The sequence below is a fragment of the Methylobacterium sp. BTF04 genome, from assembly GCF_010692745.1.
Lineage (GTDB): Bacteria > Pseudomonadota > Alphaproteobacteria > Rhizobiales > Beijerinckiaceae > Methylobacterium.
In genome coordinates this window covers 1-57,172 of record NZ_JAAHTB010000002.1, presented here as the reverse complement: position 1 = coordinate 57,172, position 57,172 = coordinate 1, and the positions used below count along the sequence as shown (strand labels likewise).

General features: G+C 67.3%; 50 protein-coding genes (1 of these 50 cut by a window edge). 23 read left to right on the top strand and 27 right to left on the bottom strand.

The genetic code is table 11. From position 1 onward, the window contains the following. A protein-coding gene (locus G3T14_RS01730; protein WP_163639415.1) for an MAPEG family protein crosses the window boundary here: on the top strand, nt 1-172 show its final stretch. Its footprint begins 245 nt before the window's first position; 172 of the gene's 417 nt are visible here — the last part of the coding sequence; its start codon lies beyond the left edge, outside the window; it ends in the stop codon at nt 170-172. Between the two features lie 124 nt (nt 173-296). Here G3T14_RS01730 and recA read toward each other — a convergent pair whose 3' ends face one another. From recA to flgB, 8 genes are all read right to left on the bottom strand, one after another. After that, nucleotides 297-1,388, bottom strand: coding sequence for a recombinase RecA (gene recA / locus G3T14_RS01725; protein ID WP_163639413.1), 1,092 nt, complete (start codon nt 1,386-1,388; stop codon nt 297-299). A gap of 158 nt (nt 1,389-1,546) precedes the next feature. Then, nucleotides 1,547-4,207, bottom strand: coding sequence for a PAS domain-containing sensor histidine kinase (locus G3T14_RS01720; protein ID WP_163639411.1), 2,661 nt, complete (start codon nt 4,205-4,207; stop codon nt 1,547-1,549). A 194-nt stretch (nt 4,208-4,401) separates the two neighbouring features. Then, nucleotides 4,402-5,469, bottom strand: a complete 1,068-nt coding sequence (flhB, locus tag G3T14_RS01715) for a flagellar biosynthesis protein FlhB (protein WP_163639409.1) — start codon at nt 5,467-5,469, stop codon at nt 4,402-4,404. A 24-nt stretch (nt 5,470-5,493) separates the two neighbouring features. Beyond that, nucleotides 5,494-6,258 (bottom strand): flagellar biosynthetic protein FliR, encoded by a 765-nt coding sequence (gene fliR, locus G3T14_RS01710; protein WP_163639407.1) that lies wholly within the window; start codon nt 6,256-6,258, stop codon nt 5,494-5,496. 32 nt (nt 6,259-6,290) lie between these two features. Beyond that, nucleotides 6,291-6,557, bottom strand: a complete 267-nt coding sequence (gene fliQ, locus G3T14_RS01705; protein ID WP_163639405.1) for a flagellar biosynthesis protein FliQ — start codon at nt 6,555-6,557, stop codon at nt 6,291-6,293. Between the two features lie 72 nt (nt 6,558-6,629). Then, on the bottom strand, nt 6,630-6,947 hold the full coding sequence (fliE, locus tag G3T14_RS01700; RefSeq protein WP_163639403.1) for a flagellar hook-basal body complex protein FliE: 318 nt from the start codon (nt 6,945-6,947) through the stop codon (nt 6,630-6,632). 29 nt (nt 6,948-6,976) lie between these two features. Further along, nucleotides 6,977-7,387 carry a flagellar basal body rod protein FlgC gene (gene flgC / locus G3T14_RS01695; protein ID WP_163639401.1) on the bottom strand — a complete coding sequence of 137 codons (411 nt, stop codon included), beginning with the start codon at nt 7,385-7,387 and terminating at the stop codon, nt 6,977-6,979. 36 nt (nt 7,388-7,423) lie between these two features. Further along, nucleotides 7,424-7,846 (bottom strand): flagellar basal body rod protein FlgB, encoded by a 423-nt coding sequence (gene flgB, locus G3T14_RS01690; protein ID WP_163639399.1) that lies wholly within the window; start codon nt 7,844-7,846, stop codon nt 7,424-7,426. A gap of 496 nt (nt 7,847-8,342) precedes the next feature. Here flgB and G3T14_RS01685 point away from each other — a divergent pair, with 496 nt between their 5' ends. The 3 genes from G3T14_RS01685 (at nt 8,343) to fliP (ending at nt 12,971) form a co-directional block, all read left to right on the top strand. Further along, nucleotides 8,343-10,340 carry a HAMP domain-containing methyl-accepting chemotaxis protein gene (locus tag G3T14_RS01685; RefSeq protein WP_204262568.1) on the top strand — a complete coding sequence of 666 codons (1,998 nt, stop codon included), beginning with the start codon at nt 8,343-8,345 and terminating at the stop codon, nt 10,338-10,340. A 383-nt stretch (nt 10,341-10,723) separates the two neighbouring features. Next, entirely contained in the window at nt 10,724-12,085 is a 1,362-nt protein-coding gene (locus tag G3T14_RS01680) for a flagellar biosynthetic protein FliO (RefSeq protein ID WP_163639398.1), read from the top strand. Between the two features lie 130 nt (nt 12,086-12,215). Continuing rightward, nucleotides 12,216-12,971, top strand: coding sequence for a flagellar type III secretion system pore protein FliP (gene fliP, locus G3T14_RS01675; RefSeq protein WP_163639396.1), 756 nt, complete (start codon nt 12,216-12,218; stop codon nt 12,969-12,971). A 59-nt stretch (nt 12,972-13,030) separates the two neighbouring features. On the opposite strand, the gene G3T14_RS01670 is transcribed toward fliP, so the two are convergent. Next, on the bottom strand, nt 13,031-13,207 hold the full coding sequence (locus G3T14_RS01670; protein ID WP_246732856.1) for a DUF3606 domain-containing protein: 177 nt from the start codon (nt 13,205-13,207) through the stop codon (nt 13,031-13,033). A gap of 217 nt (nt 13,208-13,424) precedes the next feature. Next, nucleotides 13,425-16,787 carry a hypothetical protein gene (locus tag G3T14_RS01665; protein WP_163639394.1) on the bottom strand — a complete coding sequence of 1,121 codons (3,363 nt, stop codon included), beginning with the start codon at nt 16,785-16,787 and terminating at the stop codon, nt 13,425-13,427. Between the two features lie 274 nt (nt 16,788-17,061). On the opposite strand from G3T14_RS01665, the gene otnI reads away from it, so the two are divergent. The 7 genes from otnI to G3T14_RS01630 all read left to right on the top strand — a co-directional run bounded on the left by otnI (nt 17,062) and on the right by G3T14_RS01630 (nt 23,892). Continuing rightward, nucleotides 17,062-17,841 carry a 2-oxo-tetronate isomerase gene (otnI, locus tag G3T14_RS01660; protein WP_163639392.1) on the top strand — a complete coding sequence of 260 codons (780 nt, stop codon included), beginning with the start codon at nt 17,062-17,064 and terminating at the stop codon, nt 17,839-17,841. A 271-nt stretch (nt 17,842-18,112) separates the two neighbouring features. Beyond that, on the top strand, nt 18,113-19,399 hold the full coding sequence (gene oxlT / locus G3T14_RS01655; RefSeq protein WP_163639390.1) for an oxalate/formate MFS antiporter: 1,287 nt from the start codon (nt 18,113-18,115) through the stop codon (nt 19,397-19,399). A gap of 177 nt (nt 19,400-19,576) precedes the next feature. After that, complete coding sequence (locus tag G3T14_RS01650) at nt 19,577-19,801, top strand: hypothetical protein (RefSeq protein ID WP_163639388.1); 225 nt, start codon at nt 19,577-19,579, stop codon at nt 19,799-19,801. 237 nt (nt 19,802-20,038) lie between these two features. After that, nucleotides 20,039-20,830 (top strand): MipA/OmpV family protein, encoded by a 792-nt coding sequence (locus G3T14_RS01645; protein WP_163639386.1) that lies wholly within the window; start codon nt 20,039-20,041, stop codon nt 20,828-20,830. Nucleotides 20,831-20,956: 126 nt separating this feature from the next. After that, nucleotides 20,957-22,111 (top strand): SDR family oxidoreductase, encoded by a 1,155-nt coding sequence (locus tag G3T14_RS01640; protein ID WP_163639384.1) that lies wholly within the window; start codon nt 20,957-20,959, stop codon nt 22,109-22,111. Continuing rightward, nucleotides 22,108-22,434 (top strand): multidrug efflux SMR transporter, encoded by a 327-nt coding sequence (locus G3T14_RS01635; protein WP_163639382.1) that lies wholly within the window; start codon nt 22,108-22,110, stop codon nt 22,432-22,434. Before G3T14_RS01640 ends, G3T14_RS01635 begins: the two co-directional genes overlap by 4 nt. 282 nt (nt 22,435-22,716) lie before the next feature. Further along, the gene (locus G3T14_RS01630) at nt 22,717-23,892 is read left to right on the top strand and encodes an NAD(P)/FAD-dependent oxidoreductase (protein WP_163639380.1); all 1,176 of its coding nucleotides are present in this window, start codon (nt 22,717-22,719) and stop codon (nt 23,890-23,892) included. Nucleotides 23,893-23,918: 26 nt separating this feature from the next. Here the strand turns inward: G3T14_RS01630 and G3T14_RS01625 are convergent, their stop codons facing one another. Further along, nucleotides 23,919-25,457, bottom strand: a complete 1,539-nt coding sequence (locus G3T14_RS01625) for a formyl transferase (RefSeq protein WP_163639378.1) — start codon at nt 25,455-25,457, stop codon at nt 23,919-23,921. A gap of 235 nt (nt 25,458-25,692) precedes the next feature. On the opposite strand from G3T14_RS01625, the gene G3T14_RS01620 reads away from it, so the two are divergent. Further along, nucleotides 25,693-27,813, top strand: coding sequence for an exopolysaccharide transport family protein (locus G3T14_RS01620; RefSeq protein ID WP_163639376.1), 2,121 nt, complete (start codon nt 25,693-25,695; stop codon nt 27,811-27,813). Further along, complete coding sequence (locus G3T14_RS01615) at nt 27,810-29,120, top strand: VpsF family polysaccharide biosynthesis protein (protein ID WP_246732855.1); 1,311 nt, start codon at nt 27,810-27,812, stop codon at nt 29,118-29,120. Before G3T14_RS01620 ends, G3T14_RS01615 begins: the two co-directional genes overlap by 4 nt. Here G3T14_RS01615 and G3T14_RS01610 read toward each other — a convergent pair. Together G3T14_RS01610 and G3T14_RS01605 are read right to left on the bottom strand one after the other, a co-directional pair. After that, complete coding sequence (locus G3T14_RS01610; protein ID WP_246732867.1) at nt 29,071-30,291, bottom strand: cellulase family glycosylhydrolase; 1,221 nt, start codon at nt 30,289-30,291, stop codon at nt 29,071-29,073. The two genes, G3T14_RS01615 and G3T14_RS01610, sit on opposite strands and share 50 nt — an antisense overlap. A 44-nt stretch (nt 30,292-30,335) precedes the next feature. After that, on the bottom strand, nt 30,336-31,499 hold the full coding sequence (locus tag G3T14_RS01605; RefSeq protein ID WP_163639374.1) for a DUF1972 domain-containing protein: 1,164 nt from the start codon (nt 31,497-31,499) through the stop codon (nt 30,336-30,338). 156 nt (nt 31,500-31,655) lie between these two features. Here G3T14_RS01605 and G3T14_RS01600 point away from each other — a divergent pair, with 156 nt between their 5' ends. The 3 genes from G3T14_RS01600 to G3T14_RS01590 all read left to right on the top strand — a co-directional run bounded on the left by G3T14_RS01600 (nt 31,656) and on the right by G3T14_RS01590 (nt 35,441). Continuing rightward, complete coding sequence (locus tag G3T14_RS01600; protein ID WP_163639372.1) at nt 31,656-32,816, top strand: glycosyltransferase; 1,161 nt, start codon at nt 31,656-31,658, stop codon at nt 32,814-32,816. Next, the gene (locus G3T14_RS01595) at nt 32,816-34,111 is read left to right on the top strand and encodes a hypothetical protein (protein WP_204262567.1); all 1,296 of its coding nucleotides are present in this window, start codon (nt 32,816-32,818) and stop codon (nt 34,109-34,111) included. Before G3T14_RS01600 ends, G3T14_RS01595 begins: the two co-directional genes overlap by 1 nt. Nucleotides 34,112-34,196: 85 nt before the next feature. Beyond that, nucleotides 34,197-35,441: a GNAT family N-acetyltransferase gene (locus tag G3T14_RS01590; protein ID WP_163639370.1), complete on the top strand. Its 1,245-nt coding sequence runs from the start codon at nt 34,197-34,199 to the stop codon at nt 35,439-35,441. 12 nt (nt 35,442-35,453) lie between these two features. On the opposite strand, the gene G3T14_RS01585 is transcribed toward G3T14_RS01590, so the two are convergent. From G3T14_RS01585 to senB, 6 genes are all read right to left on the bottom strand, one after another. Then, nucleotides 35,454-37,010 (bottom strand): hypothetical protein, encoded by a 1,557-nt coding sequence (locus tag G3T14_RS01585; protein WP_163639368.1) that lies wholly within the window; start codon nt 37,008-37,010, stop codon nt 35,454-35,456. Continuing rightward, complete coding sequence (locus tag G3T14_RS01580; protein WP_163639366.1) at nt 37,007-37,972, bottom strand: class I SAM-dependent methyltransferase; 966 nt, start codon at nt 37,970-37,972, stop codon at nt 37,007-37,009. The genes G3T14_RS01585 and G3T14_RS01580 overlap by 4 nt, the downstream gene beginning before the upstream one ends. Then, entirely contained in the window at nt 37,969-39,942 is a 1,974-nt protein-coding gene (locus tag G3T14_RS01575) for an NAD-dependent epimerase/dehydratase family protein (protein WP_163639364.1), read from the bottom strand. The genes G3T14_RS01580 and G3T14_RS01575 overlap by 4 nt, the downstream gene beginning before the upstream one ends. Beyond that, nucleotides 39,939-40,856, bottom strand: a complete 918-nt coding sequence (locus tag G3T14_RS01570) for a transketolase (protein ID WP_163639362.1) — start codon at nt 40,854-40,856, stop codon at nt 39,939-39,941. The genes G3T14_RS01575 and G3T14_RS01570 overlap by 4 nt, the downstream gene beginning before the upstream one ends. Next, the gene (locus G3T14_RS01565; protein WP_348645192.1) at nt 40,853-41,653 is read right to left on the bottom strand and encodes a 1-deoxy-D-xylulose-5-phosphate synthase N-terminal domain-containing protein; all 801 of its coding nucleotides are present in this window, start codon (nt 41,651-41,653) and stop codon (nt 40,853-40,855) included. The genes G3T14_RS01570 and G3T14_RS01565 overlap by 4 nt, the downstream gene beginning before the upstream one ends. Nucleotides 41,654-41,747: 94 nt before the next feature. After that, nucleotides 41,748-42,734, bottom strand: coding sequence for a selenoneine biosynthesis selenosugar synthase SenB (gene senB, locus G3T14_RS01560; RefSeq protein WP_163639360.1), 987 nt, complete (start codon nt 42,732-42,734; stop codon nt 41,748-41,750). 26 nt (nt 42,735-42,760) lie between these two features. Between senB and senA the strand changes: the two genes are divergently transcribed. Then, nucleotides 42,761-44,065, top strand: a complete 1,305-nt coding sequence (gene senA, locus G3T14_RS01555; RefSeq protein WP_163639358.1) for a selenoneine synthase SenA — start codon at nt 42,761-42,763, stop codon at nt 44,063-44,065. A gap of 51 nt (nt 44,066-44,116) precedes the next feature. Here senA and selD read toward each other — a convergent pair whose 3' ends face one another. Further along, entirely contained in the window at nt 44,117-45,184 is a 1,068-nt protein-coding gene (gene selD / locus G3T14_RS01550) for a selenide, water dikinase SelD (protein ID WP_163639356.1), read from the bottom strand. A gap of 165 nt (nt 45,185-45,349) precedes the next feature. Here selD and G3T14_RS01545 point away from each other — a divergent pair, with 165 nt between their 5' ends. From G3T14_RS01545 to G3T14_RS01535, 3 genes are read left to right on the top strand one after another with little or no spacing between them, the layout of a single operon-like run. After that, entirely contained in the window at nt 45,350-46,234 is an 885-nt protein-coding gene (locus G3T14_RS01545; RefSeq protein WP_204262566.1) for a putative selenate ABC transporter substrate-binding protein, read from the top strand. A gap of 29 nt (nt 46,235-46,263) precedes the next feature. After that, complete coding sequence (locus tag G3T14_RS01540) at nt 46,264-46,926, top strand: ATP-binding cassette domain-containing protein (RefSeq protein ID WP_163639354.1); 663 nt, start codon at nt 46,264-46,266, stop codon at nt 46,924-46,926. Beyond that, entirely contained in the window at nt 46,923-48,491 is a 1,569-nt protein-coding gene (locus tag G3T14_RS01535; protein WP_204262565.1) for an ABC transporter permease, read from the top strand. The genes G3T14_RS01540 and G3T14_RS01535 overlap by 4 nt, the downstream gene beginning before the upstream one ends. Nucleotides 48,492-48,504: 13 nt before the next feature. Here the strand turns inward: G3T14_RS01535 and G3T14_RS01530 are convergent, their stop codons facing one another. Next, nucleotides 48,505-49,530, bottom strand: coding sequence for a putative sulfate exporter family transporter (locus tag G3T14_RS01530; protein WP_163639353.1), 1,026 nt, complete (start codon nt 49,528-49,530; stop codon nt 48,505-48,507). 213 nt (nt 49,531-49,743) lie between these two features. Here G3T14_RS01530 and G3T14_RS01525 point away from each other — a divergent pair, with 213 nt between their 5' ends. Then, complete coding sequence (locus G3T14_RS01525) at nt 49,744-49,974, top strand: hypothetical protein (protein ID WP_163639351.1); 231 nt, start codon at nt 49,744-49,746, stop codon at nt 49,972-49,974. 103 nt (nt 49,975-50,077) lie between these two features. Here G3T14_RS01525 and G3T14_RS01520 read toward each other — a convergent pair whose 3' ends face one another. The 5 genes from G3T14_RS01520 to G3T14_RS01500 form a co-directional block, all read right to left on the bottom strand. After that, nucleotides 50,078-51,319, bottom strand: coding sequence for a cytochrome P450 (locus G3T14_RS01520; RefSeq protein WP_163639349.1), 1,242 nt, complete (start codon nt 51,317-51,319; stop codon nt 50,078-50,080). After that, on the bottom strand, nt 51,312-52,622 hold the full coding sequence (locus G3T14_RS01515; protein WP_163639347.1) for an FAD-dependent oxidoreductase: 1,311 nt from the start codon (nt 52,620-52,622) through the stop codon (nt 51,312-51,314). Before G3T14_RS01515 ends, G3T14_RS01520 begins: the two co-directional genes overlap by 8 nt. Beyond that, complete coding sequence (locus G3T14_RS01510; protein ID WP_163639725.1) at nt 52,619-52,834, bottom strand: ferredoxin; 216 nt, start codon at nt 52,832-52,834, stop codon at nt 52,619-52,621. The genes G3T14_RS01515 and G3T14_RS01510 overlap by 4 nt, the downstream gene beginning before the upstream one ends. A 105-nt stretch (nt 52,835-52,939) precedes the next feature. After that, nucleotides 52,940-53,101, bottom strand: coding sequence for a hypothetical protein (locus tag G3T14_RS01505; protein ID WP_163639345.1), 162 nt, complete (start codon nt 53,099-53,101; stop codon nt 52,940-52,942). Then, on the bottom strand, nt 53,098-54,414 hold the full coding sequence (locus G3T14_RS01500) for a glycosyltransferase (RefSeq protein ID WP_163639343.1): 1,317 nt from the start codon (nt 54,412-54,414) through the stop codon (nt 53,098-53,100). Before G3T14_RS01500 ends, G3T14_RS01505 begins: the two co-directional genes overlap by 4 nt. A 271-nt stretch (nt 54,415-54,685) precedes the next feature. Here G3T14_RS01500 and G3T14_RS01495 point away from each other — a divergent pair, with 271 nt between their 5' ends. After that, nucleotides 54,686-55,609, top strand: a complete 924-nt coding sequence (locus tag G3T14_RS01495; protein ID WP_163639341.1) for a LysR family transcriptional regulator — start codon at nt 54,686-54,688, stop codon at nt 55,607-55,609. Between the two features lie 13 nt (nt 55,610-55,622). Here G3T14_RS01495 and G3T14_RS25355 read toward each other — a convergent pair whose 3' ends face one another. After that, complete coding sequence (locus tag G3T14_RS25355) at nt 55,623-55,754, bottom strand: hypothetical protein (RefSeq protein WP_281409781.1); 132 nt, start codon at nt 55,752-55,754, stop codon at nt 55,623-55,625. A 64-nt stretch (nt 55,755-55,818) separates the two neighbouring features. Between G3T14_RS25355 and G3T14_RS01490 the strand changes: the two genes are divergently transcribed. Next, complete coding sequence (locus G3T14_RS01490; protein ID WP_163639340.1) at nt 55,819-56,982, top strand: NAD-dependent formate dehydrogenase; 1,164 nt, start codon at nt 55,819-55,821, stop codon at nt 56,980-56,982. The last annotated feature ends 190 nt before the right edge of the window (nt 56,983-57,172 follow it).

The window sequence follows — 57,172 nt, the reverse complement described above, 5'->3', positions numbered from 1 at the left end:
CACCGCCGTGGTGCTCGGCGCCTACCTCTACTTCTTCGGCCGCCTCGCCTACCTGCCGGTCTTCGGCTTCGGCATCCCGAAAATCCGTTCGATTCTCTGGGGCGTCTCCATCGTCGGCATCCTGTTCGTGCTGTGGGGCCTGTTCATCAAGATCCTGCCCTACAGCGCCTGAGCGTCCCGGCCCCGATGGGGGCCGCACCACCCTCATCACCAAAAGAAAAGCCGCCGGACCCGGTCCGGCGGCTTTTTTCTATCGCGCCTCAACACTGCGGATTGATCGCAGTGCAGCGGAAGCCTCAGGCCTCGCCCTCGTCGAGGTCGTCCGCGGTGGGCTTGACGTTATCGAGAATCTTGTCGGCGAGGATGCCCGAGCTTTGACGGATCGAGGCTTCGATCTTGGCCGCGATATCCGGGTTGTCGCGCAGGAACCCCTTCGAGTTCTCGCGGCCCTGGCCGAGGCGCTGGCTCGCATAAGAGAACCACGCGCCGGACTTCTCGACGATACCGGCCTTGACCCCGAGGTCGATGAGCTCGCCGACCTTGGAGACGCCTTCGCCGAACATGATGTCGAACTCGACCTGCTTGAAGGGCGGCGCGACCTTGTTCTTCACGACCTTGACGCGGACCTGGTTACCGATGGCCTCGTCGCGGTCTTTCAGGGTCGAGATCCGGCGGATGTCGAGGCGGACCGAGGCGTAGAACTTCAGCGCGTTGCCGCCGGTGGTGGTCTCGGGGCTGCCGTACATGACGCCGATCTTCATCCGGATCTGGTTGATGAAGATGACCATGCACTTCGAGCGCGAGATCGAGCCGGTGAGCTTGCGCAGGGCCTGGCTCATCAGCCGCGCCTGGAGGCCGGGCTGGCTGTCACCCATCTCGCCTTCGATCTCGGCGCGCGGGGTCAGTGCCGCCACCGAATCGATCACCAGCACGTCGATGGCGCCCGAGCGCACCAGGGTGTCGGTGATCTCGAGGGCCTGCTCGCCGGTATCGGGCTGCGAGATCAGCAGGTCGTCGAGCTGCACCCCGAGCTTGCGGGCGTAGACCGGATCGAGGGCGTGCTCGGCGTCGACGAAGGCGCAGACGCCGCCCTTCTTCTGGGCCTCGGCGATGGTGTGGAGGGCGAGCGTGGTCTTGCCCGAGGATTCCGGTCCGTAGATCTCGATCACGCGGCCACGCGGCAGGCCGCCGACGCCGAGCGCGATGTCGAGGCCGAGCGAGCCCGTGGAGACGACCTCGACCTCCTGGACCTTGTCGTTCTTGCCCAGGCGCATGATCGAGCCTTTGCCGAACGCGCGCTCGATCTGCGACAGCGCGGCGTCGATCGCCTTCGCCTTGTCCTTGTCCACCATCGGGGCTTCCACAATTTTCAGCGAGGGCTGGGCCATTCGTCGGCATCCTTATGCATGGGGTGGGAGCAAGGCTCAATGCGCCTCGGATGACGACTCATGTACCTGTTTTGTTCTCATTTCGCAAGGTGCGGGACCAAAGATTCAGGGCGAACACGCGCACGCATTCGCCCTGGCTGGCGTGCCGGAGCTACCGCTCAGCGGGCGATGGTCTCCTTCACCGTCTCGACCAGCTGCTTCAGGCTGAACGGCTTAGGCAGGAAGTTGAAATCCTCGCCTTCGGGCAGATTCTTGCGGAAGGCGTCCTCGGCATAGCCGGAGACGAAGATCACCTTCAGGTCGGGATGGTGCTTGCGCAACTCGCGCAGCAGGGTCGGCCCGTCCATCTCGGGCATCACCACGTCGGAGACCACGAGGTCGATGATCTGGTTCTTGTCCTCGATGATGCGCATGGCATCGAGGCCGGAGGCGGCCTCCAGCACGGTGTAGCCACGGGCCGACAGGGCACGGCTGTTGACGGCGCGTACCGGGTCCTCGTCCTCGACGAGGAGGATGACGCCCTGCCCGGTATGGTCCGGGGCGGGCTTGCGCGGCGGCTTCTCGGCCCCGGGTCTGGCAAGTTCCGGGGTTCCCTTGAGGCGGTTGGCCGCGATCTCCGCGGTGGACTGGTCGGGCGCGGGAAGCGGCTCCGGCTCGGCCACCGGCTCGTGGCGCGGGAAGTAGATGCGGAACGCCGTGCCTTCGCCCACCGTGGAGCGCACGTCGATGGTGCCGCCGCTCTGCTTGACGATGCCGAACACCGTCGAGAGGCCGAGGCCGGTCCCCTTACCGATGTCCTTGGTGGTGAAGAACGGCTCGAAGATCTTCTCCATCACGTCGGGCGGGATGCCCTGCCCGGTGTCGAGAACCTCGATGAGGACGTGATCGCCCTCGGGCATCCCGATCGGGTTCTCGGCCGCCACGGTGTCGTGCACCACGTTGGCGGTGCGGATGAGCAGGCGCCCACCCTCCGGCATCGCGTCGCGGGCATTGACCGCGAGATTGACGATGACCTGCTCGAACTGGTTGACGTCGGCCTTGATCGGCCAGATGTCGCGCCCGTGCTTGAGGTCGAGGTCGACCCGTTCGCCGAGGAGCCGCTTCAGCAGCAGCGTCAGGTCGGACAGCGCTTCGCCGACGCTCATCACCTCGGGCCGCAGGGTCTGGCGCCGGGAGAACGCCAGCAGCTGCCGCACCAGGCTGGCGGCCCGGTTGGCGTTCTGCTTGATCTGCATGATGTCCTGGAAGGCCGGATCGGTCGGCCTGTGGCTCGCCAGCAGCAGGTCGGAATAGCCGATGATGGCCTGAAGGACGTTGTTGAAATCGTGGGCGATGCCGCCGGCGAGCTGGCCGACGGTGTCCATCTTCTGCGCCTGGGCGACCTGCTGCTCGAGCTGGCGCTGGGCGGTGGTGTCGAGGGCGTAGAGGATCACGCGCTCGCGGTCGCCCTGCTCCGTCTCGGAATCCGACGAGGCGGCCGCGCCCTCGCCGCCGGCCGGGCTGAGCCAGACCCGCGCCGAGCGATTGCCGGGGCCGGCCACGGCGATCTCGATGGGCTGGACCTCGGCGAGGCCGCCGGCGGCCTTCGCCAGGGCGCTCTCAAGGGCCGCCCGGTCGCGTTCGACCACGGCCTCCCACATGGTCGGCTCGCCGACGAGGTCGTTGCGGCCATCCGGGAGCGCCTGGCGCGGCATGCCGCCGAACAGGCGCGCGAACGACGCATTGGCGCGGGCGATGTGCCCGGACCGGTCGAGGGTGGCGATGGCGATCGGGCTGTTGTTGAGGAAGCGCGCGAGGCGGACCTCGGCCACCCGCTGGGGCTCGTCGCTCTCGGCGCCGGCCGAGCGGTTGAGGACGAAGGTCCGCGACGGACCGGGCCGGCCGTCCTGCCCGAAGGCGACCCGATGGTAGAGCCGGGCGGGGAGCGGATGGCCGTTGCGGCGGCGCAGGTCGAGGTCGAACCGATCGGTGCGGACCTCGCCGGGCAGGCCTTCGGTGGCGGTGAGCACGTCGGCGCCGGGGGCGATCTCGGGCAGGCGCAGGCCGCCGGAGCCCACCGTGGCGAGGTCGTAGCCGAGCCAGGAGGCGAGCGTCGCGTTCATGTAGACGATCGACCCGGTCGGATCGATGGACAGGAAGCCGGCCGGCGCATGATCGAGATAGTCGATGGCGTGCTGGAGTTCCTGGAAGACGTTCTCCTGGCGTTCGCGCTCGTGGGTGATGTCGCTCACCGTCCAGAGGGCGGCGGCGCGGCGCGGCCGGTCGATGGGACGCACGGCGATGCGGAACCACGCGAAGGCGCGCTCGCCACCCCCGCCGGGCGGCGGTGCCATGCGGATCTCCTCCACATGGCCGAGGCCGTCGCGGGCGGCCTGCGCCAGCCGGTAGACCGCCTCGGAGACCTCCGGCGACCCGACGAAGACCCGCTCCACCGGTCGCAGGTTGGCGAAGCTCTCGCCCCCGGCGACGCGCAGGTAGGCTTCGTTGGCGTAGATCAGGCGGCCGCCATCCTCGACCACGATGGCACCATCCGGAGAGGCGTCGACGATGGCCTTGGTGATGTCGTCGCGGGCGGTCTGCCCGGCGAGCTGGAGCGCCCCGATGGCGAGGGCGAACAGGCAGAACACGCCGGCCATGGCGAGCAGCGCCAACAGGCCGAGGATGAGCGGCTGAGCTTGCTCGTTGGCGACGAAGGACAGCCCCACCGCCGCCCCGACCAGCAGGCCCGCGAGCACCAGCAGGAGCCCGACGCGGCCCGGCCGTTCGGATCGATCGATCGCATTCGACGCGGGCTTGGTTTGTCCGCTGAACTCAGCCATCCGGCGTCGATCCACCTTGTGTAGCGAAACCGGTTAGCGCCGCCGCCCTGGGGGCGGCAAGGGGGACCCGGCCGAACGTTGCAGACACATTTCACGAAAAAAGGTGCATAAACCGTGGCATCTTCTCAAGCATGCCGGTTCTGCACCGAGAGCCATGGACCATCGGCCGCCCGGCGTCACCCGGGCTTCGCCGATCAGGCCGCCCTGCGGCGCAGGCGCATCACGTAGCCGATGACTTCGGCCACGGCGCGGTAATGCTCGGCCGGGATTTCGGCGTCGATCTCCACGGTGGCGTGCAGGGCGCGGGCGAGGGGCGGATTTTCCAGGATCGGAACGTCATGGTCCTTGGCCATGGCGCGGATGCGCAGGGCCAGGGAGTCGACGCCCTTGGCGACACAGATCGGTGCGGCCATGCCGGCCTCGTAGCGCAGGGCCACCGCATAGTGCGTCGGGTTGGTCACGATGACGGTGGCGGTGGGGACGGCGGCCATCATGCGCTTCTTCACCCGCTGGGCGCGCAATTGCTTCATGCGGCCCTTCACCTCGGGGCTGCCCTCGCTCTCCTTGTGCTCCTGCTTCAGCTCTTCCTTGGTCATGCGCAGACGTTGGCGCCAGCGGTAGCGTTGGTAGAGAGCGTCGCCCATGGCGATGGCGACGAAGACCGCGAGCATGCCCGCCATCAATTTCAGCGCGATCGCCAGGATGGCGGGGAGGCACGCGGCCGGGTCGAGGCGGGCGAAGACTTCGAGTCGATCGCGTTCGCCCCACAGGATGGTGCCGCCGACGATGCCCACCATCGCGAGCTTCGACAGTCCCTTGATGAACTGGAACAGCGCCTCCATCCCGAAGATGCGCTTGGCGCCGGCCATCGGCGAGACCCGCTCCCATTTCGGCCCGATCGTCTCGGTGGTGAAGACGAGGGGATGCTGGGCGAGGCCGGCGCCGATCCCGGCCACCACCACGAGGGCGACGGGGATCATCACCGCCTGCGCCCAGATCCACAGGCTGCGGGTGCCCATGGCGACATAGGCGTGCGGGTCGGAGGGCACGGCGTGGGCATTCATCAGGAAGCCGCGCATCCCGGCCACGAGATCGCGGGCGATGCCGCCCGAGGCCAGCAGCAGCGCCATGGTGAAGGCGGCGAGGATGAAGAGGGTGTTGATCTCGTTGCTGTTGGGGACGTTGCCGGATTCGATCGCCTTCTCGATGCGCCGCGGACTCGGGTCTTCGGTCTTGTCTTCCTGGTCCGAATCGTCGGCCATGGCCCTAAGCCTTCCCGCCCGCGTTCAGCGCCCGGTGAATTGCGCCAGATAGTGGCCGATATCGTCGAGGAAGACGCCCATCATTACCCCGAGGCTGCCGAACAGCACCAGCATGCCGATCAGCACCGAGGCGGGGACTGCGACGAAGAACACCTGCATCTGCGGCATCAGCCGCGCCAGCACGCCGAGTCCGACGTTGAACAGGATGCCGAAGGCGATGAACGGCGCCGAGATCTGCACCCCGAGGGCGAACCCGCGGGCGATCGCCTTCAGCGCCAGCGCCGCGGCCTCGCCCATGCCCGGCACCCCGTCCGGCGGCAGGAGGACATAGCTGCGCCCGATCGCCTCCAGCGCGATGTGATGCAAGTCGGTGGCCATGATCAGGGTGACGCCGAGCAGCGCCAGAAAGTTGCCGATCGCCGCCTGCTGGCCGCCCTGCATCGGGTCCACCGTCATGGCGTAGGACAGGCCGAGCTGCTGCGAGATGATCATGCCGGCGGTCTGCAGGGCCGCCAGCACCATGCGGACGGTGAGCCCGAGCACCAGCCCGACCAGCACTTCGCCGATCAGCAGGGCGATCAGCCCCGGTCCCGCGATGGCGCCGCCCTCGGTCGGCAGCAGCGGGCGCACGGTGGGAAACAGCAGGAGCGAGACGAGGAGCGCGAAGGCGAGGCGCAGTCGCGGCGAGACGAGCTGTTCGCCCACGCCCGGCATCAGCATGACGAGCGTGCCCACTCGCGCGAAGGTGAGAAGGAAGGCCGCGGCGATCCCGGGCAGCAGCAGGTTCATGCGCCGTCATAGCAGGCTTTACCCGGCGCGCTTCAGCCGCCGGCCACGATATGAGCGGCGATGCGGGCCATGTAGCCGCCGAGCGCGTCGGCCATGAACGGCAGCATCAGCAGCAGGGTGGCGAAGACCGCGACGATCTTGGGAACGTAGATCAGCGTCTGCTCCTGGATCTGCGTCAGTGCCTGGAACAGCGAGACGACGAGACCGACCACCAGCGCCACGATCATGATCGGCCCGGCGACCTTGAGGAAGACGAAGATCCCGTCGCGGGCGACGTCGAGGATGGCGAGACCGGTCATGGGGGGCAATCGGGTTGGAGGTGCGCGGATCGGCGGTGCGGCGGAAAGCGTTCGAGTGGTAGCTGGTCCGGCCTAGATCTGCATCCGCATGATTTCCTCGTAGGCCGAGATCACGCGGTCGCGCACCGCCACCAGGGTCTGCAGGGCGGTCTCGCTCTCCGCCACCGCGGTGACGACATCGACGACGTTGGCCTTGCCGCCCGCCACCGCCATCGCCTGGGCATCGGCCTTGCGGCCGGCTTCGCCGACGGTGTCGAGGGTGGAGGACAGGAGCGAGGAGAAGTTCGTTCCGGTGGCCCCGGTGGCGGGCGTGAGCTTGCTCGCCGCTCCCTTGGCGCCGATGTTCTGGATCGCGGCATAGGCGCCGGCAGCGAAGGCGTTGGTGGCCATGGGAGGGAACTTTCCGGCGGAGGGACGGCTCAGGCCTTGAGGATTTCGAGGGTCTTGGCGACCATCCGGCGGGTGGCGGTGACCATGTTAAGGTTGGCTTCGTAGGAGCGCTGGGCCTCGCGCATGTCCATGTTCTCGATCAGGCCGTTGACGTTGGGCATCCGCACCTCGCCCTTGGAATCGGCGGCCGGATTGCCCGGTTCGTACTTGGTGCGAAACGGTGTGGTGTCGCGGCGGACGCGGCCGGTCTCGATGAGGGCCGCCCCGGTGTCGCGGTCGACCTGCTGGCTGAAGGTCGGGATCTTGCGGCGGTAGGGCTCGCCGCCGGGGCTCGTGGGTGCCGAGTCGGCGTTGGCGATGTTCTCGGCGATGATCCGCATGCGGCTCGACTGGGCCTTGAGGCCCGAAGCGGCGGTGGTGAGGGATTTGAGGAAGTCCACGGCGCGCACTCCGGACGATCAGGGGGATTCGGGCGATCAGCGCTTGCCGATGGCGATCTTCAGGGTCTCGAGGCTCTTCTGGTAGAGCGAGGCGGCAAGCTGGTAATCGGCCTGGTTGTCACCGGCCTTCATCATCTCGTCCTCGAGATTCACGCCGTTGCCGCTCGGGCGAATCTCGAACCCCTTGACCCGTCGCGGATCGGCGCCGGGGCCGTCACCGGCACTGGAGGTGCTGATGTGAGCGGGGCTGGTCACCGCGAGGCCGCCGCCGCCGGTCGCCCCGAAGGGCTGGGTCAGGCCACTGTCGCCGCCGCGCAAGTCGGGGCTTGCGAGGTCGCGCGGCTTGAAACCGGGCAGATCGGCGTTGGCCACGTTCTCCGCGAGCAGCTTCTGACGCGTCTGATGCCATTGCATCCGGGTGCGCAGCATGCCGAGGATGGGCAGGTCGGTGACGGACACGGCGCTCGAAGCCCCCTCACCCGGTCGAATGTGCCGGGCGATGGGCAAAATCTGCCGCCTGGATGGTTAACACCGGGTTAATCGCAAGCCCTTGATCAATCGTGCGATCGGTCTCGGGACCTGGCGACGGGCGAGCGCAGGCGTCCGATCACGTCTCGCCGCGATCGGCTTGTTTGATCGGGGCAACGTGTGGCGGTTCTCGGCGAGCAACTTTGCCGATCGGATCGGCCGCGGCGAGCAGGCCGATGCGCCAGCACGGTGGAAAGCCACTCCCGATCGGTCAATCGGCGCGATAGACTGGCCCTCATCGATAGAACGGCGTCGTCTTCACCTATTGGGCGCTATGCACGGCTCCACCATTTTTATGGCATCAGCCTGAAATGAAAGCCGATCATTAACCAGTCTAGATGAGAAATAGCATCGATGGCGCCGACGATGCATACCTTGGTTGCATCGTGAGGTTTGAGCGGTTGTATGCTGTCCGGGAATCAATGCAATGAAGCTGGGTATTCGTTCACGTCTCTATGCTGGTTTCGCAAGTCTCGTCGTGCTCGCTGGCGGCATGGGCGCCTTCGCCTATCAGCAGCTCGGCAGCCTCGACGAATCGTTTCAGACACGTGGTCGGATCGAGCGGGCGGCGCGTGAACTCTATACCGTCAACGGTCTGGTAGACCGCTTCCAGGGCCAGAGCGCGCAGTTTCGGGCGACGCCGACCCAGGATCAGGTCGACGGCATGCGCGCCAGCCTGACCGCGATCGACACCCTCGCGTCCGGCCTCGTCGAGCGGGCCATCAACGCGGACAGGCGCGCTTCCTATGCGGGTGTCCATGCCGAGACCCGAGCGCTCGCAGCCGAACTCCCCAAGCTCGCCGACCTCGGAACCATCATTCGCGAGAACAAGGTCAAGCTGTTTGCCGCCGGCGACCACCTGACCAAGACCACCAATGCCCTCGTCGCCGAAATCCGCGCCGGGGGCGACTCCGATGTTACGGCGACCGCGGCCGCGGTTGAGAGCGCTGTCCTTCTCGTACGGGTCTCCGCCTGGCGCTTTCTGGCCACCAACGATCCCAAGGGACCCGCCACCTTCACCGCCAACGTCGAGAAGACCAGGGCCGCGATCCTGAAGCTGCGCGCCCTCGATGTGACGGCGGTTCAGGTGAAGGCGATCAAGGCGATCGAGGAGGCGATCGACGGATACGGCACGATCTTCGGCGCGACGGCGACGGCCATCGTCACCACCGACGAATTCTACGCCAAGACGCTCAAGCCACGCGTGGACACCATCGATACGACGGGCCGCGCGGTTCGCGGCAAACTCGAGGCAACGCTTCGCGATCTCGTCGCGACGAGCGAAGCCACGATGGGTCAAGCCAAAACCATCCAGATCGGCCTCATCGGCCTCATCTTGCTGATCGGCGCGGCCCTGGCCTTCTGGATCGCCCGCAGCATCATCCAGCCGGTCTCCGGCATGACGCGGGCCATGGCGCGCCTGGCGGCCGGTGAGACATCCCTGACCGTCCCCTCGCAGGATGCTGTGGACGAAATGGGCGCGATGGCGAAGGCCGTCGATGTCTTCCGGCAGAACGCCATCGCGCGCATCGCCCTGGAGGAAGCCCAGGTCGCGGATCAGTCCGCGCGGCAACGCCGGGCCGACCGGGTCGACCTCCTGGTCCGCAGCTTCGAGACCCGGATCGAAGGCTCACTCTCCATCGTGACCTCGGCGGCGACGGAACTCGACGCCACCGCCCGCTCCATGACCGGCGTCGCCGACAGCACCAGTCAACAGGCCATGGCCTCCAGCGCAGCGGCCGAGGAGACCTCCGCCAACGTCCAGACGGTGGCGGCCGCGGCCGAGGAAATGGTGGCGTCCCTGCAGGAGATCGAGCGCCAGGTGCATCGCTCCAACGAGATCGCCGGCACCGCAGCGCGGGAAGCCGACGCCACGACCCTGTCGATGAGTCACCTCGCCGAGGCCGCCGAGCGAATCGGCGAGGCCGTGACGATGATCTCGAGCATCGCCGGGCAGACCAACCTCCTCGCCCTCAATGCCACCATCGAGGCGGCACGGGCCGGCGAATCGGGCCGGGGGTTCGCGGTCGTCGCCTCGGAGGTCAAGGAACTCGCCGGACAGACAGCGAAGGCGACCCAGGAGATTTCGGGGCAGATCGCGGCGATCCAGAACGCCTCGTCGCAGGCCCTCGTCGCGATCCAGCAGATCGGACGCACCATCGTCTCGGTGAACGAGATCACCAGCACCATCGCGGCCACCGTAGTGGAGCAGACGGCGGCCACGAACGAAATCTCGCGCAATGCGGCCGAAGCCGCCCGCGGCACCCAGGACGTGTCGATGAACGTCTCCTACGTCCTGACCTCGTCCAGCGAGACCGGCAGTGCCGCTCAGCAGGTGCTCGGCGCGGCAGCGGAACTCGCGTCGCAATCCCTGGCGGTCAAGAAAGACGTGGACGATTTCCTCGCAGGCATCAGGGCCGCCTGAGCACCGCGAGCCGGCCCCGGTGGTATCGCAAAGACCATCGCGGTCGGCATTGGTCGAAGCGTTATCACGGTGGGTGGACTCTCCTGACATCGGGTCTCGCGGATGCGCGGTGGCTGACGCCGACCGCCTCGCCATCTCGGCGCAGTCGCTTTTGATGAGCGCAAACACCGAAAATGTTGCAGGCTTGCGTCAATGCAGGAGCGGCTCACCTTCGCGTGATCTTAGCACCAGGCTAAGCCGTTGGCATGATGGGCTTTCGGATCGGCCCACAAACCAGCTGTTAACGAAGTCTTAACGTTATTGCCCGTGCCCACCGTGGCCGTGATATTGGGGCTCACATGTTGCGTTGGGCCGTTGCCCTCAAAAAGTGAGAGACCCCGGTCTTGTCATCGTTCTTCAGCTCGGATGGCTCGTTCTCCCTCCAGTTCGCCATCATCTTCGTCGTCATCTTCGTGGTTCTCGCCGCCACGGTGTTCGCCTTCCGGCGTCTGACCGGGAAGGGCACGGCGCTCGCCTCCAAGTCCGGCTCGCGCGGCCGGCAGCCACGCCTCGGCATCGTCGACGTCTACGAACTCGATCGGCAGCGGCAGCTCATCCTGCTCCGCCGGGACAACGTGGAGCACCTGCTTCTGGTGGGCGGCCCCAACGACGTGGTGATCGAGCGCAACATCAACCGCAACATCGGCGCACGGTTTCCCGCAGAGGAGCTTGCGGACGACGAATCCTCCCCGGAGAACGGGCCCGCAGTGGCCTATGAGCCTAGTCCGCCCCAGGCTGCCCCGTATCTCGAGCCTTCGTTCGAGATGCCGGTGGTGGTGCCGACTCCCCCTCCCGGGTCCGCGTCCGCGACGCCGAGCATCGGCCGCCCGCTCGATGACGCCCTGGTGACGGGGCGCTTCGACGTCGAGCCGGACCCTCAGCCGATCCAGGCTCCGCCGCCGCGCACCGCCGCAGCGCGTCTCGCCGGGGCCATTCGGCGCAACCCGCCCTCCCTCGTCAATCTCGTGCCCGATGGCGGGCCGGTGCGCGCCCGCCCGGCGGACGAGGTGTCGGTTCCGGTGAAGGAGCCGGTCGTCGAGGCCGTGCTTGATGCAGTGCCTGCCCCGCCGCCGCCGATGGTCGCGCCGACGGCATCGCGCGCCATCGACGCAGCGATCCTCACCGACATGGCGCGGCAGCTCGAAGAGGCGTTGCGCCGGCCAGCGGCAGCCGTGAGGCCGGCACAGCCGCAGAATATCGCGTCCGACACTGCATCGGCGTCCGTGAATGTGCCGCACGAGGAGTCGAGACCGGAGCCCGTCGCCGCGGCTGCCATGCCGGCCTACAGAGCGGAAACGGTCAACGTTCCGGCTCCGCAGCATCACGAGGAGGAACCGGCCGAGAGCGCCTCGGTCGATCCGATGGCGGCGGCCATGGCGAGCGCCCAGGGCAACCCAACCGGCAATCCGGAAGGTCACGGTTCGGACGACCTGTTCGAAGACCACGACGCCGAAGCCGCATCGATCGTTCATACCGAACCCCAACCGATACGGGACGAGCCGTCACCGCCGGTCTTCTTCGAAATCGAGCCGCAGCCGATCGCGCCGCAACCCCCTGCCCCGATCTCTCCCACTGTACCGGATCCGCAACCGCAGGCCCCCCAGCCTCCGAAGCCCGCCTCCGCCACGCCGAACCCCTTCTCGGTGGAAGAGATCGAAGCGGAGTTCGCTCGTCTGCTCGGCCGTCCGCTCGATCGCAAGAACTGACCGCGCGATGCCCGCCGCATCGCGCGGCGCGGCACACGACTCTTTCGGTATCGAGAGACCCGGTGCATACCCGGGCCGGCAAGCGCTCCCAAGACCCACTTCGCTTGCGATATGGCCTTCCGGAACCCGCATGATCCGACCCTGCTCGCGTCTTCTCCGCCCCATCGGTGTGCCGGTCTTGGCCGTGCTCGCTCTGGCGGCGGGCGCCGGTGCCGCCCAAGCGCAGAGCCTGTCGGTCGATCTCGGGGCGGGGGGCGTCACGGAGCGCGCGCTCCAGCTCGTCGCCCTCATCACGGTGCTGGCGCTGGCGCCCTCGGTGCTGGTGATGGCGACATCCTTCACCCGGATCGTGGTGGTGCTGTCGATCCTGCGCTCGGCTCTCGGTACCCAGAGCGCGCCACCCAATGCCGTCGTCACCAGCCTGGCGCTGTTCCTCACCGCCTTCGTGATGGCACCGGTAGGACGCGAAGCCTACCGCACCGGCATCGAGCCGCTGATCGCCGGTCAAATCACGCAGAGCGTGGCGTTCGAGCGCGCATCGGCGCCGTTCAAGACGTTCATGCTGAAGAACGTCCGCGAAAAGGATCTGAAGCTCTTCCTCGACATGGCCAAGGTGCCGGCTCCGTCGGGTCCGGAGGCAGTGGGCATCGAAATCGTCACGCCGGCCTTCATGATCTCGGAGCTCCGGCGCGCCTTCGAGATAGGATTCCTGCTTTTCATCCCGTTCCTGATCATCGATCTGGTCGTCGCCTCGATCCTGATGGCGGTGGGCATGATGATGGTGCCGCCCGCCACGGTGGCGCTTCCGTTCAAGCTGATCTTCTTCGTCCTCGTGGACGGTTGGACGCTCGTGGCCGGCTCGCTGGTGCAGAGTTACGGAACCTGACGAAAAAAGGGGCGCCCGACTGGAGGCGCCCCTTTTTGCGATGTCGTTCGGCTCCGACGCTACCGCTCGAGATAGCTCGTCAAGGTCGAGATGCGTGAGCCGACGAGGCGCACCGCCTTGCGCAGTCGGTCTTCGGACACGCCGAGCCGGGTCGCCACGGTGGTACGCTGCTCGATGTCGTTGATGTCGAGATGGGTCTTGCCGGCCTGCTTGGTGAGCATCGAATTCATGAGCATGTCGAAACCTTTCGGACCTTTTTCAAAAGGTGCGCTGGGCTGATCTGCGAGATTGAATTCAGAACGTCATGCTCACGGTTTTGTTGCGCCGCTTCGGCGATCCAGGCGCAATTTTCCCGTGTATCGGGCGCGGCGTATTCACACGCACTTCGAGCTGCCGCCGATCGCGCGCGGCGGGACTGGACCCAGGGTCAGCGTCACTGCTCCGAAAACCGGATCACCCCGGAGGAGTTTCACCGGCCTGCGCATCGGCGCGCGCATCGGGATCGCGCTTGCCCGGTACCGGCACGGCGCTGTCGGGGTAACGCTTGCGATACTCGGCGAGGAACGCCTGGAGCGTCTCGGCGCTGGTGGCCTTCTGGGCGATCTCCCGGAAGCCTTGGGTCCGCACTGCGTTGGGTTGCGTCAACAGCGCGAAAGTGCGGGCGTCCACACTCTCGGCCATGGGCCCGGCGAACTTCGCCCGCAGGCGTTCGAGGCCCAGGGGTTCGCCAGCCAGCCCATAGGCGATTGCGGTGCGCAGGATGTCGGTGCGCGCGGCATCGTCCAGGGGCGCGCGCTGGCGCCAGGCTTCGCCGACGAGCGCTTCGTGCGCTTCCCCGGCTTCACGCCAGCGGCGCCCGGTCCAGAGAATATCGGCGCGCAGGCGGGCGGCATCCGCACCCGGCTCGCCCTCGATGGTCTCTAAAGCGAGGTCCGTGCGCGACAGGTCGGAGAGGGCGCGAGCCCGCAGGAGGCCGCGGGCCCGGCGCAGATCCTCCGGCAGCTCCGGCAGGTAGGTGGCATCGAGCGCTTGGAGTGCCTGGAGCGGCTTGTCGTCCATCAGCCGGATCGCAGCGAGCCGCGTGGCGACGCCGGCCCGCGCCGCGCCGACGAGGCGGTGGTCGACCTGATGCTGAAGCAGCTCACCCGCCTGATCGAGGAGGTCGAGTTCTACCAGGCGGTCGGCCAGGCGGCGCACGATCTCGTCGCCGCGCCGTCCGATCGGGGCGAAATCCTTGAAGTCGAAATAGAGCGCCAGGGCCTCGACGCCGGACAGCGCAGCGCCCTTGTCGGTGAGAAACAGGTCGTCGAACAAGGCCTGCGCCGCGTCGTGCACGCTGCGGGCCAGCGGCGAGTCGGAGCCCATTGCATCGGTGCGCCGGGCGGTGAGGAAGGCCTGACGCCATTGGCCAGTATCGGTATAGAGCCGCGCCAACGCGCCGAGGGCCTTGGGCACGACGTCGCCGCCGTGCCAGATCAAGGCGAGGGTCTCGAGCCGGTCGATGGCCTCGGCTGCCGGGATCTTGCCGGATGCGTTTCCGAGGATCACGGCGCGCAGCCGGGCAGCCACGGCGACGGGTGCGTCCGCGGAATCGCCGAGTTTCTCGTAGGCGTCGAGCGCCGCGACGGTCTGTCCGGTGACCTCTTCGATGCGGGCGCGGAGCAGGGCGAGGCGTTGCTGGGTGATGCGTTCGCTAGCCCGTGATCCGGCGGCGATGATCTGCCGGCTGGCCGAATCCCAGTCTCCGGTCTCGACGGCGGCTTCCGCAGCGGCGGTTCGCAGGATCGCCTGAAGGTCGTCCGGGTAGCGGTCGAGCACCCCGGCCGTCTCGCGGAAGGCGGAGTCCGCCGCCGGCCAACGGCCATCCAGCGTGTCGACATAGGCCTGCCACAGACGGGCTTCGGGATCGCCCTTGAGGATTTCGGCAGCCAGCCCCTTCCGCGCGTCGACGCTGCGGCCCATGCCGGCTTGAGCAGCGACGGTGAGCAAGGCGACGTCACGCTGCCCGGCGAGGACCGGATCGTCGGCAGCCGCGGCGTTGAGGGTGCCCAATGCCTCGACGCCGAGGCCATTGGCGAGTTGTGTGCGGGCCAGCACCATACGAAGCGGGCCGCGCAGGGCACGCGGCGCATCCGCGGCTGCCGCGAGCTGGTCGCGCAGCAACTCCCGGACATCGCCACGGCGCGACGCCTCCCACGGCGCGCGATCGATGGCGAGACCGGCGACGGCACTGAGGGGCGCCTCGACGCCGCGCGCTACCCCGGAGACGGCCATGCCGCCTTCCCTGCCGATGGAGACGCCATCGATGTCGGGTCGCACCAGAAGATCGTCGGCCTGCGCTAGCACAGCCACGCCTTGCCGGCTCGGCAGAAGCTCGAAATCGACGAACACCTGCCGCTTGGGCATTCCGGCCGGCTTCGGCCCATGGCCGGTGACCACCGCGATGCGTTCGCCGTCGAAATCGAACCATCCGGCCGATCCCGGATAAGGCAGTCGGATACCCACCGCGATGCGGCCGCTCGCCTCTGTCACGCGAATCGCCGACAGGCTGTCGCTGGCGGCAAGGTTTTCGCCGGCGACGAGTTCCCAGCCCGTCGGGGCGTCGGCCGGCCCGACCGGCACGAGGTCGAACAGCCGCTCGCGCGGCACCTTGAAGCGCAGAGCCACGAACTGTCCGGAGCGGATCGGCGCGTCCACGCTCTTGAAAACCGGGTCGCCCACCGGCACCGCGACCGGATCAGCGGTCTCGAACACCAGCGTGGCGATACCGGCCCGCTCGAACAGGGCGGCGGCAGGCAAGCGCCGGAAGGGGAATACGAGGCCCGGCCCAGCCGGGCGTATCACCGGAATGGGAGCGATGGCCGCGACGACGGGAGACGCTGGCGCCGAAGGCGGCTTCGGCGCCATGCCGGGCATCTTCGCCTCGATCGCCTTCGTCTCACCGGCCTTCGGTTCGGCACTGGCTGCTTCGGGAGTTTTGCCGTCGCCGACTTTGGCCTCGGCGGCCATCGCCTTGCGGGCGACGTCGATCGTGACGCCGTCCTCGTCGCGAAAGGTCCGGACCTCGTAGCCGGCGGCCGGGGTCACGAGGAGGCGTGCGCCCTCCGCGTCATCCTCCACCGAGAGTGCTTCGATGGCTGGTTTCAGACGCCCCCGCGTCGCGGTCTCGTCGATGCGCCATGCTCCCGGAATGGTCAGGCGCGTGGCGGCACCGGCCGCATCGAAGCGAGCCGTAGCGGAAAGCGGCGGGTTCAGCGTGAGGCGGGTGAGCGTCGGAAGCTGCGCGAGTTCGAGGGGGAGACGCTTGGGCTCCGCCGGCGGCTTAGCAGCGCGCAGGGCGGCCTCGGCCGTCTCGGTGCGGCGATACAATTCGGCCACCACCTCGGGCGGCAACGGTGGCGGCAGCCCGCTCCAATCCAGGGGCAGAAGATCGATGAAGACCATCTCACCGGCCTCCTGCACGTTGACGCGATAGGGGCGCTGCAGGGCGACACGCAGGCCTGTGCCGTCGGGATCGCGCCTGACTGCCGACACATAATCCGGCATCTCGGTGGCAATGCGCTCGGATACCGCCGGGCTGCGTTCGGAAAAGCCGATCACCAGCACGGCCCCGGAGATGCGGGCCTTCACCGAAACGTGGGTGTCGAAGGTGAGCACGACGCGTCCGTAGCGCTCGGCTTGCAATCCCTTGATGGCGGTGAGTCGGGCAGCTTCGGCCGGGACGCCGGCGAGCAGGCCGCCAGCAACGATCAACGCCGCGGCGAGTCCGGCGAAAGGCCGACGCCGTCGTGTCGCGCTATCGGCACGAAGAGCCATCGCAGGATACGCCAAACCCGAGGGGCGACCGGATACGCAAACGCACCGGGCGCCTTACGCCACACAATCCGCCCACTCTCCGGTATCGAGGCTAACGGGCGCTTAAGCGGATGATTGTCGGGCGCGACTACCCGGCGCCGGAGCATCGACCCGCGACGCGGATGCCGGTTCTCGAGCCGATGCTGTAGGGTCGGGAGTTCACTACTCGCGACCGTCCCGCAGTGATCGCCAAGCTGTCAGACCCGATCCTTCGGACCCGTAAGAAGAGCCGTCGATGCCGCGCTTTGCCGCCAACCTGACCCTGATGTTTACCGAGCGGCCCTTCCTCGACCGATTCGGTGCGGCTGCCGATGCAGGATTCACCGCCGTCGAGTTCCTGTTCCCGTACGCGTTTGAGCCGCCTGCCATCGCCGAGCGCCTCCGTCGGTACGGGTTGACGCTTGCCCTGTTCAACCTGCCGCCGGGCGACTGGGCGGCGGGGGAGCGTGGCCTCGCGGCCCTTCCGGATCGCTTCGCCGAACTCCAGACCGGCGTCGAGATCGGCCTGCGCTATGCTGCAGCCACCGGTGTCGCCCGGCTTCACCTGATGGCCGGCATGGCGAGCCAGCACGCCCCCGAGGCGTGTAGGGCTTATGGCGAGGCCGTCGCCTGGACCGCCCAGCGGCTGGCCCGGGAGGGTCTCGACCTCGTCATCGAGCCGATCAATGCCCGCAATATGCCGAGCTATTTCCTCGCCGATTTCGACGGTGCCGCTGCGCTCATCACCGAACTCGGCCATCCAAACCTGAAGCTGCAATTCGATCTCTATCACTGCCAAATCTTGCATGGGGACGTGACGACGCGGCTGCGCGACCTGATGCCGATCATCGGCCATGTCCAGACCGCGAGCGTGCCCGGTCGCCACGAACCGGGCAGCGGCGAGATGAACGATGCCTTCCTGTTCGCCGAACTCGATCGGCTCGGTTATGCGGGATTCGTTGGCTGCGAGTACAACCCGTTGTCCGGGACCGAGGCTGGGCTCGGCTGGTTCGAGGCCTATCGCGGGTCGCAATAGGCCAGTTCGCTTGGATAGAGCCCGTGGTACCGCGGCGCTGCACGCGCCGAACGGAAAGCCCGGCGCGATCGTGATGTTCGCGATGCAGCCTCGACCGCGTTTGACAGTGCTGAACGCGAGCCAACGGCCTGCCCGGATTGCCGCCTGCGGGAGGCCAGACCGATGCCTTACGAGCCATCTGGAATTTTAATCCGTGGTATATTGTATTCCTCGCATTTTGATGCATGATCGCCGCAAGGACCCAGAAGCCAGATTAAGAAAGATAATCGGGATGGAACTCCAGGACTCACCGTCCGCCAAATGGTGGCAGCTTGCCTTCGGCGTGCTCTGCATGGCGATGATCGCCAACCTGCAATACGGGTGGACACTCTTCGTCGACCCGATCGACGCCAAATTCCACTGGGGCCGCGCGGCAATCCAGTTCGCCTTTACGATCTTCGTCGCTACCGAAACGTGGCTGGTGCCGATCGAAGCTTGGTTCGTCGACCGTTATGGTCCGCGGCTCGTCGTCTGCTTCGGCGGCATGATGATCGCCCTGGCCTGGCTGCTCAATTCCCAAGCCACGTCGCTGCCGATGCTCTATCTGGCGGCGGTCATCGGCGGAATCGGTGCCGGCTCGGTCTACGGAACCTGCGTCGGCAATGCGCTGAAATGGTTTCCCCACCGACGTGGTCTTGCGGCGGGCGCCACCGCTGCGGGGTTTGGAGCCGGCGCCGCCGTCACGGTGGTTCCGATCGCCAAGATGATCGCCACCAGCGGCTATCAGGACGCCTTCTTGTATTTCGGCCTGGGGCAAGGGGCCATCGTGATGGTGCTCTCCGTCCTCCTGCGTAAGCCGTCCGTGGCGGTTCCTGTGCAGCGCAAGAGCCTCCGCCTTCCCCAGACCAAGATCGACCGCAGCCCGCGTGAGGCCGTCCGCACCCCGGTCTTCTGGGTGATGTACGCCATCTTCGTGATGGTGGCCTCGGGTGGCCTGATGGCGGCGGCGCAGATCGCGCCTATCGCTCACGACTTCAAGGTGGCCGACGTTCCGGTCAGCTTGTTCGGGCTACAAATGGCGGCCCTCACCTTCGCGATTTCGCTCGACCGGATCTTCGACGGCTTCGGGAGGCCGTTCTTCGGCTTCATCTCCGACAATATCGGCCGCGAGAACACGATGTTCATCGCCTTCTCGACGGCCGCGCTGGCGATCATCGTTCTGCTGACCTACGGCTCGCAGCCACTCGTCTTCGTATTCGCCACGGCGGTCTATTTCGGGGTTTTTGGCGAGATCTACTCACTGTTTCCGGCAACGTGCGGTGATACCTTTGGTTCGAAGTTCGCCACCACCAATGCCGGGTTGCTCTACACTGCCAAAGGCACCGCTTCGTTCCTGGTGCCCATCGCCAGCATCATCTCGGCGGCCTATGGATGGTCTGCGGTCTTCGCGATCATCATTGGACTGAATATCGTCGCAGCGGCGCTCGCGATGCTCGTCCTCAAGCCGATGCGAGCCCGCTATCTCTCGGACGACGGTGCAATCGAACCTGCCAAGATTCAGCCGATGCGACTCGCCTGAACGCGCAATCCGCGGCGTCCCGCAGACAAGTGCGGGGCGTCGAATCGAGGATGCCATCCAAACCAAGAAGCGGCCCGCGAACAATGCATCGCAGGGCCGCTTTGCCGTATTGAACCACCCGATACAGCGTAGCGTCCTTCGCCGTACGGGCATTGATGAACATACGGAGGCCGGCTCATGGCGGTTGCCCTGCTCATTCCCACCACGGCGGCCGCGACCTTCACGCTTGGCTGTGCGCTCATTCACGGCCAGCGCCGGCATCCCGAACGCATCACCCGCGTTCTGGTGGCTCTGACGCTGCTGGTCCTGCTGTGCTTCGTCATTCGCTGGACATCCAACGAAGCGGCGATTGCCGAAGCCACCGCCGATGCCGCCAATCCGTTGCTCGAGATGGGCGAGTGATCGATCGCCGGTGCGCGATGAGCTGGATGTTGGGACGTTAGGACTGTAGCTTTGCGCTGACGTCTCGGTTGCCTCTGCCGCCGAGGACAGAGTTTTTTAGTCCGCTTCGTGCTATCGGCGCATCACAGGTGCTGCAGTGGCAGGAAAGTCATCGCGATGGGCGGCGAGGAAGTGGGGCGAAGTGCCCGTCCGATGCCGACATCGACGCTCTGTGGCTGCCTTCGCGTCGCATGCGTCATGCTGATTGTCTGCGGTGCCGACTGTGAGACGGCGCTGGCGCAATCCGACGACGTCGCTGCCCTGTTCGAGCCGTCTACCGTGGTGTCTGTCGGTGCCCTGGGCGGCGTTGGTCCACGCTTTCAGGGGGCGCGCCGGGCCGGATTGTGGGGTTTGCCCTACCTGTCGTTCCGCCGTGCCGATGAAGCACCGGAATGGTGGTCGCCCGACGATGGGCTCGACGCGACGCTGATCGGCGAGGCCGGAGCGCAGGCCGGCGCCGTCCTCGATTTTCGAGACGGGCGGTCGACGCGCGATGCGCACCGCTTGGTAGGATTGCCGGGCCTTCCGCTCACCGTCGGCGTCGGCGTGTTCGGGGAGGTATGGCCCGTGGCGAACACGGTGCGACTGCGCGCCGAGGTGACCCAAGGCCTGCGGGCCCATGATGGTCTGCTCGCCAAGATTGCCGTCGACCTCGTCGCGCGCACTGGTCGATTCACGCTCAGCGTCGGCCCCCGGCTGGTGCTGGGCGATGCGGCTTCGATGCGCCTCGATTTCGACGTGCCGTTCGCCGCGTCGGTCGCCAATCCCATGTTGACGCCGTACCGCGCCACACCGGGCCTGCGCTCGGTCGGCGCCTCCGGGTCGCTAGCCTACGATTGGTCGGAGGCGTGGCAGACCATCGCGTATGCGCGTTACGATCGTCTGGTTGCGGCCGCGGCGGCGAGCCCCATCGTGCGCCGCTTCGGCACGGAGAATCAGGTCTCGTTCGGATTAGGCGCCATCTATGCGTTCCGCACCGCCGGCATCTGAGCCCGTCCCGCGAATCAGAGTGGCGATTTTACAACGCCAATTCGAAATTCCATTTTCAGTATTTTTCGCCCGGATTATTTCCAAATTTGTCTGGCACATGCTTCTCCCATTGGGGGAGGCACCATCTTGCAGCGGATTCCACTCACTGGCGCGACCGGTCTGATCGGGGGTGCCGTCCTGCATCACGCACTCGATCGGGACGATGCCACCGAGTGGGTCTGCCTGGTGCGTTGCGGCAGCGTGGAGCAGGGCCGCCAGCGCGTCGCTGCGCGCCTCTCGCGCTTCACCGACCCGTTTACGGCCCAGCGTCTGGCACGGAAAGTCGAGATCGTACCCGGCGACTTTACCCGAGCCGATCTCGACATGGATCCGCGCCTCGATGGCGTGACGCACATCCTGCATCTGGCCGCCGACACGTCGTGGTGGGGTGACGAACGAGTCTACCGCACGAATCACGACGGCACCCTGGCGCTCGCCCGGCGCGCCCGCGCCATGCCGGGGCTGGAGCGCTTCCTCCATGTTGGCACCGCGATGATCTGCGGCGCCGATGCACCCCACATCGTCGAGGAGGACGCCTACCCGCATCCGGACGCCAAGCACCTTGTCGCGTACACGGTGTCGAAGGCCGCTACCGAGACCTCGCTCGCAGAGAGTTTTCCTGATCTGCCGATCGTCGTGGCGCGTCCCTCCATCGTCGTGGGGCATTCGACGCTGGGTGCCGCCCCGAGCTCCAGCATTCTCTGGGTCGTGCGAGCCGCGGACCGGCTGCGGATGCTCCCCTGCGATCCGGACAGTGCCGTCGACATCGTCCCGGCCGACTGGGTCGCAGCGACGTTGTACGGCCTGCTGCTCAAGCCCGAGTTGAAACATCGGCTCTACCACGTCTCCGGTGGCGCCGCGGGCAGCACGCGCTGGGGCGACCTGATCCGCGCCTTCGAAGCCGCCGACCCCAGCGATGGCGACCGGGCCTTCACCCGTTTCGATCTCGCCGACCGAGCCGCTTTGCGCACTCGCTTTGCCGAAGTGTTCGGGCTCGACGGCTCGCTGAAGCAGGTGATGTTGCGGGCGACCCGGGCCTACTTCGCCTTCTGCGCACTCGACCTGACCTTCGCCAACGACAGGCTGCTCGACGAAGGCTTCGCGCAATCCCCGTCCCTGCCGATGTATCTTGCAACGTGCCTTGCGAGTTCGGGCGAGATTCTTGACCAGTTCGCAGACGACCTCGAGATGTTCGCGACGCCTGCCCCGATTGTGTGCCAACCCCTGACGGTGAGCGCATGAACCCCTTCCTGATCCTGTCGCTCGCCATCGGGGCGGAAGTGACCGCGACCCTCGCGCTGAAGGCGGCCGATGGCCTGACACGTCCGGGGCCGACGCTCGTGGTGGCGCTCGGTTACGGCACCGCCCTGTGGCTGATGTCGAGCAGCATGGACATGCTGCCGATCGGCGTCGTCTATGCGATCTGGGCAGGCGTCGGCATGGTCGGTGCCGCGCTCGGCGGTGCAGTGCTGTTCGACGAGCCGGTCAGCCCGATGATGATCGCGGGCATCGGCGTGATTGCATTGGGTGTGACCATCCTGGCATCCGCGCAAACACAGCATTGATCTATCCGGCCTCGTGATGGACCTCTATAAATAAAGCGGTTCCATACGCGCGACTGCTATTCCGGCGATGAACGCCGTCTCACTTCCGGCAGTCCAAGGTCCGGTGCCGCGCTTCGTAGACTTCTATCGGCCCGCGAACGTCTTTCCGGTTTCCTTCCATCCGCGTTTGCCCGGCACGCGAAGTGCACCGACTCCTCCGGAACGGACACTTTGAGACGCGAAAGTGTTTCGACCTGACACAGACAGGTCGATCCCTCGGGTGGGCGTCGGATCGGAGTGAAGATGACTTCCAGCCAACACGACGTGATCGTCATCGGCGCAGGCCTTGCCGGTACGAGCGCCACCTGCGCCCTCACGGCCGCCGGGCACCGCGTCGCGCTCATCGATACCCATGCGGTCTACCCGCCCGATTTTCGTGCGGAGAAGCTCGGCCAGCAGCAAATGGATCAGTTCGATCGGCTCGGGCTCGGCGGCCCGGCCCGCAAGGCGACGACGCCGGTGGACGAGATCTGGGTGTCGCGCTTCCGTCGCCTGGTTTCGCGTAAGGCGGTGCGGGAATACGGCCTGCACTATGCAGCTCTGGTCAACGAACTGCGCGCAGCATTGCCGCCGGCTTCGCCGCTCACCGTTGGGCGTGTCGCCGAGATCGAGACCGGACCCGACTTACAGACGGTGACGCTCAGCGACGGCCGTCACATGGAGGGGCGCCTCATCGTCCTCACCACGGGGCTTGGCGACGTCCTGCGGCGCAAGGCCGGTATCGCCAAACGGGTTCTCAGCGCCAAGCACTCGGTGTCCTTCGGCTTCAACCTCGCCGCACCGGTCTCCGCCTTCCCGTTCCCATCCCTGACTTATTACGGCGACGCGCTGTCGTCGCGCATTGCCTACGTCACGGTGTTTCCCATCGGAGAGACCATGCGGGTCAATCTGTTCGTTTATCACGACCCCGCCGATCCGTGGGTCAAGGCATTCAGGGCCAGCCCGGAAGCCTGCCTGCGAGACGCGCTCCCCGGACTCGCGCGCCATTGCCCCGACCTCACCGTGGCGGGGCCCGTAGAAATGCGGCCTGTGGATCTGGTGATCGCCGACGAGTACCGGCGCGACGGTGTCGTCCTGCTCGGGGACGCTTTCCTGTCGCCCTGCCCCATTCCGGGAACGGGAATCGGGAAGGTGCTCACCGATGTCGATCGCTTCTGCACGGTCCACCTGCCGCGCTGGCTCGAAACCCCCGGGATGACGGCGACCAAGATCGGCACCTTCTACGACGATCCGATCAAGGCGGCGTCCGATGCCCATTGCATCCACGCGAGCCTGTACTCACGGGCGATTGCAACGGATCCGGGACCGGCCTGGACGGCGCGCCGCTGGCGCAATTTTGCCGGGCGTCACGTGCTGCACGGGCTCGATGGCCTGCGAACGGCGATACGTCCGGCCGGAGCGTCCGCGCGCGCGCATTAGAATCCGCCCGATGGCCTGAGATTCAGTCAGGACCGTCTGAAGCGTGGCGCACGGGCCGATCCATCGATGAACTCGAATGCCGCGCTGCGGTTGAGCGTGTGCAGGCGGCTGCCCTTCCAACGCGGACCCGCGCGAAGGGTGGTCTCCACCGTCTGCGCGTAGCCACCCATGTCGAGGCGGTCGATACGGGCGAGCGCCAGCGCCTCGCCGTAACCTTTCCGGCAATCCTGGACCGGCCGGATCAGTGCACCGCCGCGGGAGACGATGTGTCCGGCCGGTCGTGCCGAGGCGATATCGACGAGGACGGGGTTTGCCGGATGCGCCACCCAGGGCCCACGGAAATCCGCCGCCGACCAGAGGTGGAGCGCGTCCGAGAACGAACCGATGCCCTGATCCTCACCGACGGTGGCGGCCGCATCACGAACCGTGGCGAACATCCACCAGCGGCCGCCATGCTCGACCAGCGTGGTATCGCTCGCGGTGACCTCCGACACGAGCGTCGCTTCCTTGATCCAGCCTCCCGGGAAGGCGGTGGATCGGTAGAGGTCGATCGTCCCGTTGGCGCAGCTTTCCGGGATCATCCAGAACGTCCCATCCCGCTCGAACACGAACGGATAGGATAGGTGGTAGGGCTCCTCCAGCACGGGAACCGGAGTGCCGAGCGGCCCATCGGGGCCGAAAGCCACCGCCGAAAGGATCGCCTTGCCGGTTGCGTGTGGATATTCCTCCACGAACAGCATCGTACCGCCTGCGTGGTCGATCGGAAACGGATCGGCATAGAAGCGATGGCCATCGTCGGGCAGGTCGCGCCATCCGCTCTCGGGATGCGTCCGCAGATCGACGAGATCGGGGCCGTCGAGCCGGCGCCAGCCAACCCGCCAGTGCGGCGCACGGTAGCACAGGTGATAGAGGCGCCGGACGATCGACCGAGCGAGCAACTTTCCTGCCCGCTTGCCCAATGCGGCTGCGCCGAGACCTGTGGGCAAGGCGGCGACAGCCCGTTCGATTTCGACGGCGTCGAGGCGTGGCCCGGTTCCGGCGAGCGCCGACAGGATCAGCGTCGTGGTACGGGCGAGACCATCCTCGAAGGAGGTCAGCGCCACGCCGCCGGCCTCGGTTCCGTAGCGTCCGGCCGCGATCACGCGGCCATCCTCGGCCAAGGTGGCGAGAGGTGCGCGCCCGGCGAGCAGCGAACCAAGAAGTCCGGCCTCACCCGCATGCCCGTCGAACGCGAGCCGCCAGATCCGGACGTCGGTGCTCACTGGTACGTCGCCGCACAGATCGATGACGATGTCGGGTCGGGTCGTCGAGGGCGGTGGAAAGGCCGCGAACGCCGCTAGGGAGACGGGACTCCACAGACCGTCGAGAGGCCGCCGGTTTAGCAACGCTTCGAGGCGAAACAGCAGAGCGGCCTTGGCGGGCAAGGCGGCGTCATCGGACTCGGGTCCCTGCCCTGGCCGGCGGTCGATCTCGATGACGATGCCCGGCAGCGCGGCGGCGCGTTCTGCGAGTCGTACATGCCAGCGGCGTGGTTTCCGCCCGTCCAGTCGCAGTCTCAGACGCATCGGGGCTCCGGTCTCGGATCGTCACTGTCGAGCCCGCTCACCTTAGGCATCACCGGATTGAGAAAGCCTTCATCCGCGTGCGGTCAGCCCGTTAACCGTTCGCTCACCACGTTTGCGCACGAAACGTTGCAGTCTCGGAAAAACGCTAACCCGTTGGGAAATCCTCAGGGACTGACCGGTCCTATGGAGGGCGTTGACCCGGAAGCGTCCACGGGGTCGCGACTCCTTGAGAGCGATGGCACAGATCGACAGACATATCGCGGCGGCGGATTGGATCGATCGCGGCGAGCGCGGGCGCCCAGCCCGGGCGCAGACCGACACGAGCGCCGAGATCGGCGACCTGTGGCGGATCCTGCACGCGCGTCGCGCCTGGGTGATCGGAACCGCCGCTTTTCTGGGAGCGATCGCCCTCGCCTACGGAATGCTGGCGCCGCCGCTCTACGCTGCCACCGCCCAGATCCTGATCGACCCGCGCGACAAGCAGATCGTTACCAACGACGTCAACCCGATCGCGATGGCCCCCGATGGCGGCGTGATCCAGGTGGAGAGCCAAGCCCGCGTCATCGAATCGGACTCGGTACTGACCCGCGCGGCCATCGCGGCCGGCTTGCTCACCGATCCGGATTTCGGCGGCACCAGCACCGGGCTGCTCAGCTGGACCCTGCGCACGCTTCAGGGCACCGGCGAAGGTACGCCAGCGGCCGAGGAAACCAAGGCGGAAGCACGCGCGGTGCGCGCGCTGCGGCGCAAGCTCGCCGTCAAGCGTGCCGACAAGGTCTTCGTCGTGGACGTCGTCGTCACCGCGGGCGATCCGGACAAGGCCGCGCGCATCGTCAATGCCATCGCCACCGCCTATCTTCAGGACCAATCGGCTGCCCGCGCCGCCGCGGCCACCCGCGCTTCCGGTGAGTTGCGCGCACGGCTCGACGACCTGCGCCGGCAGGTCAACGTCGCCGAGAACAAGGTCGAGCACTTCAAGGCCGAGAACGGCCTCATCTCGGCGAGCGGACGACTGATCAGCGAGCAGCAACTCGCCGAGAGCAACAACCGCATCGTTGCCGCGCGGGCCCGCACGGCGGAGGCACGCACCCGGCTCCAGCAGATCAAGGACGCGCGCGGCACCGCTTTCGGGCCCGACGCGACCCCGGAGGCGATCCAATCCGCAGTCATCGAGCGCCTGCGCGCGCAATTCGCGGAGCTGGCCAGCAAGGAGGCCGATCTGCGTACGCAACTCGGCGCCCGCCATCCCTACATGGAGGCGGTCCGCGCCCAGATGCAGGACGTGCGGCGGCTGATCGATGCCGAATTGAACCGCATCTCGAAATCCGCCGAGACCGACTATCAGCGCGCCGCCGCCAACGAGAAGGCGCTGACCGCCAGCCTCGACGACCTCAAGCAGGGCACCATCGTTTCTGGGGAGGCCTCCGTGCGCCTGCGCGAACTCGAGCGCGAGGTCGACAGCAGTCGCGCGATCTACGGCAATTTCCTCAATCGCGCCCGTGAGATCCAAGAGCAGGCCGGTATCGATACGACCAACGCGCGGGTCATCGGCTGGGCGCGGCCGCCGCAGGATCGCAGCTGGCCGTTGCGCATCCTGCTCCTCGTCGGCGGCGTGGTCAGCGGGCTGGGACTCGGAGCCGGCATTGCCTTCGTGCGCGAGTACCTCGACCCCACCATCCTGTCGCGCGGACAACTGGAACGCATCTCGAGCGCCTCGGTGCTCGCTGGCATGCCGGTGTTCGGCCCCAGGACCGAGCGTGCCGCCTGTGTCGCTGCGGCGTTGGCCCTCGACCGGGTAGCGGGCATGCGCGGACAGACCCGGACGACCGATCAGGGGCTTTGCGTCTTCGTCACCTCCGGTGTGGCGGACGCAGATGAGCGGCGCTCGATCACGCGGTTGCTGGCAGCGGTTGCCGTCACGCGCGGTGAGCGCGTCCTCATCGTTGAGGCCGACCTCGAAACCGGCGCGGCGACCAACCGGCGTGACGATGGCTTCGCGCAGGTGCTGATCGATGCAAAGCCGCTCCAGGACGCGACGACGCGCGACCCTTCGAGCGGAGCCCACCACCTCGCCCTAGGCGATGCGACGCGCCTGTCCCGTGACGCTCTCGATCGCACCAACATCGAGAATTTTCTCACCGAAGCCAGGTCTGCGTTCGACCTCGTGCTGATCGAGGGAGGCGCCCTCGCACTCAACCTGCGCATGACCGCGCTGGCGCTGGCGGCGGACCGCCTCCTCGTAGTGGCGCGCAACGGTGCGACCCGTCAACGTGATGTCCTCGATCTTCTCGATGTGTCGGAAATGATGGGCCGGCGTATCTCGGGCTCGGTCCTCGTGGGTGCCGGGACGGCATGACGGCTCTTGCCGGACCGGACGCGAACTTTTCCAGGCCGGTGCCGGCGATGCGCGGGCGTCGCTTTCCCCTCATGCTCGTCATCCTCACCGTGACGATCCTCGGCGTATCGGGCGGCCTGCTCTGGACGGTGGGCATCAATTACGACGGCCTCAGCGGCGGGGCACCGCAGAAGATCCATCCCGCGACCTATCTCGTCATACTGATGTTCGGCTGGGGTGCCCTGTCGCACGGCAATCCTGTCGGCTACCTCGTCCACGCCGCGCAGGTCCGCCCGGCGGGGATGCTACTGGCGGCCGCAAGCATCGGGCTGTTCCTACATATCGTGCTGAGGGCCGGACCCGGAATGGCCGGGGCGCTCGACACCTTCCTGCTTCCGGGCCTCCTCGTGATCGTCCTCGCCGATCGCGACGCCGGTCTTTGGCGTCAACTCGAACTCACCGTCCATGCGGTCATGCTGGTGAACGCCCTTCTCGGCCTCGTCGAGTTCGGCACCGGGCACCTGTTCTTCCCCTATCGCCTCGACGGCGAGGTGTTCTCCACGGACACGCGCTCGGCCGCGCTGCAGGGCCATCCTCTCGGGAACGCGACGCTGACGGCCTGTTACGTTCTGGCATTGATCGGCGGCGGCGGAACGTTCACCCCAATGGGGCGGGCCGGAATGATCGGCCTGCAACTCGCAGCTCTGGTCGCATTCGGCGGACGCTCGGCGATGGTGGTGACGCTGATCCTCGGTGGGGCCAGCGGATTGCTGGCGCTGCATCGCACCCTGCGCACCGGGCGGGTGCCGCTGCTGGGGGCCGCCGCCGGAATCTTCCTTCTGACCTTGGCGCCGCTGGGAATCGGAGGCCTCGCTGTCGCCGGGTTCTTCGATGCCCTGCTCGGGCGCTTCATGGCCGATGGCGGCAGCGCCAATGCCCGCGTGGAGATGTTCGATCTCGTCGCCAGCGTGCCGCTGCGCGAGCTCCTGGTCGGCCCCGAAATGGCGTTGGTGGAAAGCCTGCGGCGGGTCAGCGGCCTCGAATGGGGCATCGAGAATCCGATCGTCCGGACCCTGCTGTATCAGGGCGCATTCATGACGGTGCTCCTCACCGTGGCGGTAACGCTGTACCTCATCGAATTGGTGCGCCAGTGCCGGCCGGGTACGGCGCTTCCGGTCCTGGCCTTCGTGATCCTGAACAACACTTTCGAGGGGCTCGGCGGCAAGACCACGCTGCTGGCCAAGTTCGCGATCCTGCTCCTCGCGCTCTATCGTCCGCTCACCGAACCGGTTCGGCCATCGGAACGCCGAGCCCGAGCGCTGCGATAATCGCGGGATCGAGCCGGCGGGTGACATCGTCCATCAGGCCCATGCCGTCGAACAGGTTCCAGAACGCCCAGCCGAATCCGAAAGCTTCCGCCGCCTCGCGCACATCGCGGACGTAGCGCGCCCGGTCCTCGGGTTCGGCGGCTACGTAGCGGGCGTCACTGCGCAGCGCCCCGAACTCGCCCATCAGAATAGCGTGCGGCGGGATCCCGTGGCGTTCCGCCCAGTCCCTCACCGCGGAGAGGTGGTGCGTCACGAACCGGCGGTCCGGCTGTGCGGCGAAGTACTGTTCGAGTTTGGCCTTGGTGATCGTGTAGGCCTCGGCCTTGTCCGTCGCCGAGGTGGCGACGTCGGCATCCATCCGCGCCCGGACCGCTGCCAGAGTGCAGTCGAGCGAGCCGGCGGAGGCCGGCCAAGGCACGCTGTTCAAGTCGCGGTAGACTGGTTCGCGCATCCAGGGCGCGCCCTGGTGACTAAACAGGTAGGGCTCGTAGAAGTGCATCGTGAACAGCACTGGTGCAAACCGTGCCAGCGCTGTCGGATCGAGGGCGACGAGACCGGGGATCATGCCGCCGCAAGCCCCACCCGCGACCAGGGTCAGGTTGGGCGCCTCGCGGCGCGCGGCCTCGAGAAGCTCATCCTGCAATGCGGTCCAAACCGCCGAGCCGCAGGCCTGTGGCGGCTCGTTCACCGGCTCCAAGGCGATCCGTCGGGAGCCGGTCGCATGGAGCCTGCCCGCCAGTTCACCGATGAACCCGCGATACGCCGGCCAATGCGGCGCCTGCGCGCTGCCGTAGAGCCTGTCGGGGGTCCAGTGATGCGTGGCGGCGTTGGCCTGGACGTTCACCACCACCGAAAGGTCGGCCGCCAGGATCGCCGCGACGGCCTCCATCAGGTCGGCGATCAGCGTTACCCGCTGGGCACCGGAGGTGGCGAGGAACGGTCCGGGATCGACCGGGAGGCGCAGGAAATCGAATCCGGCGGCGCGCAGCCGCGCGAGGTCGTCCCGGCTCGGAATCGGACGGCCGGTCTGGAAGGCCGGCCAGCCATAATCCGTGCGCGGCGGCGGGTACTCACGCGTCAGCGAGAACCAGGGCCAGGCATTGACGCCCCGACGCAGACGTAACGGAGCCGCGTTTGTGGTCGTCGCCAGTGCGGGGCCGAGGAACGGCAGAGCCGCCGCTGCGAGCAGGTTTCGCCGCGTCGGACCGCCTGTCTTCACGAGGCTATAGCCGACTCGGGGAGCTCGCGCTCCGCCGCACCGTAACCGCCCAGAACCTGAATCTCCGTCTCGTATTCCTGCAGGATCGTAGTCCAGGTGAATCGTTCGGTGGCACGGACCAGAGCCGCGCGTCCGGCGGTGCGAACCGCGATATCGTTGACGATGGCCGATTCGATCAGCCGCTCGCAGGCATCGGCGTCGGCAAAATAGAATTGGTCGGGACCGGCCGTGCCGCGGTTGAACGGGTTGTCGTGCGCGATGACGGCGTTGCCCGCCCACAGCGCCTCGACCAGGGATGGATTCGTGCCGCCGACCGTGTGGCCGTGCAGATAGGCGCGGGCATGAAAGCGTAGCGACTGGATCGTCTCGCTGTCGTAGATCGCCCCCGGAAACATGACTTCGTCGCTCGCCGCCGCCTGGACCGCTCGGTGATAGGGATTGTCGTCGGACAGGGTGCCCAGCACCACGAGCTTGATCCCCCGCTTCTCGCGCGAAAACGCCTCGACCATCGTCAGGATGTTGTTGTCCGGCTCGATCCGGGCGATCGAGGTCATATAGCCTTGTGATTCGAGCCCCAGGGCGCGGATCGGCGCGGCGGATGCCGCCGAGATCGGGTTCCCACCATAGGCGATCGTCGCGATGGCCGAGCGCGGGCGGCGGGTGGCCACATGGTCGGCGATGGCCGGATGGTCAGCCACGAGGCGCTGCGAAGCCCACGCAGCGATCCACTCGTTCACCCAGAACCAGGCGCGCACGGCGGGCGACCATTTCGGGCGCTTCCATTCGATCCCATCCATGTTGGTGAGAATCTTCCGCCCGGCCAGGCGCAGGTAGGGCAGGAAAATCGCGCCGTTGTAGCCGAGCACGAGGGAGACGCTGTCGCGCCGGGCGGCATCGCGCACGCAATGCCAGTCGAATTCGAGGGTCGCCTTCGGTCCCTTGGAGGCGACGTCGACATGGATCAGCTCGACGCCCTTCCAGGTGCTCGTCGTGATGCGGTCGCCCACCGTCTCGACTTCGTTCTGGCAATAGACGCCGACATGCCAGCCGCGCCGCACCAGAAAGAGAGCGAGCTTTTCCGCGAACGTCTCGAAGCCGCCATGAGCCGCCGGGATGCCCCGCGTTCCCAGAATGATCAGTGAAGGCGTCTGCATCTGCATCGAACCGGCTCCATTCGGTCGCGCTCTGTTCCGAAAAGGGACAAAAGCATGTGTCTCGAAGGCAGATGCGCAATGGATGGGCCGGGCTTACTTCTTGCTGATCATCGCCAAGAGACCTCTGGCATTGCCATTACGGGTCAGGGAGCGGTCGGCATCATGCTTATCACCTGCGTTCATCAGGGTTTCGAACTCTACGGTTCGGACCGGAGCTTCGTGGAGAGCGTCCGCATCCTCCGCGCCGCCTATCCGCAAGCGCGGATCGACGTGGTTCTTCCGCGCCACGGACCGATCGTGGCGCCGCTCTCAGAGCTGGCCTCGCAGATCCTGATCGAGCCTCTGTGGATCCTGCGGCGGCGTGACCTGCCCCGCCTGATGACCATCGGGCTTCTCACCCTGCCGGTGGCGATGCTGCGCGCCTGGAAGCGTCTTTCGGCGAGCGACCTCGTCTACGTCAACACGTCGGTGGTGGCGGATTATCTGCTGGCGGCGCGCCTGCGTCCGGGGCGCACCGTCCTGCACGTCCACGAAATCCCCCAGGGTGCAACATTGACGGTGTTGCGGACGCTGATCCGGTGGAGCGGCGCCGACGTGATCTTCAATTCCCGCGCCACCGCTGCGGCCTTCGCCCTGCCCGAGACCGCGCGCAGCCGGGTCGTCTACAACGGGATTGCGGGGCCGGCAGTCCCGGAACCCAAAACCTATGACGGACGCCGGCCCCTGCGCCTGCTGATGCTCGGCCGTGTCAGCCGGATCAAGGGACAGGAAGTTCTGGTGGAGGCGATCCGCCTGCTGCCCAAATCCGTTCGTGATCGGGTCTCGGTACGCATTGTCGGCAGCGCCTTCGAGGACGTGGCCCGCGAGGCCGCCCTCGCCGCCACCATCGCGGCTGCGGGCCTGACGGACATCGTTACCACGGCGCCCTTCGTCGACGACCCGTCGGACCTCTACCGTTGGGCGGACATCGTCGCCGTGCCGTCCCGTCTGCCGGAATCGCTCGGCCGGGTGGCGATCGAGGCGATGTCCTACGGGCGCCCTCCCCTGGTGTCGCGCATCGGCGGCCTCACGGAAATTGTCGAACCCGGCCATACCGGCTGGGTGGTGGCGCCGGACGATGCCGCCGCGTTGTCGGCGCAGATCGAGCGGATCGTGACGGACCCGCGCGCCTGGAACGACTTCCCGGCCGCCGCCCGCGCCCGCTACGACGCGCTGTTCGACGAGAAGGCCGCCGCGGAGGGCATCACGGCGATGATCCGGGCCCGGCTCGGCGGACGCTCTCGCCTTGCGCCGCGCCAACCCCTCGCTTCGGTGGAATCGTGATGCACTCGGTCAAACGCCTCGCGCGCCGCTTTATCCTGATGCTCGGTGGAGAGGTTGCCCAGAGCGCCTTCCACTTCGGGCTCAACATCGCGCTCGCGCGCTCGCTGAGCCCGCATGATTACGGGCGCTTTGCCATTCTCTTCCTGGTCGGCGGTCTTGCCCTGACCTACGTCCGCGCGCTCGCCGGAGTGCCCGCGGGCATCTACATCCCGGCGCGGGCCGAGCGCCGCAGCGCGCGCGGCTACGAAGTCAGCTTCGGGTCGGCCGCGCTGCTGATCTCGGGCGGCATCGGCGTCGCGGTCTCGGCGGCGCTGTGGATCGGGTCCGACATCGCTCCCATCGCCGGCGGTCTCTTCGTCGGCCTGTGGAGTCTGCGGAGCTACATCCGCCTCGCGCTCTTCGCCAAGCGGCAGGCTGCCGCATCCGGCCTCGGCGATCTGGTCTTCGCCCTGTCGGGAGCAGGCCTCGCCGTCGCGATGATGCACGGCGAAGGCGTCACCCGGCTCGATGCCATGCTCACGGCTCTCGCCTGCGCCAATGGGCTCGGCATCATCGCGTCGCTCATGGCGTTGCGTCAGCCGGTGCGGATCAGTTTCGGACGCGGCATGCGGCGGCGGTACCGCGCTCTCGGAGCGAGCCTGTCGTGGTCGCTGGTCGGTACCACCACCGCCAACGTCCAGGGGCAGGGCCAGAGCCTGCTCGTCGCCTTCGTCGCCGGGCCCGCGAGCTATGCGCCGATCGCCGCCACGCTGGTGCTGTTCTCGCCCTTGCGCCTGTCGGCCTCGGCATTGATCAACATGGCACAGCCCGAGATCGCCGGGCATCTGGCCGCCGGCCGGCCGGACCGGGCCAAGCGGGTCGCCCTCCACTGTGCTGGCCTGCTGGCGCTCGGCGGCGTCGCCTATGGCGCCGCTGTCCTGGCATTCTTGCCATTGATCGAAGCCAAACTGTTTGCCGGCCAGTTCGCCCACGCACCGATGGTGCTGATCGCGGTGCTGGCCTGGGCGATCGTCGGCGTCTCTCTCCTGCATGCGCCCTTCCGGGTCCTTCTCGAGACCGTGCAGGCATTCCGGATGCTGGCGGCGCTGGCGGCCGCTAGTGCGGTGGTCGGCGGGGTCGTCGTGGTCGGTCTGCTCTTGGTGTCGGCCCCGGCCTGGTCGCTCCTCGGCGTCCTGATCTCCGAATGCGTCGTACTCGGATATTGCGGATTCGCCCTCAGGCCCTGGCGCCGGATCGCCGGATCGAGCGGGTCCTCCAGCCCCGACAGTCCCGGCCTCGCCCTGGTTTGTCTGTGAAATGCCGACGGCTCTTCAAGCGTCTTTAACATCCCACTCTCGAAGCAATCATGGCCGGCAATTGTCCGAGCCGAGGAGTCGATCCATGAGCGTTCAGACGGCGCCTATCGCCTTGTCCGCCTCCGCCAAGCCGGCGACGGCCCCGGTTGCGGTCCCATCGTCGATCGCGCCGGTGGCCTCGGCGCAAACGGGCGCCTACACCGCGCGGCTACACACCGCGCTGGAGGCGATCGCGCCGCTGTGGCGCAGGTTCGAGACCGACGGGGCTGCTACCGCCTATCAGCGGCTCGATTGGACGGGCCGCGTCGTCGACCATCTCGCTGGTCCGATGCGCGCCGCGCCGTTGGTGGTCGAACTGGTGGAGACCGACACAGGCCGCCAGGTCATGCTCGTTCCGCTCGCGCGCGTCCGGCATCGGGGCTACCGGGTCATCACGTGGCTCGACCTCGGTGTCTGCGACTATGCCGCCCCACTCCTCGCCCCCGGCATCGATTTGACCTCGGAGGCGATGGCGGATGCCTGGAGCGCGATCCGCAAGGTTCTGCCGCGCGCCGACCTCATCCGCATCAGCCGCATTCCGGCTGAGGTCCAGGGCCGCGCCAATCCGGTGGCGAGTCTGGAGCGGTGCCGCCGGATGGAGATGCAGGCCTCGGGTGTCGCCATCGACGGCGATGCGGCGACGCTGCTCGATCGCCTCTGCCGCCCGAGCGCGCGCAAGGACATGGCGAAGATGCGCCGGCGGCTCGACCGGCAGGGCGAAGTGACCTTCGTGAAAGCCTCCACCGCCGCCGAGGTCGACATGATCTTCGACGCCCTGGTGGAACAGCGCCGAAGCCGGTTTTCCGAAATGGGCCGCTTCGACCTGCTCTCCCGCCCCGATGTCGAGGCATTCTACCGCGCCGGAGCGCATGAGGGCCTGTCCGGGGGCCCGGCGCGTCTGTTCGGCCTTTCGGTCGGCGGGACCTGGATCGCCGCAGCCTACGGCCTCGTCCATGCCGGCACGTTCCACGGCATCCTGCTGACCATGGCGGGCGGGGCCTGGCGCAACACCTCGCCGGGCCTGCACGTGGTCGCCGACAGCATGACGTGGGCGCGCGCCGCGGGGCTCGACTATTTCGACTTCACGGTCGGAGTGATGCCCTACAAGGAGGATTTCGGCGTCCAGACCCGGGATCTCGACGAACTCGTCGAGGTCGTCACCCTGCGCGGCCTCGTGGTCACGCAGGCCCTGCGCCGTTCGGAGCAGACCAAGGAATGGCTGCGCACCCATCCCGAATGGTACGCCAAGGTCCAGAAGGCCCGCCGATGGCTGCGCCGTAAGGCGCTGTGACACCGAATCGCGTCAGGGTGCGCTGTTCGGGTCGATCCGGTCGGGCCAGCACAGCCCGCGTTTCTCGGGTGCGAGCAGATGCTGCGGAGTCGCCAGCACTCGCCCCGCTGCCGCGTTTTGAATGACGTCCAGTCGGGCGAGATAGTGGAAGAGCGGCCCATCGTTGGGCGGCACGCTGCCGGCCGTCAGGAGGTTGCAGGTGCTGATCGAAAACGTCGGGGTTCGCAGTGCGCGAACGATCTCCTGCAGCGGGGCCCCGGCTCCGACTGCGATCACCGCCACGGTCGCGGCAACGCGCCAGAACGGAGCGGCTTTTGCGGTCACCTGACCGAACCGCAGGGCGAGGAGCGCCAAGGCCGGAATCGAGGCGCGCATCACGAAGTCGTTCATCCCGATCCGATAGAACGGCACCAGGAGGAGGAGCCCGACGATCAGGGGCATGTCCTTGCCGAGGACATCGCTACCCTCGGCCGCCGCGTCGGGGCGCGCGAGCCTGAGGATCAGAAGCGCCGGTCCGAGTTCGAGGGCGATGAAGACGCCATACCCGATGAGGAAGTTGGCATCGATCGCCGCAAGGCCATGCGCGACGCGCCCGCCATCCGCCACCAGATAGAGCGCGATCGGGAGTAACCCGAGGCCCGTGAATCCCAGATGCGCCAGATCCCGCAATCCGAATCGTCCGCCTGCGAGGTCCGCCAGGGTGGCACGCGCCAGGAACGGCAGCGCGCCGATCATGCTGAGCGGAGACCAGAATGCGCAAAGCCCGAAGACGCAGATCAATGAGGCCGCACTCAGCCGGCCGCGATGCCAGAGCAGATAGGCCGCGACGAATGCCCAGCCCGAGGCGGCATGATTGGGCACCCAGAAAATCTGCGTGACGTGCGACGAGAATTGCAGGCTCGGCATCCAGTTTTCGATATGCCGGCCGAGATCGAGTGGCTTGCCGAGTAACCATGTTCCGACGACATCCCAGCCGCCGAAGAGCACGAAGACCACCAGCACCCACAGCGAGCGCCGTCGTGGCGGGAACGCACGTCCGAACCCATAAAACAGACAGCCGAACAGGATGCCGTTCTGGCCGAGCAGCGCCGCATGGCCAGCGGCGAGACCGAGGATCTTTCCGATCGCGGCGGGTACCAAATACAGACCGAGGGGCGCGCGCAGAACCGTCGCGTCGCCATCATACCGGTAGCCGACCGGCCAGGGTTGGGCCACGAGGTCGTGCAGGACGGCGTCGCGGATCAACCAATCGTCGTTGGCAAAGAACAGGTGCGCCTGGCCGCCCAAGCAGCACAGGGCGAAGCCGGCGATGAGAGCGATGATGAGGAGCTGGCCGTCCAGCGGTTCTGCGATGCGCGCGAGATCCCGCAGCAGGAAGACCAGAGAGGCGAGGACGCAGCCGATGCACCCGATGGCGAGGAGCGGGCTCGCAAGGTGGGTCGCGAGGAACAGCAGGTTTGGCACCGCAACGACCACGATGACCGCTGCGAACGGAAGATGACCGAGGCGCGCGCTGCGATGGACCATCCTCCCGTCGCGCGCGCCGGCAGCGAGATTCGATGGCGTCACGTCGCTGATCGAGGCGGCTCGGTCTGCCGAAGCGGTTTGCGCGCCACCGTCAGCAGGTTCCCGACATTGATACCGATCAGCCTCCCGCCGATCCCCACGGCGTCCGCGCCCGCGATCGCTGCGGCTTTCAGACGGGCCGGTACCGGCAGAAGACGCAGCCAGTATCGCAAGGGGTAGACATTGCGGATCGCACCGATGTCGATGGCTTCGAAGCCGCCATCACTGAGCAGCCGGTGCAGGCTCGAGCCGCAGAAGAGCTGCATGTGCTCGATGTCGATGATCGGCGAGCGGCGCCTCAGCAGCCGGTTGATCGGCGCCCGATAGTCGTGGGTCACGAAGGCGATCGCGCCGCCGGGACTGAGCAGATCGTAGGCCGCTCTGGTCAGGGCGGACGGGTCGGGCACGTGCTCCAGGGTCTGGAAGCAGGTGACCAACGACAGGCTTTCCGGCGCGTGATCGGCCGGATTGAACACCCCGACGCGGATCAGGTCTCGCAACTCGGGCGGCGCGGCATCGACGGCAGCGTGCGACGGCTCGATACCGATGATCTCACCGAACCCGAGCCGTTGAAGCTCGCGCAGGAAAATGCCGGTGCCTGTCCCGATCTCCAGGGCTGCCCCGTCGCGGCCGACGCCATCGAGCTTCGAGCCGAGCGCCTCCCCGTAGGTTCGTGCGGCATGGACCGCCTCCTCGGCCGAATCGTAATCGGCCGCCGCGTAGGCATGGGCGAGAACCTCAGCGCTCGGCGCTTCGGCGGCATAGACGGTTTCACAGCCAAGGCACCGCACCAGCCGGAACGACATGTATTCGGGCAATTTGCGGGAGGCGAAACTGAAGGTGCCGATACGGGCCGGGTCGACGGAGGCCGACAGGAACGGGGTCGCCCGGCTTTCGGGCGCGGTGCAAACGGGGCAGCTGCGGCCGCCGAGACCGTCCAGAATGCTGGTGGCGTCGGTGCTCACGAGCGCATCCGTCCGTCGGGAAGAAGATCGCTCGAAACGCCGTTGCGGATCAGAGCGGCCCGAATGAGACGTGGACGTCTCTTTACCTCCTCCATGATTTTGGCGACGTACTCGCCGATGAGACCGAGGCCGAACAGGTTGAGCGCTCCGAAGAACAGGATCGCCAAAAGCAACGTAGTCGCCCCGCGCGGCGCGATGTCGGGGACGAGGAGACGAGCAGCGACAAGGCCGACGCTCAAGATCGCCGTGAGACCCAGAAGGGCGACCCCGGCAGCGGTGAGCATCTTGAGCGGCGTATTGCTGAACGAGAAGATCCCGCGCTTCGCCCATTCGAGGTTCGACAGCAGGTTGTTGGTGCTCGTGCCGAACATCCGCTTGGGACGGACGTAGTCCACACCTGTCTGGCGGAAGCCGACATAGGCCCGCAGGCCGCGCATGAAGAGATCGCGCTCGGGGCAATTCAGGAGCCAGCCGACCACGCGCCGGTCCATCAGGGAAAAATCACCGGCGTCGTGCGGGATGCGGATGTAGCTGAAGGCCGCGAACACGCGATAGAATGCCTTGTAGAGTAGCTCCCACACCATCGGCATGTCGCGCTTCACGCGGCGCCCGTAGACGACGTCGTGGCCGGAGACCCACGCAGCGTAGAACTGCGCGATAAGCTCGGGCGGGTCCTGAAGATCGCCGTCGAGGAGGACGCAAGCCTGCTTGGTGGCCATCTCCATGCCGCTACGAAACGCCATCTGCGAACCGAAATTGCGCGAATGCGTGATCCCGAGCACATGCGGGTCTGAGGCCGAGAGTTCGCGGATACGCTCGCCGCACCCGTCGGGGCTGGCATCGTTGACGAAGATGATCTCGTAATCGACGTCGAGCTTGCGAAAGACCGCCGTGAGGCGCGCATGCATCACCGGCACGGCCTCCTCGTCCTTGTAGCAGGCGATGATCGCCGCGATGCTGCGTCGACGTGGGGCGGATCCGTCGCGCTTGGTCAGTGCCGACAGATCGCGATCGGCCTCGCGCATCCAGGCGCCCATGTGCGCGAGGCCCTCGGACAGGGGCGTCCGGGCGCGCCATCCCAAAAGGCGCTCGGCCTTGGCCGGATTCGCCTGCCAGCGAGTCAGGTCCCAGCGCCGCTCGGGCATGGCGCCGAAACGCGGGGTGTCGGCGAGGGTGAAGACCGAGCGGGCGATGTCGGCCAGATCGCGGATCGTGGTCTCGATGCCGGAGCCGATATTGAAGGACTCGCCGTAGAGGTCCAGGGACATCTTGGCGGCGGCGCGCACGAACGCGTCGCAGACGTCGTCGACATAGACGAAATCACGCGCGATCCCCGGATTGACGAAGTCCGGATAGGTGCCGGCGAGCCCGCGCGACACCAGCGCCGGGATGAGCCGGGAGGCATCCTCAAAAGGTCCATAGACCGAATAGAGTCGCAGGTTCACCACCGGCAGGTGTCGGGTCTTACCCGCATAGGCGAGGTAGTGACCGGCCGCCGCCTTCGACACGGCGTAGGGACTATTGGGGGACAGCCCCGCATCCTCGGCTGGTGCCGCCGAATTGGAGCCGTATTCGGAGGAGCTGCCCGCATGAACGAAGGCGGCGAGCCCGCCGCTCAGCGCCAGAAGCTCCACGAGATTGACCAGGGCGGTGAAGTTCGTCCGGTAGATGAGATCGGCATCGTCCTCGAAGGAATAGGCGCCGTAGGCAACGCAATCGAAGACCGTTGCCGGGCGGATCGAGTCGACGAAGTTGCGCGCCGCCGAAAGGTCCGTGAGGTCGACCTCGAGCAGCTGGGCAGGGTCGATGTCGCGCAGCCGCGGCGCCGGCAGGTTGCGCACGATGGCAAATACGTCCGAGCGCTGCGCCAGGAGGTGGCGGAACAGGTTGCTGCCGACGAAGCCCCCTGCCCCGAGGACGGCGATGGGCCCCTTGAGTGTGCCGATCCAGGCGGCGGGATCGTCGGTCATGCGGCGGCCAATGCCAATGCGGCGCTGCGGATCGCGGGCGCGTCGAGACCGCTCTCGCGGCGATGGAACCCTTGCGAGCCATAGGTGCCTGACGGATATCCGGCCGCATTGAGCGTGCGGAACCCCTCGACGGGCAGCCCGCGTTCCAGGCACCAGGCCGCAAGGCTGTGGCCGAGTCCGCCCTGGGCCACGTGCTCTTCGATCACGCAGAGCCGGCGACTGGCGCGCACCGCCTCGATGAAGGCATCGGGTGGGGGGCACAGACTCAACGGCAATTCGCTCACCGCCCAGAGATCGGCATCCTGCAGCACGTCCTCCGCGGCGAGGGCAGCCCAGGCGACACCCGCCATCGGGCCGACGGCGACGATGACAGGGCCGGTCCCCCCGCGAAGGCGCCGCCATGGGGCATAGGCCGGAGCCACTTCTCCTGCCGGCATCTCGCCCCGGCCGAGGCGAATGTAGGCCGGCCCCGCAATGGCGCCGGCGGCCGCCACGGTGGCGGCCACGTCCTCGTCGAAGGCGGGCACGAAGATATGCAGGTTCGGCAGCGTCGAGAGGATCCCGTAATCCTCCAGCGCATGATGCGTCGCGCCCATGACTCCGTAGCCGTAGCCACCGCCATTGGCGAGCATCCGCACCGGCAGGCCGTGGAGGCAGACGTCGTTGCGGATCTGCTCGAAGGCGCGGGCGTAGCAGAACGGCGCGATGGTGTAGGTCCAGGGCTCCAGGCCGTCGCTCGCCATGGCGGCGGCCACCGTCACCATGTTCTGTTCGGCGATGCCGGCATTGATGAAACGCGCGCCCAGCACGTCGCGCAGCGGCTCGAGCGCTCCGAAGCCGAGGTCACCGGTCAGGAACACGAGGTCGGGGCGCTGGGCACGCGCGACCAGGGCGTCGCAGAGCTGGCGCCTCATGGTGGTGGCCTCCCGACGACCGCGTCCCGAAACTGATCGTCAGTGAGCGGTAGGTAGTGGCTGTCCATTCGTCCGGCGATCTCGGCGACGCCGTGTCCTTTCACCGTGTGCAGCACGACGACCACGGGCCGGCCGGTCCCGGGCACCAGCGCCCGGCGCATCTCGGGCAGGTCGTGGCCGTTCGCCTCGCGAATTTCGACATCGAAGCCGCCGAGGGTGGTGGCAAGCGGCTCCATCGAGGCCACCTCGGCGGTGCTCCCGAAGCCCTGGAGGCGGTTGTGATCGATGAGAATGGTCAGATCGCCGAGCCTGTTGTGGGCCGCGAAGATCAGGGCCTCGAGAGTGGAGCCTTCTTGCCACTCGCCATCCGAGGTCAGGCAGAACACTCGCCGCGCCCGTCCCTGCAGGCGTGCCGACAGGGCGAGGCCCGCCGCCAGCGAAAGACCGTGCCCGAGGCTGCCGGTTCCGAACAGGATGCCGGGAACGCCGCGTGCGGGTGGGTGCCCGGCGAGACGCGTGCCCTCGGCGTGAAAAGTGTCGAGTTCGGCGTCGCCGATGAGCCCGCGGCTCCAGAGAGTGACGTAGTAGGCGCCGGCGGCGTGGCCCTTGGAAAGGACGAAACGATCCTCGGGCCGCAGCAGCTCGTGATGCAGAAGCATCATGACATCGAAGGCGGAAAGGTTACCTCCGAGATGCCCGACGCCGGCCGTGTGATGCATGGCCAGGAGCCGCCAGCGGGCGAGGCGCAGCAGCCCGGGTTCGAGCGTGCCACGCGCGGCTGGCGCAGCGTCGCGCACGGCGACGCGAGGGTTCGCTCCTCCAGTGCGCCTTACACGAACCACCATCCGACCGAGTTCCAGATTCTTCCGGCCGAGGAACGCATAGGCATGGTTACCGCCGGCTTAACGCCGGGGTGGACCTGCGCGCAGTGGCCGCCTCGATCACCTGCAGCAGGGTCTCGCGTTCCGTCGATGGCTCGAACAGCGGCGCGCGCGCGGCGCAAGCCCGCTGCAAGCTGTCGAGAAAATCCGCCTCCTGCTCGGCGCGCAGCAGCAGCGCGGCCAGGGCCGCATCGTCTTCTACCGGGAAATAGCCCGGATACGCCGGACCCAGCAGCCCGACCGAACCGGGGATGTCGGAGCTGATGACCGGAAGTCCCGCCACGACGGCTTCGGAGATGACGTTCGCACCGCCCTCCTGCCGTGAGCTGAGAACCATCAGCCGGGCCCGGTTCAACAACCGCCGTACCATCGCGCCCGGCACATCACCGAGCCACTTGTAGCGCGGGTTCGCCTCCATCTCGGAGCGGGCCTGCGCCGCCCATGTATCGTCGTGCGCGCCGCCCAGATGCGTGATCCGGATGCGGGATGTGGCCGGCAGGCGGCGTGCGGCCGCGGCGGCACGGAACGGATCCTTTTCCTCGCGCAGATGCCCGACGACGAGGACTTCGAAACACGCATCCAGCGCCGGCAAACGGTGCAACCGCGGCACCGCCGATTGGAAGACGACGTGGAGTTTGTCGCGATACCGGGCGGGGATGGCGGCGGGAACAAGGTCGTGGAGGCCCACCAGCGCATCGGCGAGATCGAGGGAACGCAGTGTCGGCTCGGGATCGGCCTTCAGATAGTGGTAGATGTCGGTGCCGGTGAGCGCGACGATCACCGGCCGGTCAGGATACCGAGCGCGGAACCGCGCGATGGAGTCGGCGCTGCGCCACGCGTGCAGCGCGATCAGCAGATCGGCATCCTCATCGGCATAGGCCACCGCCACATCGACTCGATGCCCGCTATCGCGCAGCATCCGCGCCCAGCGCATCGCCGTGGTCCGGTTGCCGGCGCGGGAGGCCTTGCCGGCCGGCGTGACGAGGCTGATCTTCATCTCGAGACGACACTCCGGGACGGTGCATGAACACAAACATTTCCACGGCCGATCTTCTGGCCATGCTGCAGGATAGTCGGTCCCGTACGCTGGAATTGGTCGCCGGTCTCGACACACGGCAGCTCATGGGACCACAGCTCGACATCGTGAACCCGTTGCTGTGGGAAATCGGCCATCTCGCGTGGTTTCACGAGCATTTCATCCTGCGGCGCCTCGATGATGACGCGCCGCTGATGGAGACGGCCGACGCACTCTACGATTCCGCCAGAGTTCCGCATGGGACGCGCTGGACATTGCCGCTGCCGTCGCTCGACGACACGCTCGGCTACATGGCCCGGGTCCACGATGCCCTCGCCCGGCGCCTGGAAGGACGCGAGCCGGCGGCGCCGGAGAGCGATCTCTACCACCTCATCACCTATCATGAAGACATGCACGGGGAGGCGTTCACCTATTCGCGCCAGACCGTCGGCTTTCCGGAACCCGTTCTCGCCGCCACGGCGTCCCTGGCGCCCATCGAGTCCGGTCCTTGGACCGGGGATGTGACGGTCGGAGGCGGCACGTTCCGGATCGGGTCCGAGCCTGAGAGCGGCTTCGTGTTCGACAACGAGAAATGGGCGCATCCCGTCGCAGTCGCGCCCTTCCGCATAGCTCGCGCACCGGTGACGAATTCCGAGTTTGCGGCCTTCGTCGCCGATGGCGGATATCGGGACCCGGCATTCTGGGACGCGGAAGGCTGGGCCTGGCGCACGCTCAACGGCGCCGAGCACCCGGTCTACTGGCAGCGGGACGGCGATCGCGGCTGGGCGGTACGACGGTTCGATGGAATCGAGGCGCTGGCGCCGCATCGCCCGGTCATCCACGTCAATTGGCACGAGGCCAATGCCTGGTGCCGCTGGGCCGGTCGGCGGCTTCCAACCGAAACCGAATGGGAGGCCGCCGCCGCTGGCACGCCGGACTCGGCCGGCGGTCTTGGTCCCGCGAAGCGCGTTTATCCCTGGGGCGACGCGGCACCGACGCCGGCACATGCCAATCTCGACGGTGGGCGCCTCGGCTGCGTCGACGTCGCCGCGCATCCTGACGGCGACAGCGCCTGGGGATGCCGACAGATGGTCGGCAACGTCTGGGAATGGACGGCCAGCACCTTCCTCCCGTTCCCGGGGTTCTCCCCGGACGCCTACGCGGAGTATTCCGTGCCCGCCTTCGGCACGCGCAAGGTCCTGCGCGGGGGCGCCTGGGCGACCCGCGCGCGGATGATCGACAACGCCTACCGGAACTTCTTCGGGCCGGATCGCCGCGATGTTTTCGCGGGCTTCCGGACCTGTCCACTCTGACGAATCGATTGGTCGTCGCGCCGGGTGCGGATCGCACCCGGCCGGCTCGCTTCAGCCCTCGACGCGAATGCCGGGAGCGCCCGCTTCGAAGCGTCCGACGATGGCGGCATCGGCAAACCCGGCGGCCCGGACCTGGGCGAGGATCGCCTCGGCCCGCGCAGGCGCACAGGTCACCAGGAGGCCCCCGGAAGTCTGCGGATCTGTGAGGAGGTGGCGGCGCCACTCGGCGAAGTCGGTCGGCAGCGCGACCTGCGTCCCAAAACTCGCCCAGTTGCGATGCGACGCGCCGGTGACGAAGCCCTCGCGCACCAGGGCCTCGGCCTGGGTCAGGAGCGGCACCGCCGCCATGTCGATGACCAGGGTGAGGCCGGCGCCGCGCGCGAGTTCCAGCCCATGGCCGAGGAGACCGAAGCCGGTCACGTCGGTCATGGCATGCACCTCTGGATCGGAGGCGATATCCGCACCGACCTTGTTGAGGCGGGTCGTCGTGGCGACGAACTCGGCATAGCCGCCCTCCGGCAGCGCATCGCGCTTGATCGCCGCGGAGTAGATGCCGACACCGAGCGGCTTGGTGAGGATGACGACGTCGCCGGCCTTCGCGTCGGCGTTGCGGCGCACGCGCGCCCGGTCGCACAATCCGATCACCGCCAGACCGTAGATCGGCTCCGGCGTGTCGATCGAGTGGCCACCGGCGATGGGGATCCCGGCCTCGGCGCAGGTGCTGGCACCGCCCCTCAGGATCTTCGCCACGATTTCGGGAGCGATCTTGCCCACCGGCATGCCCAGGATCGCCAGGGCGAGGATCGGCTTGCCTCCCATGGCGTAGACGTCGGAGATGGCGTTCGTCGCGGCGATACGGCCGAAATCGTGCGGATCGTCGACCATCGGCGTGAAGAAGTCGGTGGTGGCGATGAGGCAGGTGCCGTCGTCGAGCGCCCAGACCGCCGCATCGTCGGCGGTCTCGTTCCCGACGAGCAGGCGCTCGAATGGACCCGACACCGGCTGGTCGGCGAGCAGGGTGCGCAGTACTTCGGGGTCGAGTTTGCAGCCACATCCACCCCCATGGGCGAGGCTGGTGAGGCGGACTGGGGCGGCTTCGGGTGTAGTTTCTTGAGTCATCGCGACCTCCGACCTGAACGGGTTGGGTTGCTCCTACCAGACCAGGGCCCGTGTCCGGTACCGGAGTATGACGCTCGGACGTAAGAGCCGCATCGCAGCGGAATGGTTGCACCGCCGCAGATGCGCTACGTCTCGCGGGACGTGGGGTGAACAGGCGGGATCGGGATGTCGGGACGGATGCGGACTTGGTCGTTTCTGATGGCGTTGGGTTGCATGACGGCGGGCACGGTCTCGGCGCGTGCCGCCGACGCGCCGATCTTCGTCTTCACCGGCATTCCGGATCAGGACGAGAGCCGCCTGGTGGAGCGCTTCGGTAAGGTCGCGACCTATCTCGAAGGCAAGCTCGGCGTGCCGGTGAAGTACATCCCGGTGAAGAATTATCCGGCTGCCGTCACCGCGTTCACCAACGGTCAGGTCCAGCTCGCGTGGTTCGGCGGCTTCACCGGCGTGCAGGCCCGCAAGGCGTCACCGGGCTCCCAGGCCATCGCGCAAGGGGCGGAGGATGCCGCGTTCAAGACCTACCTCATCGCCAACACCAAGACCGGGCTGACGAAATCGGTCGACTTTCCCAAGGCGATCCAGGGCAAGACCTTCAGCTTCGGCTCGCGCGCCTCGACCTCGGGACGCCTGATGCCGGAATACTTCATCCGCGAGGCCTTCCCCGGAAAGACCCCCGACGAGGTGTTTTCTCGGGTCGGGTTCTCCGGCGACCACAGCCGCACGATCCAGCTGGTCCAATCGGGTGCGTTCGAGGTCGGCGCCGTCGACTATTCTGTGTGGGATCTCGACACCAAGGCCGGCAAGGTCGACCTGAAGGACGTCGCCGTGATCTGGGAGAGCCCGAGCTTTCCCGACTACCAGTGGACCGTGCGCGGTGACGTGGACGCGACCTATGGGCCGGGCTTCACCGAAAAGCTGCGGGCCGCGCTGATCGGGATCACCGATCCCGCCATTCTCGAACCCTTCGCCCGCTCGAAGTTCATCCCCGTGACGAATGCCGCCTACGCGCCGGTCGAACAGGTCGGTAAATCCACGGGCCTCCTCGACTGATCCGAGGCGTCGTGTCCGCTACATCCCCCATGTCGGCGATCGTCCTTGCCGGCGCCAATGCCGCCTATGACGGCAAGCCGGTGCTGTTCGGGATCGACCTGACGATCCGGCCCGGCGAGCGGGTCGCCCTGATGGGGCGCTCCGGTGCCGGCAAATCGACGTTGCTGGGGCTGATCCACGCGCAGGCGGGCGATCGGGTTGCGCTGATCCCGCAGGCGGCTGCGCTCGTGCGCACCCTCTCGGTGTTCCACAACGTCTATATGGGCCGCCTCGACCGGCGCTCGACGCTGCACAACCTGCGCACCCTGGCGTTTCCGGCCCGTGCGGACGTCACCGAGGTGCGGGAGGTTCTGGCCCGCGTCGGGCTCGCGGATGAATGGCGCTCCAAGGCCGGCGCATTGTCCGGCGGCCAGCAGCAGCGCGTCTCGGTGGCGCGCGCGCTCTATAACGGGCGCCCGATCCTGATCGGCGACGAGCCGGTTTCGGCCCTCGACCGGGCACAGGGTGGCGCCGTGCTGGAGCGTCTGGCCGAGCGCCACGAGACCCTGGTGCTGGCGCTTCACGACATCAGCCTGGCGCTGGCCCATACCGACCGGATCGTCGTGCTGGATGCCGGCCGCATCGTTCTCGACGCCCCTGCTCGCGATCTCGACGAGGCGGCGTTGGCGCCGTTCTACGGGACGCTCGCATGAGTCCGGTGCTCGCCAGCCTCCGCTCGGGCGGGCGTTGGGGCTACATGTCCGTCAGCCGCTGGTTCGTCGTGCTGGCGGTCGCGGCGCTGTTCGTGGCCGATCTCGCCATCACCAGCCTCAACCCTTGGGCCGACCTCCGTCGCCTGATCGGCGGCCTGATCCACCCGGATCTGCCATCGGTGGAAATCTGGAGCGTCGTCTACACGGTTGCCTTCGCGATGCTGGGGGTGACGCTCGGGGCCGGCGCGGGCTTCCTCCTCGCCATTCCGTTCGCGCGTTTCCGGACAGTGCGGCTGATCTGCGCTGGCTTGCGAGCCATCCACGAACTGTTTTGGGCCTTGCTGCTGATGCAGGTGTTCGGGCTTTCGGCCACCACCGGAATCCTTGCCATCGCGCTCCCGTATGCCGGCATCTGCGCCAAGGTCTATTCGGAGATCATCGAGGAGGCGGACCTCTCCGCCCTGCGGGTTCTGCCCGAAGGCACCAGCACGATCTCGGCCTTCGCCTATGCACGCCTGCCCGATGTGGCGGCGGCCTTCCGGCACTACACACTCTACCGCTTCGAATGCGCCATGCGCTCGACCCTGGTGCTCGGCTTCATCGGCCTGCCGACCATGGGGTTCTATCTCGAATCCGCGTTTCGCCAGGGGCGCTATGCCGAGGCCGGGGCGCTGCTTCTGGTGTTCTATGCGCTGATCGGCTCGCGCCGGCTCTGGGTGCGGCCCGCCACCTTACCAATCCTCATGGTCGCCAGCGCGCTCGCCCTGCCGGCGACCATCGGCGCACCCAACCTCGGCGCCAGTCTCGTCCGCTTCCTCACGCACGATATCGTCCCGAGCCCGTTGCGCTCCGGCCATCTCCTCGATCCCGAGACCTGGCTGCGCCTGGGGCAATGGTTCCGGCCGATCGTCATGCAGCAGATCCTGCCCGGCGCGTTCCAGACCCTGGTGCTCTCGCAGATTGCCCTGGTGGCCACCGCCATCGGAGCGCTGATCCTGTTCCCGCTGGCCTCACGGCGCTTTGCCGGGCCGGTGGGCCAGCCCTTCGGCCGCCTTGTGCTCGTGGTGGTGCGCTCGACGCCGGAATACATGCTCGCCTATGTCCTGCTGCAGCTTCTCGGCCCCTCGATGCTGCCGGCGATCGTGGCGCTGACCATCCACAATGCCGGGATCATCGGCTACCTGATGGGGCGCCATGCCGACGGCCTGCCCTACCGCGCCGATGCGCCGACGGGCCTCGACCTCTATGCCTATGAGACGGTCCCGCGGCTCTATGGCCAATTCCTGGCCTACCTGCTCTACCGCTGGGAGCTGATCCTGCGCGAGAGCGCGATCTTCGGCATCCTCGGGGTCGCAACGCTCGGCTTCTATGTCGACGCGGCGATCTCGGAACTTCGCCTCGACGTCGCCGTGGTGCTCATCGCCGCCACCGCCATCCTGGCCGCGACGGTGGATGCCCTGTCCCGCGCACTGCGTCGGCGCTTGCGCCTCACCGACCTGCCCACCCGCCTGTCCGCACCGATCGGCGGAAAGACGGCCGAACTTGCGCGACCCGTCTGCGGCTGACGAACCGGGTCGATCAGGCGATTGCCAAGACCCGGATCAGCAACAGACTGATCGCGATCAACACGACGAGGGAGCCGGTCACGGCCGTCGTCACCCGGCCGCCGACGCGGGCCAGCACCCGCACGTCGACGCCGAGGCCGAGTGCCGCCATCGAGACGATGGTGAGAAACCCGGCGAGCTGGGTCAGCGGCTTTGCGGCGACATCGGGCACCAGCCCGAGCGAGCGCAACGACGCCAGTACCAGGAACCCGATGATGAACCACGGGACGATCTTGGTCAGGCTCAGGCGGTCGGGTTTCGGCGCGGACCCCGTGCCCTCCGGCGGCAGAAGGCGGGCGAGCAGAGAGAACGCTACCACCACCGGGCCGAGCATCAGCACGCGCACCAGCTTCACAAGGGTGCCGACCTGGGTACTCAGGACGCTCACCGGCACCGTCGCGGCCAAGACCTGCGGCACGGCATAGACCGTCAGTCCGGCGAGCACGCCGTATTGGTTGTCCGACAATCCGGCGAGGGGCACGAACAGCGGCAATCCCAGCACCATCAGAACACCGAGCACCGCCGTGAACGCGATCGAGGCGGCGATGTCCTTGGCTTGGGCCCCAATCACCGGAGCCACGGCAGCGATGGCCGAGTTACCGCAGATCGCGTTGCCGCAGGCGACCAGGATCGCCATCCGGGCCGGCAGCGCCAGGAGCCGGCAAATGCCGTAGCTGGCCGCGATCGTCAGAAGCACGGTGCCGATGATGCCGGTCAGCAAGGCCGGGCCGGAGGCGACGATTGCCCCGAGGCTGAGCGAGGCCCCGAGCAGGGTGACGGCGACTTCCAGGAGTTGCTTGGCGCTGAAAGCGATTCCGCTGCGGAAGCGGTCCCCGGGCTGCCAGAGACTACGGGCCGCGATGCCGAGCAGGATCGCGATGACCAGGGCCTCGATGTAGGGATGTTCGAGGACGCGCTCCTCGATGGCCTGGATCCCCATGGCGACCGCGGTGATCGCAAGGCAGACGAGAATGCCGGGCATCACCGAAGCCGCACCCATTCCTCCAGTGCCCGGCTCCCGTACGGGCCTTTCCCCGATTGCGGCTTTCGGGGATGGATCGGGGTTCATATCGGGTATCCGGGCTCGGTTCGGGCAAGGACGGAAGAAACTTTCGTGCCCGTTTGCGCACGGAGAAGAAAGCTCCGCCAGCCCGCTGAACTTCGAAAAACGCATCCATTGATCGGGGACGCCTCAGACGCGACATTCACCTTCATGAGCAATGCAGGCGCACCCCGCAATCCAGCCTACGATCCGTTCGGCGAACCGATGGATGTCGCGTCCGTCTGCGCGAATGCGAAAGGGTACGGCGAGTCCCGCAAGGCATTGCTGGTGTTCTGGGCGCTGGCACTTATCTTTCTAGGCGGACGGATCTACTTGGCCGCTCCGCAGGTCGATCAGACCGTCGCCAGGTCGGTGCCTGCTCAAGTCGCTGACCTGCGATAGGTTTTCCGGGGCGCCCGGTCGCGCATGACGGGTTGAGTCGTTCGATCACGTTGTGCGGCATCCGTCCCGACTCAGGTCGAGTGGCAACCCAACGGGTGTCGCCTCACACAATCCCATCGATGTGGATACCGAGCCGCTCGGGGCCGCGCAGCGAAGCGCCGGTGCGATAGGGCGGCGGGTCGGCCATGAGCCTTGGCCGGACGAGGCGACGGCACAGGGCGACCAGCGCGATCTCCGCCTCGATCCGCGCCAGCGGCGCGCCGACGCAGTAATGCAGACCGCCACCGAAGCCGAAATGCTGGTTGTCTTCGCGGTCTGGATCGAAGCGGTCCGGGTCGGCGAACCGGGCTGGGTCGCGATTGCCGGAAGCGAAGAGCAGGATGACCGGGGCGCCCTTCGGGATCGTCTGACCCGCTACCGTGATCGTGCCGAGCGCCTTGCGGGTACGGAAGTGAACCGGTGGTTCGTAGCGCAGCACTTCCTCGATCACCCGCGGCGCCCGTTCCGGATCGGCGCGCAAACGCTCCAGTTCTTCGGGATGGCGCAGCAGCGTCAGCATGCCGTTGGTGATCAGGTTCACCGTGGTCTCGTGGCCGGCCACCAGCAGCAGGATCGCCGTGGAGATGAGGTCGAAGTCGCTCATCACGGGCTTGCCCTGAGGGCCTGACGCGGCGAGCCCGCTGATCATGTCGGCGCCCGGATTCCGGCGCTTCTGGCGGATCAGATTGCGCATGTAGGCGGAAATCGCGTCGAACGCCGCCACCGTCTTGTGGCGGCTGGCCTCATCGTGGCGCGCATCGGGTTCGAGCGCCGTGGCGAGTTGTGTCGCCCAGGCCTGGAATTGCGGCTCGTCGGTCTCCGGCACGCCCAGCAGATCGCAGATCACGGCGACCGGTAGCGGATAGGACAGGTCTTCCACGAGGCAGACTTGGTCGCGGCCGAGGCAAGCATCGATCAGGCGATCGACCTCGCGGCCCACCGGCTCGTGCAAGGCGCGGACCCGCGGCACCGAGAATTCGCGCATCACGAACCCACGCAGGGTGTCGTGGTCGGGTGGATCGCGAAAGATCAACGGCCGGTGCGCCGTGGCGATGCGATCCTTGATCGGATTGAGCAGCCAATCCTTCAACGGATTGCCGGTGCGGGGGCGGTGGGACGGCGGCAGATCCTCCGAGCTCAAGCGCGGATCGAAGATCAGACTGCGGATCGCCGCATGGGTGCTAACGACGAAGCTGCCGTCTCGCTGGCGCGACACCGGGTTTGCCCGCAGCCGCGCGTAGATCGGATAGGGGTCGGAGCGATTGGCCTGATCCAGGACCTCGGCGAACAGCGTGTCCTCAGCCATGATGGGCCTCGTCGGATCGGCGGGGCGGCGGAAAGCCGGGCGCCAGGGTCTCGATGCGGATCTGGTCGGTGGCATCGAGGATCGGCGGGAACGGGCAGCCCGCTGCGATGGCATCGGCATAGGCCGGGAGCCAGCGGGCCTGATCGAACGACACGGCGGCGATGCTGCGCCCCTGACGGCCGTACACGGCAAGGAAGCGGCGCGAGGCCCGCGATCCGTGAACGACCGCGAGAGAATCCGCGCCTTCACTCAGCCCGACCGCCTTGATGTTGATCCCGAACTGGCTCGACCAGAAAGCCGGCAGATGATCGTAGGGGCGCTGGTCGTGAGCAGCAGCCAGCATGTTCCGGGCGGCATGGGCCGCCTGCTCGACGGCATTGCCCCAATGCTCCACCGAGACGAGCCGGCCGCCATAGAGCGGGATCGGCCAGCGTGCGACGTCGCCGGCCGCGTAGACCGCGGAATCGGCGCTGCCATCCGAGGCCAAGGCGCGGCAGGCACCGTCGCAGGTCAGGCCGCTAGAATCGGCCAGGAGGCCGGCTCCTGCGAGCCAAGCAGTGGCGCGGGTTGCCCCCAATGCAGCGATGACGAGGTCGGCCTCGATGGTGCTGCCGTCGCGGAGGCGCGCGCGGGTCACCCTGCCCTCGGCATCGCCCTCGAGCCCAAGCACCTGCGTGCCGGGACGAAAGTCGACGCCCGCCGCCCTCAGGCATTCGACGATCACGCCGCCGATCAGCGTGCCGAGGGAACGTGCGAGAGGCGTGGCGTTCGGATCGACCAGAGTGACCGGCACGCCGAGATCCCGGCAGCACGACGCCGCCTCGCAGCCGATCAGGCCGCCGCCGACGATCAGAACCCGACGTGGCCGCCGCTCGAGCGCAACGCGCAGTCGCGCGGCGTCGTCCCGCCCGCGCAGGGTGAACACGCCGGACAGCGTCCCGCCCGACCCGGCCGGCCAGGGCCGCGCCTGGGCACCTGTGGCGATCAGCAACTTGTCGTAGGGGAGCACCGCTCCGTCGGCGAGGTGGAGATTGCGCGCCGCACGATCGAGCGCGACCGCCGCCTGCCCGAGCCGCCACTCCGCGCGCAGGGATGGGCTTTGGGGAAGCGTCGTCGCGTCCGCCGTCAACTCGCCGGCGAGCACGTGCTTGGACAGCGGCGGCCGGTCGTAGGGCAGGTACGCTTCATCGCCGACGATGGTGAGGCGTCCGTCATAGCCGTGGCGACGCAGCGCTTCCGCCCCGCGAAGGCCGGCGAGGGATGCCCCGACGACGACGATTCCGGCTTGGTCGGGCGGGGTCACTGGGTATCCACCCGATCGGCGGTCACGGCCTGCAGGCTGATGGCGCGGACCGGGCAGGCCTGGACCGCGCGCTCGATCTCACCCCTGTGCGCGGCCGGTGGTGCTGGATCGTAGAAGAGGATCTCATGCCCCCGCAACGCGAACGAGCCGGGCGCCGCGTAACAGCATTGTGCGTAGCCCTGGCACCGGTTGAGATCGACCACGACACGCAGTGACGCTGTGGGATCGCGGTCCGACGGAAGGTCCATGTCGATTCTCACCCTTTGCCTGATGTGAGCGGCCAAAGAGCCCATCGGGATAGCGGAGTCCGACCGGGTTCACACGCCGAGAAACGGGCCGACCTGATCGTCTGCCTGCGCAATGAGATTGTCGACCGAGCGCAGCGGCAAACCGGTGGCCAGGGCAAGCACGAGGGCGCCGGCGAACGCCCGGGACCGATCCGCGATCCGCGAGACATTGGACTTTGCGATGCGTGTCATACCGACCTCCCCTCGTGGTGAATGTGCGCCGTGGCGCCGAATATTGTCGGCCCGACTTCGACCAAGTCGTCGATGGTCGAGAGGATTTCCTGCATCGCATCGCGCTGCGCGAAAGCGTGCGCCATCGTGGCGGCGCGCTCCCGGAACGTCGGGTCGGCGAGCACCGTCCCGATGGCATCGCGCAGGGCTTCCACCGTCGGGGTATTGGTCGCGAGGTTGAGGCCGACACCGGACCAGCCGATGCGCGCGCCCACCTCGGCCTTGTCCTCGGTCAGCCCCGCCGACACGATCGGCACGCCTGCGGCGAGCGCCTGCGAGACGCTGCCGTAGCCGCCGTTGGTGACCAGAAGGCTGACCTTCGGGAGCAGCGCGTCGAAGGGAAGGAACGGCGAGACCCGAACGTTGCCCGGCAATGGGCCTCTCAGAGCCTCGACCGGGCGCCCGCCGGTGGTGGCGACGACGAGGAGATCATCCCGATCCGCCAGCGCCGCGAGGGTCGGCTCGATCAACTCGCCGAAATCCGCATTGGCGAGGGTGCCCTGCGTGACGAGAACCACCGGCTTGCCGCCGTCGAGCTCATGCCACCACTCCGGGACCGCGATCTCGGCATGGGGTATCGGCGGCAGGCCGATGAAGCGCACGCCGGGGGGCAGCGTGCCGTAATCATACTCGAAGGCAGGGATGGTCGGCTGCAGGAACCGGTCCGGCAGCGTCACGATGGAGTGCGGCAGCGCCGCCGGTAGTGGCCCCAGACCCATCCGCGCAAGCGTGGCATCCGTATAGGCGCGCACGGGACCGACGAAGGCTGCATCCATGATGGCCTTGATCGCCGCATACTTGGTTTGCTCCGTCGCATCGCGGGCCGGGGGCAGGCCGAGGCCGACGGGCGCGTCGTCGGGCCGGTCGAGGAACAGGAAGCTGACATTGCAGGTGACGATCGGCGGGCGCGGGCGCGGATCGAGCAGCACCGGAAGGATGCCGAGGAACATGCTGCCGGCAACGATGATGTCGGGTTGCTCCGTCTCGATCAGCCGACGCAGGGCCTCGGCCTGGATCGGCATCGGATCGATGAAGCGGCGCTCGAACTCGATCCGGTACCGCTCGGGGCCGGCCGGCAAGGTCGTCTCCCGGAACTCGGCGGCCCCGCCATCGGCGTAGGGTACGAAGCGCAAGCCCGCAGCGACGATCTTACGGTGGAAGCCCTCGGCGCTCGTCACGACGACATCGTCGCCGCGCGCAGCCAGGAGCCGGCCGATGGCCAGCATCGGATTGACGTGCCCGGTCAGAGGGGTAGCGGCGATCAGTATCTTCATCACGGCCTCCTTCGGCGATCATTCGCGATTGCGCCGGCTGCGATGCCAGACACTCGCGCCGCCGGACCTGCGGGTTACGCGACGGCGCCGTGCAGATGTGCGCGCGCACACCCTTGGCCACGTCGGTGGTGAGCCGATCCGAACGCCGCTCCCGGCCGTCACAGCATGACAGATCGAACGGCACGCGTATCGGGATCGCGGCTGCCTCCCTATCGGGCGCTATATTCGAAAGGGAATATCGCTTGGCTGGGGCTTGGTCTAAGATCCGGCGATGCTCGTGCGCCACCTGTCCTATTTCGTCACCCTTGCGCGCCTTCAGCATTTCGCGCGCGCCGCGGAAGCCTGCAACGTCACCCAATCGACGCTCTCGGCAGCGATCCGCAAGTTGGAAGAGGACCTTCAGGTCCATCTCGTCGTGCGCAGCCAGCGCTTCCTCGGCCTCACCGTGGAGGGCGAGCATCTCCTGGCCTGGGCGCGCCAGATCCTGACCGACTACGACAGCCTGCGCGCGGATCTATCGGGCCTGCGGAGCGGCCTGAAGGGGACCCTGCGGCTCGGCGTGGTTCCGGCGGCAATGGGCATCGTCGGGTTTCTGACGAGCCGTTTCTGCACGGCACATCCCGAAGCCGTCGTGGAGATACGCTCGCTGTCGTCACGCGACATCCAGAATGGGCTGGACAGTTTCGAGATCGAGGCCGGCCTGACCTACCTCGAGAACGAGCCGCTGGATCGCGTGCGCCGGGTGCCGCTCTACCATGAGCATTACGTCCTCGCGATGCGGGCCGACCATGTCCTCGCGCAACAGGAACGCGTGACCTGGGCCGAGGCGGTGCACCATCGCCTCTGCCTTCTCAGCCCGGACATGCAGAACCGACGGATCCTCGACAAGCTCGCCGCCTCGATCGGCGTCGCGCTGCGGCCGGTGATCGTCAGCAATTCGTTCCTCGGCATCTGCGCCCACCTCCGCCAGGGCGGCTTCGCCAGCATCGTGCCGCACACGTTCCGGCACCTTTTCGGCGGTACGGCGGACCTGGTCATGCTCGATCTCGTCGAGCCGGCGCACCGGCAGGCGATCGGCCTCGTCCTTTCGGATCGCGACCCGCTGCCGCCGATGGCCGCCGCCCTGTCCCGCGTCGTCCTCGACGCCGATCTCGAAACTTCGGTCTGGATGGGCGAGGCCCAGGCCGGCGCCTGATCGACGCCGTCGATCAGGCCATGAAAGACTTTCGTTTGATGTGCGCCTTGGGCTCGCCGACCTTCGCGACGTTGGAGACGCCGAGCCGCACGAAGACGGCATCGACAGTCTCCGACGGGGAAACGCCCGCCTGATCGACTGTCACGCGACAGCCGGAACTCCTATGCCGGGCGCCATCCCCTTTGTGTTCCAACAAAGGGATTGATCACATGGCCAAGATTGTTCTCGTTCTTTATGATGATCCGGTCGACGGCTATCCGAAGAGCTACGCCCGCGACGATCTTCCCAAGATCGACCATTATCCCGACTTCCAGACATTGCCGACCCCGAAGGCGATCGACTTCAAGGAAGGCACGTTGCTCGGTAGCGTCTCGGGCGAACTCGGCCTGCGCAAGTACCTCGAAGGTCTCGGCCATACGCTGATCGTCACCTCCGACAAGGAAGGGCCGGATTCCGAATTGGACCGGCACCTGCACGACGCCGAGATCGTGATCTCGCAGCCGTTCTGGCCGGCCTATCTCACCGCCGAGCGCATCGCGAAGGCGCCCAAGCTGAAGCTCGCGCTCACCGCCGGCATCGGTTCCGACCATGTCGACCTCGACGCCGCGATCAAGCACGGCGTCACCGTCGCCGAGGTGACCTTCTGCAATTCGATCAGCGTGGCCGAGCACGTGGTGATGATGATCCTCGGCCTCGTGCGCAACTATATCCCGTCCTACCAGTGGGTGATCAAGGGCGGATGGAACATCGCCGATTGCGTCACCCGCTCCTATGACGTCGAGGGCATGCATGTCGGCACGGTGGCGGCCGGTCGCATCGGCCTCGCGGTTTTGCGCCGGCTCAAACCGTTCGACATGCACCTGCACTATTTCGACCGCCATCGCCTGCCGGACTCCGTCGAAAAAGAGCTGAACCTGATCTGGCATCCCACCGTCGAGGACATGGTCAAGGTCTGCGACGTGGTCACCCTGAACTGCCCGCTGCATCCCGAGACGGTCAATCTCTTCGACGAGGCGATGCTCTCGAAGATGAAGCGCGGCGCCTATCTGGTGAACACCGCCCGGGGCCTCCTCGTCGATCGCGACGCCGTCGTGCGCGCCCTGGAAAGCGGCCAGCTCGCGGGCTATGCCGGCGACGTCTGGTACCCGCAGCCGGCCCCCGCCGACCATCCGTGGCGGACGATGCCGCACCACGGCATGACGTCCCACATCTCCGGGACCTCGCTCTCGGCCCAGACCCGCTATGCCGCCGGCACCCGCGAGATCCTCGAATGCTATTTCGAGGGCCGGCCCATGCGCGACGAGTATCTCATCGTCGATGCCGGTAAGCTCGCCGGCGTCGGCGCCCGCTCCTACAGCGTGACCAAGGCCTGAGCCGAACCGATCGGTCACCGCACCGCCGTTCGATCGGGGCGAGACCGAAGGCATGACTGGCGCGGACCTCTCTCCTGCCGGGATAGAGGTCCGTCGCGGTCACTCGTCTCTCGTGTCCAGAAGAGAAGCACACCTCATGAAGCGCGAAGACCTCACCGAGAAGCTGCTCGACATCAAGCGCGAGAAGGGC

What these genes read in the sequence shown, in the direction of transcription:
- fliQ (WP_163639405.1), bottom strand. Translation starts at nt 6,557, where the DNA reads ATGACCGGTCTCGCCATCCTCGACGTCGCCCGCGACGGGATCTTCGTC.
- G3T14_RS01590 (WP_163639370.1), top strand. Translation starts at nt 34,197, where the DNA reads ATGAGCGTTCAGACGGCGCCTATCGCCTTGTCCGCCTCCGCCAAGCCG.
- G3T14_RS01615 (WP_246732855.1), top strand. Translation starts at nt 27,810, where the DNA reads ATGACGGCTCTTGCCGGACCGGACGCGAACTTTTCCAGGCCGGTGCCG.
- senA (WP_163639358.1), top strand. Translation starts at nt 42,761, where the DNA reads ATGAACACAAACATTTCCACGGCCGATCTTCTGGCCATGCTGCAGGAT.
- G3T14_RS01525 (WP_163639351.1), top strand. Translation starts at nt 49,744, where the DNA reads ATGAGCAATGCAGGCGCACCCCGCAATCCAGCCTACGATCCGTTCGGC.
- G3T14_RS01670 (WP_246732856.1), bottom strand. Translation starts at nt 13,207, where the DNA reads ATGCTCATGAATTCGATGCTCACCAAGCAGGCCGGCAAGACCCATCTC.
- fliR (WP_163639407.1), bottom strand. Translation starts at nt 6,258, where the DNA reads ATGAACCTGCTGCTGCCCGGGATCGCCGCGGCCTTCCTTCTCACCTTC.
- G3T14_RS01665 (WP_163639394.1), bottom strand. Translation starts at nt 16,787, where the DNA reads ATGGCTCTTCGTGCCGATAGCGCGACACGACGGCGTCGGCCTTTCGCC.
- G3T14_RS01645 (WP_163639386.1), top strand. Translation starts at nt 20,039, where the DNA reads ATGCTGATTGTCTGCGGTGCCGACTGTGAGACGGCGCTGGCGCAATCC.
- G3T14_RS01625 (WP_163639378.1), bottom strand. Translation starts at nt 25,457, where the DNA reads ATGCGTCTGAGACTGCGACTGGACGGGCGGAAACCACGCCGCTGGCAT.
- G3T14_RS01490 (WP_163639340.1), top strand. Translation starts at nt 55,819, where the DNA reads ATGGCCAAGATTGTTCTCGTTCTTTATGATGATCCGGTCGACGGCTAT.
- G3T14_RS01540 (WP_163639354.1), top strand. Translation starts at nt 46,264, where the DNA reads ATGTCGGCGATCGTCCTTGCCGGCGCCAATGCCGCCTATGACGGCAAG.
- senB (WP_163639360.1), bottom strand. Translation starts at nt 42,734, where the DNA reads ATGAAGATCAGCCTCGTCACGCCGGCCGGCAAGGCCTCCCGCGCCGGC.
- flhB (WP_163639409.1), bottom strand. Translation starts at nt 5,469, where the DNA reads ATGGCCGACGATTCGGACCAGGAAGACAAGACCGAAGACCCGAGTCCG.
- G3T14_RS01630 (WP_163639380.1), top strand. Translation starts at nt 22,717, where the DNA reads ATGACTTCCAGCCAACACGACGTGATCGTCATCGGCGCAGGCCTTGCC.
- G3T14_RS01520 (WP_163639349.1), bottom strand. Translation starts at nt 51,319, where the DNA reads ATGGCTGAGGACACGCTGTTCGCCGAGGTCCTGGATCAGGCCAATCGC.
- G3T14_RS01635 (WP_163639382.1), top strand. Translation starts at nt 22,108, where the DNA reads ATGAACCCCTTCCTGATCCTGTCGCTCGCCATCGGGGCGGAAGTGACC.
- selD (WP_163639356.1), bottom strand. Translation starts at nt 45,184, where the DNA reads ATGACTCAAGAAACTACACCCGAAGCCGCCCCAGTCCGCCTCACCAGC.
- fliP (WP_163639396.1), top strand. Translation starts at nt 12,216, where the DNA reads ATGATCCGACCCTGCTCGCGTCTTCTCCGCCCCATCGGTGTGCCGGTC.
- G3T14_RS01505 (WP_163639345.1), bottom strand. Translation starts at nt 53,101, where the DNA reads ATGACACGCATCGCAAAGTCCAATGTCTCGCGGATCGCGGATCGGTCC.
- G3T14_RS01595 (WP_204262567.1), top strand. Translation starts at nt 32,816, where the DNA reads ATGCACTCGGTCAAACGCCTCGCGCGCCGCTTTATCCTGATGCTCGGT.
- G3T14_RS01570 (WP_163639362.1), bottom strand. Translation starts at nt 40,856, where the DNA reads ATGAGGCGCCAGCTCTGCGACGCCCTGGTCGCGCGTGCCCAGCGCCCC.
- G3T14_RS01575 (WP_163639364.1), bottom strand. Translation starts at nt 39,942, where the DNA reads ATGACCGACGATCCCGCCGCCTGGATCGGCACACTCAAGGGGCCCATC.
- G3T14_RS01530 (WP_163639353.1), bottom strand. Translation starts at nt 49,530, where the DNA reads ATGGGTGCGGCTTCGGTGATGCCCGGCATTCTCGTCTGCCTTGCGATC.
- recA (WP_163639413.1), bottom strand. Translation starts at nt 1,388, where the DNA reads ATGGCCCAGCCCTCGCTGAAAATTGTGGAAGCCCCGATGGTGGACAAG.
- G3T14_RS01500 (WP_163639343.1), bottom strand. Translation starts at nt 54,414, where the DNA reads ATGAAGATACTGATCGCCGCTACCCCTCTGACCGGGCACGTCAATCCG.
- G3T14_RS01600 (WP_163639372.1), top strand. Translation starts at nt 31,656, where the DNA reads ATGCTTATCACCTGCGTTCATCAGGGTTTCGAACTCTACGGTTCGGAC.
- G3T14_RS01545 (WP_204262566.1), top strand. Translation starts at nt 45,350, where the DNA reads ATGTCGGGACGGATGCGGACTTGGTCGTTTCTGATGGCGTTGGGTTGC.
- fliE (WP_163639403.1), bottom strand. Translation starts at nt 6,947, where the DNA reads ATGGCCACCAACGCCTTCGCTGCCGGCGCCTATGCCGCGATCCAGAAC.
- G3T14_RS01685 (WP_204262568.1), top strand. Translation starts at nt 8,343, where the DNA reads ATGAAGCTGGGTATTCGTTCACGTCTCTATGCTGGTTTCGCAAGTCTC.
- G3T14_RS01495 (WP_163639341.1), top strand. Translation starts at nt 54,686, where the DNA reads ATGCTCGTGCGCCACCTGTCCTATTTCGTCACCCTTGCGCGCCTTCAG.
- G3T14_RS01720 (WP_163639411.1), bottom strand. Translation starts at nt 4,207, where the DNA reads ATGGCTGAGTTCAGCGGACAAACCAAGCCCGCGTCGAATGCGATCGAT.
- G3T14_RS01535 (WP_204262565.1), top strand. Translation starts at nt 46,923, where the DNA reads ATGAGTCCGGTGCTCGCCAGCCTCCGCTCGGGCGGGCGTTGGGGCTAC.
- G3T14_RS01620 (WP_163639376.1), top strand. Translation starts at nt 25,693, where the DNA reads ATGGCACAGATCGACAGACATATCGCGGCGGCGGATTGGATCGATCGC.
- otnI (WP_163639392.1), top strand. Translation starts at nt 17,062, where the DNA reads ATGCCGCGCTTTGCCGCCAACCTGACCCTGATGTTTACCGAGCGGCCC.
- oxlT (WP_163639390.1), top strand. Translation starts at nt 18,113, where the DNA reads ATGGAACTCCAGGACTCACCGTCCGCCAAATGGTGGCAGCTTGCCTTC.
- G3T14_RS01650 (WP_163639388.1), top strand. Translation starts at nt 19,577, where the DNA reads ATGGCGGTTGCCCTGCTCATTCCCACCACGGCGGCCGCGACCTTCACG.
- G3T14_RS01605 (WP_163639374.1), bottom strand. Translation starts at nt 31,499, where the DNA reads ATGCAGATGCAGACGCCTTCACTGATCATTCTGGGAACGCGGGGCATC.